Source organism: Vibrio sp. R12-SG2-ISO1, assembly GCF_059834045.1.
The window spans coordinates 1-43,333 of record NZ_JCBDGO010000022.1; the positions used below are offsets into that span (position 1 = coordinate 1).

The window sequence follows — 43,333 nt, forward strand, 5'->3', positions numbered from 1 at the left end:
CCTCCTACTGAATTACGCGCTCGCAGCGAATAAAACACTGCTAAACAAAAGTCGGTGACTTTGCACCAAATTGTTAACTTTTGCCAATTTAAAAAATTTAGAATGCAAATGATATTAATTCTTATTAAGATAAAGCATGGGTAATTGAGGACAATATGCAATCTATCACTCACTTTCAGCGCTCGACATTGACGTTGGCGCTCATTTCAGCCTTTTCTTCGCCCCTTTACGCTGCCGAAGGCGGAGACGCTTCAACGATGGACACCATCACCGTTCTGGGCGAAGCGTATCGTAACACGGCCACTAAAACTGCGTTAGAACCAGAGGAAACCCCGCAAGGGATCACCACGATTGAATCAGAGCAGTTGGAGCAACGCGGTGTCAAATCCTTGAATCAGGCGCTCCGATACGCGCCTGGCGTCGTGACAGAGAAAAAAGGGGCGTCGGTCACTATGTACGACACCTTCTCGATTCGTGGTTTTGCCAACAGTGAGAGCTATTATGATGGGCTTAAGCTTCCCTATCTAACAGGATGGAACTTGCAACCACAAATCGATCCTATTGCACTGCAACAGGTGGAAATTTTCAAAGGCCCTACCTCTGTGTTGTACGGTTCCATGCCGCCGGGCGGGATGGTGAATATGATTGCTAAATCGCCGCAGCAGCAGAGCCAAACGCGTTTGAGTGTCGCGACAGGAACCAGAAACCTGATGGAAACCTCGCTCGATACGACGGGGCAAATCGGTGAGAGTGATGTCTCTTATCGCTTGGTGGCCCTTGCTCGTAAACGAGACAGTCAAGTCGATAATGCAGAGGAAGAGCGCTACGTGATTGCACCGTCGATTGATTGGCAAGCTAGCGAGCGGACGTTAATTAACCTCAACATGTACTACCAAAAAGATCCGAATATGGGGATCAACTCAGCGCTACCCGCGTCGGGAATGATTGACAGCAACGCCAACGGTTCAACGTCACCGTCCACCTCGGCAGGCGATGTCAATTGGAGTCAGTTTGAGCGTGAAGTGTTTATGCTCGGTTATAAAGTCAATCACGACATTAACCATCAATGGACCTTCCTACAAAACGCACGCTACGCCGATGCCTCCCTATATCAGGAAAATACCTACCACAGAGCAACGAGTTTCGATGCGTCCACTGGCGCTATGAGCCGAAACATTTACGATACGGACGAATCATCGCAGTCATTTGTGATTGACAACCAATTGTCTGGCTTAGTGACGGTCGGGCAGGCGCAGCACAACCTGCTGTTTGGCATCGACTACCTCAAACTCAAAGGGGACTCCGTCTATCGTGAATACGCTGCAAACGCCGAGTTCTATGGATTCAGTGTTTTTCGCCCCAACAATGCGCTGTTAGACAGAAACGCGTTGACAGAGGTGTATGACGAAACCCACAAGATTGAGACTGAACAACTGGGCTTCTACCTTCAAGACCAAGTTCGATTGGGCGATTGGGTACTGCTGGCGGGTGGACGCTATGACCGCTTCGAATCGAGTGACCGCAAAACCAGCACCATAGTGACCGACACCGTCGATACGGCTGACCACCACCAATTATCTTATCGCGTTGGGGCGTTGTATGAGTTTGACAATGGCCTTTCCCCGTTTGCGAGTTTTGCGACCAGTTTTGAGCCAGCCTCAGGCACAGACATCGACGGTAATGCGCTTGAACCTCAGCTCGGTGAGCAAGTTGAGGTCGGGGTTAAGTACCAATCACACGATGGCGCGCAGAGCATGACGGCGTCTTACTTCCACATCACTAAGCAAGATGCGGTCTCTTATGACCCTAATGACCCTAGCTACCGCGCGAAGATTCAGCTAGGTGAAGTGCGTTCTCAGGGCCTTGAGCTAGAAGGCCGCTGGTTGGTCACAAGCGCTTGGGATCTTAATGCGAGCTACACCTACATGGATATGGAAGTGACAGAGGATGTCGACAGTGCCTTAGTGGGAACGACGCCGATTTACGTGCCAGAGCACACGGCCAATCTATGGACAAATTACTATTTGTACGATGGCCCGTTGGCCGGCGCGCGTGTTGGAGGTGGTGTTCGTTATGTCGGTGCCATGCAAAGAGATGCGTATAACACCGGCGAAAAAGTACCCGCTTATACCTTGGTGGATCTCTCTTTGGGGTATGATCTTGGCGCAATGAGTGAGTCACTTAACGGCGCCGTGGCCAATCTTGTTGTGAACAACCTCTTTGATGAAGAGAGCTACACTTGTTATGACGACGCGAACTGCTGGTACGGTGAAGAGCGCTCCATTGAACTCAATGTGAATTACGAGTTCTAACCGAGTTATTCCACGTTCTGGCTAACGGTGGGTTAAATCCAACAGTATCAAGCAGCCCAATTGGGCTGCTTTTGAACCAAGAAATGAATGCAAAATTGAATGCCTTAGGCAGCAGTGCGCTGGATATTGAATCGCTCGATCCCTTTTTTCATGCGCTTTTTGAGAATTGCAAACACGTCACGCCCTTGTTAGATGGCAAGGTGAGTGTACCTGAGTGCGAGCAACTGTTACCCCAACAAACAGAACAGAATCGACGTTTGCTCGGTGCGCTATATCAAAGGCTGAGTGAGCAACACACAAGCGCTGGAAATGGCTACTGGATAACCCGAACCTGGGATTTGGTGTGCTGGCAGCCAATGTTTGTGGCATTTGTTGCCGTCTACGCGTGTCGAGGGGTACCTCAATTTGACTCGATGGCACAAACCGTTGATGGTCATTGGGTCGCGGGATTTTCATTTGAGACCCAAGCGCATCAACATGACGAATTACCTAAATTGATTGCGCTTGCGGGGCGCACCTTGTCGGCGTTGTTTGAGGTTTACCGCCAAGACATTGAGTCATTTACCCGAATTAGACCGGGGTTTACCCAATCGCTGATGAGTGATGCACTGCTCAACTGTCTGGTTAAATTGTCACGTTTTGAGCCGACTTTAACCTTAGAAGAAGCCAAAACACACGCTGAGTTATGGTTGTCGGCGTTTCAATTACGCCCTAGAGCGGCACAGCAACTCTATTTGGATGACGATGGGGCACTGAACATGCATCGCATCAGTTGCTGCCAGGTCTACAAATGCGAAAGCGGCAGCTATTGCGATAACTGCCCCAAGCGCGCGCGATCCCGCTAAGCGAGTTCGCTAAGGTACGCTTTGACCTTTTGAATGTGCCCCTTTCTGTCAAACTCGCTATGTTGCGAGGCAGGAAGGTAGTGGTTTGCGTAGTACTGGTCCACTTCGTGTTCCAAAAACAGCAGGTAGAGTTTCGGGTCAATATGCCCGCTGGTCGCCATGGATGTCATTATTTTGATCGACTCATCGAGTGTTTTGCCTTTTTTGTAAGGTCTATCTGAGGAGGTGAGCGCTTCGAATACGTCCGCAATGGCCATTACGCGAGCCGGAATCGACAACTCCTCACCTTTAAGCCCCAATGGATAACCTTTGCCATCCATTCTCTCGTGGTGTCCCCCGGCAATCTCTGGCACCTGTTTCAAATGATCGGGATAGGGGAGACGATTGAGCATGTTGATGGTTTGAATCACGTGATCGTTGATCAAAAAGCGCTCATCGTCATTCAAGGTGCCGCGCTTGATAGACAAGTTATACAGCTCACCCTGATTAAACTTCAGATCCCCAGGCTCAAGAACAAAGTTTTCTGACCAATGCTGCTTTGGATCGACGCCTTCACCCCAACTCACTTTGTGTACTTGCTTGTCTGCGAGCAGTTTTTCTTTGGCGGGCAGTGGCGTTCTAGGGCCCGCGCGATCTTTCTCAATCCACGAGATACCCAATTGATCATCGAGCGTGCGAGTCCACTCCTTATCGGCGATGCGCTCAAGTCTCGCTACCGCGTCGTCGGTCATAAACTCACTGCCTAAATTGCACTGTGCGACAAACTCAAAGTCATCATCAAGCTCGCGATGGGTCCGCTCTAGCTGCGCTTGCGCCTCGGCAATCTCAACGCCGTTCGCAATGCTCTGCCAATATTCGGTGTTGGCGTCGGATTTGAGCAGTTCAAAGCGCATGCGAATCTCGTGGATGCGGTCGTAAATGGTTTCAAGTTTTGTGGCTTTGTCGACCACGTATTCTGGGGTGGTGACTTTCCCACAATCGTGCAGCCAAGCCGCAAGATGAAGCGCCTCCCATTGGTCGTCTTCCATCTTAAATTCGGGGAAATAGCGGCCGTCATTGTGGGCCACCTGTGTCAGGACATTCGCCAGTTCAGGAATGCGTTGGCAGTGACTGCCCGTGTAAGGGGATTTGGTATCAATCGCAGAGGCAATCAAAGAGATAAAGCCATTGAGCATCTCTTTTTGCTGCTCAATTTGGGTGATGTTCTCTTTGGCAATTTCAGCAAAACTGAGCAGTTCTTTTAAGAAGGCGTGTTTGTCGCTCTGCTCGGCGGTAATGCGTCGTTCATAACCGAGCAGTAACAGCCCGACCAGCTTTTTATTTTTGTTGTGAATGGGGAATAGATAAACGTCCGAAGTGTAGAGACGATTGGCGATGCCCTGCAGCGCTGCTTGGTGGCGCTGCAAGTGGACGATCTGGCCTTGCTCTAACTTGGCTTTTAGCCCGTCAATCGCATGAATAAAGGCGTTGATCTCTAATTTAAACGGGATGATGGATGTGCTGGTTGCCAGTTCGAAATCGTCTTCACTGTTACTTTTACTGGTAAAGAGCACAACGCTTTCGGCTTTAGTCAGCTGATAGCTCTGTTTACACAGGGTTTTTGACAGCAGCGCGAAATCTCGGTTACTGGCCGTGTCACGCAGCAAGGTCAACATGTCATGTAACGTGTGCTCCATCAATTGGATAGACGCCGTTAAGTTCGAGACCTCTTTGATGATGCTGGAGGGATAGCGCGTTTTTTTAAACTCAAAACGGGTGATATTACTGGTTAGGGTAATGAGCGTTTTGAGTGGTGTCGAAATTTTTTGCGAGACAAACCAGATGATACACAGGCTCATGACCAGCATCATGATCGCCACCTGAATTTGCTTGTCTCGCATCGAAATCAATGAACCTAGCAGGTCATCGTGCGGGGTCGCTTCCGCTAATCGAAGTTTGATGTCTTTATTAAGCATCACAGGGACAAGTGTTATCGACCATTCAAGGCCCTCACTCTCTACTGTTTTATACACCACGCCATCGGAGAAGCGGTTGAATATTGGGTCAAACACGGTTTCTCGGATAGTGTCGTGAACCTCCTCGTACCGGCTGGATTGTTCTGGGAATACGGTACCGAGATTGTGATGAGCAAGCACGTTGAACTTTCGATCAAATAGTATGAGTTTAGTATGTTCAGAGAGCGCCATTGAATGCAACTTTCGCGACAGTGAATCTAGGGTAAAGTCGGCACCGATGACAAACTGGCCATTAGCGGATCGCCTTGAAAGCGTCACACCGGTGGTTTTGAGTTCATAGAAAAAGTACGGCTCAGTCAGCTGAATCGCGCCATCTTGGCGGGTGTTTTTAAACCAAGGACGAACGCGTGGATCAAATTGGTTATCCTGTTTAAGACGCTCAGTCAGTATCTTGAGGGATGAATCAAGGAAGTAGAGGTTGTTTTTTCCATCGACACCCATCTCATGAACCATCACTTTCGCATGGCTTGGTGCGCCAAAGCGCTCTGCGTCTGCTGCGTCCTTAAAAAGGCGGATGACGTTCATATCACCCTCTTGACTGGCATAGTACATCCCCACCATCTCAGGGTTTTTCTCGAACGTCGTCACCAGAGAGGCAATCAAGCCGCGATTTTGGTGCAACGCCATACCTCGATTGAGGCTATCGCCATTGGCAATAAAATCTAACGAAGTAAAAATCGGTGCAGTGGCACTTTCAAATGTGATTTCGAGCTTTGCGCTGTTTTCGTTGGACAGCTCTTCGGCGCTCTTGTTGAGCAGCCCTTGTGAATGTTGGTAACTGGTGAACACCAGGATGACCGCAGCGATTGACGTCAGTGCCAAAAAGAGACTGGTGATGTGAATGGTCAGAGAATATCGGCGTTTCTTCATTCAATTTATCCGCTTAAATACAATACCTTATATAGCTCTAGCGTAGACCTATATTGGAGTTCCTGCTTCAAAACTGCGTTTTGTAGGTAATGATTCGTCGTGCCAGATCTCATTTTGTAGTGAAGTACGCCGTGCCCTATCAGAGAGACGCTTTGATGTAGGCTTTCACCTTCTGAATATGCGCCTCACGATCAAACTCACTGATTTGCGAAGGGTGTAAGTAGGCACTGGCGTATTCTTGATCGATTTTATGCTCTAAAAACAGCAGATAGAGCTTAGGATCGATATGACCGCTGGTGGCCATCGAGGTCATGATATTAATCGACTCGTCCAGCGTCTTGCCTTTTTTGTAAGGTCGGTCTGATGAGGTCAACGCCTCGAAGACATCGGCAATCGCCATCACCCGAGCAGGCACGGAGAGCTGCTCGCCGGTCAAGCCAAGTGGATAGCCTTTACCGTCCATTCGCTCATGGTGTCCACCGGCAATTTCAGGCACTTGTTGCAAGTGCTCTGGATAGGGCAGTCGGTTAAGCATAGTGATGGTTTGGATGATGTGATCGTTGATGATGAAGCGCTCTTCATCGTTGAGCGTGCCTCGGCGAATGGATAAGTTGAATAGCTCGCCACGATTGTATTTGAGCTCGCCGGGATCAAGAATGAACGCTTGTGCCCACTGATCTTTCGGGTTGACGTCAATACCCCAGCCCACCTTATGTACGGGCTTATCGGCGAGCAGTTTCTCTTTGATGGGCAGTGGCGTAGGATCTCCCGCGCGTTCGCGTTCTATCCAGGAGGTACCGGCTTGATCATCTAAGGTACGTACCCATTCGATTTGCGCGATCTGCTCCAAGCGTTCAATGGCTTCGTCGGTCATGGATTCTCCACCTAAGTTGCACTCTGCGACGAAGTAGAAATCGTCTTCCAACTGCTGGTGGCGCTGAGCCAATATTTGTCCTGCCTTTTCTTTCTCCTCGCCATCGAGAATCGATTGCAAGCAGTCAACTTCAGCCTGCACTTTCAATAGCTCAAAACGCATTCTGACTTCATGGATTCGGTCATAGATGGTTTCGAGCTTGGTGGCTTTATCGACCACATATTCTGGCGTGGTCACTTTGCCACAATCATGCAACCAAGCGGCGAGATTAAGCGCTTCCCATTGATCTTTGCCCATTGAAAAATCGGCAAAATAGCGTTTGTCTTTGTCTGCCACTTTGGTCAACAAGTTTGCCAGTGTCGGGATGCGCTGACAGTGTCCGCCTGTATAAGGCGACTTTGTATCGATAGCCGATGCAATCAGGGCGACAAACGCATTGAGCATCTCTTTTTGTTGCTCCATCTGCGTGATGTTTTCTTTGGCAATTTCGGCAAAGCTTAACAGCTCTTTTAAAAACGCATGTTTATCACTCTGTTCAGGGGTGATGGGGCGTTCGTACCCCAACAACAAAATGCCGACCAATTTCTTGTTTTTGTTGTGCATTGGGAAGAAATAGATATCGGTGTTAAACAGTGATTCGCTGTATTTTGCGATGGCGTTATCCCCACGGGTGAGATGGATAATTTCGCCTTTCTCTAAGTCTTTCTGCATCCAGGGGGTGTTAGAAAGGAACTCGTTGATATCGACTTTGAACGGGATAATCGCGTGATTGGCGGCAATCGAGAAGGAAGCGTCCTTGTTGTCCAGTGTGTAGAGCACGATGGTCTCCGCTTTGGTGACCATATAGCTTTGGTGAGTAATGGTCTTTGCCAGCAAGGAAAAATCTCGGTTACTGGCCGTTTCACGCAGTAGACGAAGCAAGTCATGCAGAGTGTGTTCCATCAGCTCAATGGATTTGGTGAGATTGGATACCTCTTTGATCACACTCTTTGGGTAGCGGGTCTTTTTAAAGTCGAAGCGTGCGATGTTGCTGGTCAGAGTGACCAGCGTCAATAATGGATTGGTAATGCGTTTAGACACGAGCCAGATGACCACAAAACTGACAATCAGCATAAAGATCGCCACTTGTACTTGTCTGTCTCGCATCGAAAGCAGCGAAGCAAGAATATCATGTTGTGGGATGGCTTCGGCAAGCAGCAGTCGCGTCTGGTTGTTTAACTCGACGGGAGTTAAGGTCACGGACCAATCAATACCGTCGCTTTCGAGCGCCTCATAGATGATTTGCGATGACACACGGCCCAGAACTGGCGCAAACACACTCTGTTCCAGTACGCCGTTGATATCAGATTGAGTGACGGAGTCACTTAACTCAGGCAATGTCACTTCTAACTGATGGTGCGCTAGGACATTGAATTGGCTATCGAGTAACAGCAAGCGTGTTTGTTCAGAATACCCCATGGTACTGACTTGTTGAGAGAGGGAGTCTAGAGTGAAATCCGCGCCGACAACAAATTGGCCGTCGGGCGATCTTCGTGACAACGTCACGCCGCTGGTTTTAAGAAAGTAAAAAAAATATGGCTCCGTTAAGCGAATGTCACCATCTGAGCTTGCGTTGACAAACCAGGGCCTCACTCGAGGATCAAAATCGTTGTCATTGTTTTCAATCGATTGGAGCAGCACATGGCGACCGTTTAAGAAATGGACATCGTTTTTACCGCTAACGGCCATCGAGTTAATCATCAATGTTGCTTTATCAGGGGCATCAAAACGCTCACGGTCCGCGATGGTGCGAAGTGGGCGAAGGACATTGAGATCTCCCTGTTCGCTGGCGTAATACAAGGCGACCAATTCTGGGTTGCGCTGAAAGATGATCGCGAGGGAAGCGATGAATCGGGTTTGGTCAATCGGTGCGTCGGCCGACTCAATTACGTCACTCATCGACATGAAATCTAATGTGGTCAGGATAGGCCCTGCGCGATTTTGGAAGGTGGTTTCCAATTTGGCGCCATTTTCACTGCTGAGCTCCTTGGCGCTCTCGGTTAACAAGTCTTGAGAGTGCTTGTAGCTGATACCGATAAGTACCGCGCCCACGAGCGTGGTCAACACCAAAAACAGACTCGTAATGTGGATGGACAGTGAATAGCGGCGTCGACTCATGAAGTTCCCTCTATAAGAATTCTCTTAAGTATTAGCCAATCTGCGAAACATGCAAAAAAACGTCGTGAGTTTACTCATTTATAACTCGCAACACTTTTCCTATTTCACCCCTTAATCCATCGCTTACAATGGCGTTTTGAATCCAATAAGTAGAATAAAATGAGAAAGTTAATAGCAGCGATGAGTTTGCTGGTCGCGTGCCAAGTTTGGGCCTCGGGCGGCGACCTTAAGGCCGTGATGAAGCAGATGAAAGTGGAGTTTCGTCACGCGGCGCAAGCCAGTGATGTAGTCGAGATGCAAACTGCGGTTGGGGCGCTCACTTCGCTGGTGGAGCAAGCCAAGCAAGGCGAGTACCCACCCGAGAAAGTGGAGGTGTACCAAGAAGGTTTTCAAGCGCTATCTCAAGCGCTTGGAGAGGTACAGCAGTCATTGGAAGGTGGCGATCTTGCCCGCGCTAAGACGCAGTTGAAACGCGTTGACGAGCTTCGCATCGAATATCACGATAAACGCAATCCAAGCATCTGGAGTAAGTTGTTTGGCTAACGCGCTAATTTCTCTTTCAGTGCGTCGCTGACATAATCGATGAATGCCCGCAATCTCGCGGGCATATACTTGGTTTGCGGGTATTGCATCGCCACCGCGCCATGGTAGTTACTCTTTATCGTCCACTCGGGCAGCACCGCGATGACCTCACCACATTCAATCGCATCCGCGATGACGAAATCGTGAAAAATCCCGATTCCAATCCCTTGTTTGACTCCATTTAAACGCATCTGCGAATGATTGACGGCGTAGCGTCCGCTCACGGCAACGGAGTGGTATTCGTCCTCTTTGAAGAAATCCCAAACGTGGTCTTTGTCGGTTTCAGCCAAATAGAGACAGCTGTGGTTCGCGAGCTCAGTTGGGTGCGTCGGCACGCCATGTGCGCTGAGATAGTCCGGGCTCGCGCACAATTGCAGGTGTGTTTTCCCCATCTCTTTGAGGACTAAGTTCTCATCCGGTTTATCGGTCAGTTTGAAAGCGATGTCAATGCGATCGCGCAATAGGTCTATTTCGCCATCGGCGGCGCGCAGTTTGAGCTGAATTTCGGGGTAGGCTTTTAAAAAGGGCGCCACAAAGGGTTGTAAGACCGAGTTAAGAAACGCCTCTGGTGCCGCGACCACAAGTGGCCCTGTGGGTTCTCTGTGATCAGAGCTCGACAAGTCCACCGCCTGGCGAGCGGCATTGACCATCACAATCGCTTGGTCATAAACCTGTTGCCCTGTAGGTGTGATGATCAATGAGCGTGTGGTTCTCTCAAACAGCTTGGTCGAGAGTGATTTCTCTAGTCTAGTCACCAATTTACTGAGCGCAGAAGGGGTGACGCCAAGTTGCTTGGCGGCTGCGGTGAAGCTGCCCTCCTCGACAACAAGAATAAACGAGGCTAAATCGGGCAGTAGTGTCAGTAGTCGGGTATCAAACAAGATCAAGAACTCGGTGTAGCAGTGATGACAGCTAGTGTATCAGAGCGTGATTGGGCGCTAAACCAACAGAGTTCACAAAACCGCCTTATCTGTGCCCCAGAGGCAAAAATGTTTTTCCGTGCCTATGGATAATGGAAGTGAAGATGATGGATTACACTTAGCCTAACCATAACGCGAAAGGAAACAGCAATGTCTTCTGCATTCTATCAACAAATTCAAGATCAAATCGAAGAAGTAAAGGCGGAAGGCCTTTACAAAGCGGAGCGAATCATTACGTCTCAGCAGCAAGCCGCCGTTAAAATCTCAACGGGCGAAGAAGTGATTAACTTCTGTGCAAACAACTACTTAGGACTCGCTAACCACCCAGATCTCATCGAGGCGGGTAAAGCGGGTATGGATGAGCACGGCTTTGGTATGGCATCGGTACGCTTCATCTGTGGCACGCAAGACATCCACAAACAACTGGAGCAAAAACTGTCTCAGTTTTTAGGAAAAGAAGACACCATTCTGTACACCTCATGTTTTGATGCGAATGCGGGCCTGTTTGAAACCATTCTGGGTAAAGAAGATGCGATCATCTCTGACGCGCTGAACCATGCCTCGATCATTGATGGTGTTCGTTTGTGTAAAGCGATGCGTTTCCGTTACTCCAACAACAACATGCAAGAGCTTGAAGAGCAGCTGATTGCCGCAAAAGAAGCGGGCGCTCGCCACATCTTGATCGTGACCGACGGTGTGTTCTCGATGGATGGCGTGGTCGCCAACCTTCCGGCTATCTGTGATCTGGCGGATAAATACGGCGCATTGACGATGGTCGACGACTCTCACGCCGTTGGCTTTATGGGCAAAACCGGCGCCGGTACTCATGAGTATCACAACGTTGTGGATCGCATTGATATCATCACAGGCACACTGGGCAAAGCGATGGGCGGCGCGTCAGGCGGTTACACCTCTGGTAAGAAAGAAGTGATTGAATGGCTGCGTCAGCGCTCACGCCCATACTTGTTCTCAAACTCTGTCGCGCCAGCGATTGTCAGTGCGTCACTTCGTGTGCTTGACCTGTTGAAAGAGAGCGGTGATCTGCGCGAGCGTTTGTGGGACAACGCCGCACATTTCCGTGCGCGTATGGAAGCGGCTGGCTTTACGATGGGCGGCGCGGATCATGCGATCATCCCAATCATGTTAGGCGATGCCAAAGTAGCGGCAGAGTTCGCTGAACGCGCCTTGGCGAAGGGCATTTACGTCATTGGTTTCTCGTTCCCAGTGGTACCTAAAGGTCAAGCTCGCATCCGTACGCAAATGTCTGCGGCGCATTCTCGTGAGCAACTGGATCGTGCGATCGACGCCTTCATTGAAGTGGGCCGTGAGATGGAGATCATCCAATAATGAAAATCAAAGCACTCTCTAAACTTAAGCCTGAAGAAGGCATTTGGATGACGGAAGTGGACAAACCTGAGGTTGGCCACAACGATATCCTGATCAAAATTAAAAAGACCGCCATCTGCGGAACCGATGTCCATATATACAACTGGGATGAGTGGTCACAAAATACCATTCCCGTTCCTATGGTCGTTGGCCACGAGTACGTGGGTGAAGTGGTAGCGATTGGCCAAGAAGTTCGCGGCTTTGAAATTGGTGACCGCGTGTCGGGCGAAGGCCATATCACCTGTGGTCACTGTCGTAACTGTCGTGGTGGCCGCACGCACCTGTGCCGCAACACGATAGGTGTGGGTGTGAACCGCGAAGGTGCGTTTGCTGAATACCTAGTGATCCCTGCGTTCAATGCATTCAAGATCCCTGAAGGCATTTCTGATGATCTTGCTTCAATCTTTGACCCGTTTGGTAACGCGGTTCACACGGCGCTCTCTTTTGATCTCGTCGGTGAAGATGTGCTTATCACTGGCGCTGGCCCAATTGGCATTATGGCGGCGGCCGTCGCGCGTCACGTTGGTGCTCGTCATGTCGTGATCACAGACGTTAACGAATACCGCTTAGAACTGGCGCGCAAAATGGGCGTCACTCGAGCGGTGAATGTTGCCGAACAAAAACTGGAAGACGTCATGTCAGAGCTTGGCATGACCGAAGGTTTTGACGTCGGTCTTGAGATGTCTGGCAACCCATCTGCATTCAACTCAATGCTTAAAACCATGAACCACGGTGGACGTATCGCATTACTCGGTATTCCACCATCGGACATGGGCATCGACTGGAACCAAGTGATCTTCAAGGGCCTCGTCATCAAAGGCATCTACGGCCGAGAAATGTTTGAGACTTGGTACAAGATGGCAAGCCTGATTCAATCAGGCCTAGATCTGACGCCAATCATCACTCACCACTTCAAGGTCGATGACTTCCAAAAAGGCTTTGACGCCATGCGTAGCGGGGCTTCTGGGAAGGTTATTCTTGATTGGGAATAAGTTTAGGTACTGATTAGCAAAGGCGACGGGTTAAACTGTCGCCTTTTTAGCACCAAGCGGATGAAATCCTTCTGAATCTGGTCAACCCACACAAGGCATCCAATTTTCTGCTGACTCTCTCGACATTTATCGTTTAATCGTAAAAGTGTATATGGGATCGATGAACACATCCGTCAATTGGCTGAGATCTTTAGAGCGCTTTGTACACAAGTTGACTGAGTGGGGTAGGAATATCGGTTATTCCCACCAGAGCGCAGAGGACAATTAGACTAAATGGTCTAAATTCCAAATATTATAATGAGTGTTGGCATGAAACGGACTTTGAGTTGCTCATTATCAGTTATCGCAACTTACATGAGATGTTTATGCGCAAGTTTTCGTTTTTATTCGCTTCTGTTCTTCTTTCAACCGGGCTCTCTGCTCAAGAGAAGCACCATGAAGATCCAACCAAAATTGTCACTAAAGCCGGTTTTGCCTACAGTGAAGGGCTGAAGTTCTCAGGTTCGATTGGCCTTGATGATGCGCGCATGATTAATGGGCGCATCAATGCGGATGGCGATGAGTGGCGCGTCGGGGGCTCTTGGTTGTTGCCGATGGGTATTCTCAACTTCAACTTTAGCCGTACCGAATTTGATGATGATGCGTACAAAAACAACTACAGTATCGGCACGTTTGTTCCTTTGAGCTATTTTGATATCGAACCAATGGGCTGGCAGATATTCCCAATGGCGGGTTATAGCTACAACGACGGTGAATTTGCCGTGCGTGATGAGAGCGACATTGAGAACGACTACGTCTTAATGCCAGCTTCGAGCCATGGTGGCTACATCGGTGCGTTTGCTCTCAAGCCGTTGACTCAGAAATGGTCGATGATGACGTTTGGCGGTGCATCACGCGGTTCGGACAGTTACTCGGGCTATTGGGGCGGTGCGGGCGCGAGCTACAAAATCTCTGAAGCGCAGTCTTTTAATATCTTCGGCATCATCGCAGACGATGATTTTGGTAAAACCAACAAACTCGGCGCGTCTTACACTTACGAGTTTAAATAACGCCCGAGCCCATATTCGGGTTAATCAGGTGCTTGGTGTTGTCTAAGCTTTGCATTACTTGTTGGCGAAACCATTGATGCGCCGGGTCTTTACTGTGTTTCTTATTCCATATCAGATAGTTCGACATCTGAGTGTGGGAGAAGGGCGGGTTGATCACTTGCAGTTGCAAACGTGCTTTAAACTGCAAAGCGACCGACAGCGGGACGATAGTGATGATGTCTGACTGGCTGCACAGCATCATGTTGTTAAACAACGACCGACCGTGATAGACCACCTTGCGTCGAGAAATGTCGATGTTGGTGTAGTGGCCTAAGCTGTAGGTTTGATTACGCGTGCGCTCTAAGACGGCGTGGCTCTCTCCAAAATATTGCTCTTGAGTCATGTTGCCTTGAATTCGCGGATGCTGTTTGCGGCAAACAATCACAAAGCGCCCATCGAAAAGGTGGGCGCTTTCAATACTGGGTGACTCAGAAACTAAGATGTCGATCATCGCATCAAACTTTTGCGTCACTAACCCTTCATAACTCTTATCGTCATTATCCGGTTGATCGTAGATCTCAAGGGTTACTTGTGAGTCGCTCAGCTTAGAGAAACCATCCAACAAAACCCACTGCAAGTGCTCTGGCGCGGCCAAGACAAATTTACGCTGTGAGGTGCGTGGATCAAACTGTTCGAGCGCATTAAACACCCCTCCGAGTTGCTGGATGGGGTCTCGTACTTGCTCGTAGAGGCTTAACGCATAAGTAGTCGGCACCACCCCTCGACCTTGACGGATAAACAGCTCTTGGCCGAGTTCTTGTTTAAGTCTTGCAATCGCCGTACTGATAGTAGATTGGTTAGTGCTTAAATGATCCGCTGCTCGGCTCAGTGAGCCATGCTCTATCACAGTGGCGAACACAGCAAGCAGGTTGAAATTAGGGATGTCGTTGTTTTTCATGAGTTCTCTCACCTATCGCATGCACGGATTCTAGTTCTAATTATATATCGTAATTACGATGGGTTGAAATCGTATTGCTCTGTGTTTGCGATGGGTATCAAGTCATACAATCACTGCGAAAGATTAAATGTTTCCTCACAAGATTAAGGTCGTGAAAATGGCAATGACACTGAAAAAACTCGCGCTCCCACTGGCTATCGCAAGTGCGCTCTTCGCAACGGGCTGTGCGACGGAATCTAACACGCCTACCGTTGAAGCAACGTCAACGGTTGGTAGTGAGCTTCGCACTTCTCAAGCGGCTCAATACCAAAATATTGACTTACTGGCTCGCTACAGCAGCGATGTACTTTTTGAACACGAGTCGAACATGTTCTGGGGGCCAGGTGAGCGTATTCAAGTGTTGTCAAAAACGGGTGAATCTTTGGCGTTTACCCAGGAGTCTGACCATGTTCACCCAAGCCTCACTAAGCACGGCCTGAAAATGGACCAAGCTATTATCCAAGTGGATCACAACATCTACTTAGGTTACGGCTTTGGTCTTGATACACCAGTGATGATTGAAGGTGATGACGGCATCATCGTTATCGATCCGGGCGAATCAGTACAAATGGCGCAATCAGTGAAAGAGCAGTTTGAAGCCATCACAGATAAGCCAGTAAAAGCGATCATCTACACACACAACCATATTGACCATATTGCCGGCGTTCGCGCTTGGGCCACTGATGAGCAAGTGGCGTCTGGTGAAGTAAAAATCATTGCACAAGAAACCTTGACTGCGGCAGTAGCAAACTGGTCATCAAACCTAGGTCCACTGTTTGGTCACCGCACATCTTACACTGGCGCAAAACACGTGCCTGAAGGTGAGTTCGGTACTGTTAACGACGGCCTAGGCCCACGCTTTATGCAAGGTGACATCTCATTCATCGAGCCAAACCTTGAGTTTAAAGACCGTCTAGACATCACGATTGCGGGCGTCAAGCTTGAAATCGTTCACGTACCATCTGAAACGGCGGATGAGCTGGTCGTTTACCTACCGGAGCAAAAAGTGCTACACGCAGCAGAAGTATTGCAAGGTGAAAACTTCCCTAACCTGCATACGATTCGTGGTACTAAATTCCGTGACCCATCGGTATGGTTTAAAGGCATCGACATCATGCGTCAGTTTGACACTGAAGTCATGATTAATTCTCACGGTCGTCCTGTAGAAGGCAAAGAAGCGGTATCGAATGTCTTGACGGCTTACCGTGATGCGATTCAATACGTACACGACCAAACCATCCGCAACATGAACAAAGGCCTAACACCTGATGAGCTTGTTGAAGCAGTGAAATTGCCAGCACACTTGGCTGAACACCCTTGGCTTGGTGAGCACTACGGTACCGTTGCACACTCAGTTCGTCAGATTTACGTAGGTTACAACGGCTTCTTCGAAGGTGACCCGTGGCAGCTAGAGCCAATGGCGTACGAGCAACGCGCGAAAGCATTTGTTGAAATCATGGGTGGCCGTGACAACATCATGCACACAGCGCAAGCGGCTATCGATGCAGGTAACCACACCTTCGCAGCAGAAATTTTGTCTTACCCAATCACGGTCAACAAAGACGACATGGGTGCGCGTGAACTAAAAGCGACCGCTTACAAAGCGTGGGCTGCTGAGCAGGTCAACATCAACTGGCGTAACTGGGCGCTAAACGCGGCGGCTGAACTTGAGGGTACACGTGACTTCTCTAACATGATCAGCTTCGCATCGGTTGACGTATTGACGGCGCTACCAAGCAAGCAAATCTTTGACATGATGACGGCGACACTGATTGCGGAAAACACGCTTGAAGTGAACATGGCGATGACGTACCGCTTTAGCGATACCAACGAAGCGTTCACCATCGAAATCCGCAACGGTATTGCTCAGTTGCACACTAAAGCGCTTGATAACGCGGACGTGCAGATTGATACCACTCGTGCTGTATTGAATGAGATTCTTCTTGCGGGACCAAACGCTCAGCACGCGATTGGTAAGAACCTACAAGCAGGTAAATTTGCCTTCGCAGCGGGTGATATTCAAGGCTTTGGCCAGTTCATGAGCTACTTCGATAAGCCAACAGCGCCACAAGACTTGATGCTGATTGTTCGCTAAGTCGTACATAACGTAGAGTTCATTCATCACTCTACTCAAGGACATCATTGACGACAAAGGGACCTTTACGGTCCCTTTTTGTTAATAGAGTAATGGTTTAATGAGGAATCTTATGCGTACCAAGACGTTCACGCTTTACTGCGCCACGCTCGCTAAACGCGGTTTTAGTCTGGTGTTATTGATGCTGTCACCAACGCTACTGGCGTGCGGTTTGCACCAAGCGGCGGGGTTTAACTTTGTCTCAGAGCCAGGCTCGCTTGGAGTGTTTGATAAGGTGATCACCGCACGCCAATCCAACCAGTTCGCCAATCAAGCGAAACCGGAGCAGTTTTACCTGTTTGCGTTTACTCAAGCGTTATCGAAATCGGCGGACACACCAATCCCGTTCTCCCTCTTTGAAGCGGTCAAAGGCCACTACAGTGAGGTCGTGTTGGGCGAAAAAGTGTCCATGAAAGGCCGTGATACGCTACCAAGCGAAGATGACCTTTTGTTGGTGACCGAGCTGGATGTGCTGGATGCGTTAGCAACAGGTGTGATCGATTGGCCGCAAGCCAAAGCGCAGGGTTGGGTGGTCATCAATGGACAACCGGCAGAGGTGAAGCAGTTAGATGATTGGTTTACTGCACTCTTCGAGGGTCAAAAAACAAATTGATGGATTAAGTTGAACGATCGTTCTTGTTGTGCTTGAATAAGTGTTCAAACAAGGAGAACCAGTCATGCTGACATTCTATTTTCACCACACGCCAAACCCGATGAAGGTGGCGTTATTTCTGCAAGAAGCGGGGCTAGATTTTGAATTGGCGCCCGTTGATACCCTCAAAGGCGAACAACACACTCCAGAGTTTCGTCTCATTAACCCCAATGGCAAAACCCCAGCGTTGCAAGACGATGGCCAACGTGTGTTTGATTCCAACGCGATTTTGCTCTATCTGTCGGAGAAAACCGGTCAATTTGGCGGTGAAGCGAACGATCGCGCGGAACTGCTTTCTTGGCTGATGTTTATCGCATCTGGTCTTGGTCCGTTCTCAGGTCAGTCGGTGCACTTTAAACGCGCCGCACCAGCAGGCAACGACTACGCAGCAAACCGTTATCACCGCGAAGCGCAGCGTCATTATCAAGTGTTGGATTCACACCTTGAGGGGCGTGAGTTCATTGTCGGCGATAGCTACACCATCGTTGATATGGCGGCGTGGGGTTGGATTGATAAAGCGTCGATTGTGTTAGGTGACGATGCTGCGTTGGATGCATACCCGAATCTGAAGCGCTGGTTCAACGCGATCAATGCCAGACCGGCGGTAGAGAAGGCACGCGCGATGGCAAAAGCGTGTGAGTTTAAAACTGAGGTGGACGATGTGGCGCGCCGAGCGCTATTTCCGTCCAACTTTCCTAAAGAGGACTAATTCGCTTTAGGTGCTTAATGAAAAACACGGCATCGAGCGCCGTGTTTTTTAGTTTGGAGCACGTGTTTTTTAGTTTTGGGTCAATGGTGGCTTACGTTCGTATCGGTGACTGGCTAAATACCGCGTCAATCATGTGTTCTATCAACAAGCGGTCGTCACAGGCGCGCGCGTAAGTGCGCAGGCCAATGATTTGCACTTGCAGATAGCGAGCCAGTTCCGCTGGATCTTGCGCCTCGCTCAGTTCACCTTGCGCTTTGGCGTCAATGAGCACCTGCTCAATCGCACTTTCTACCCGTCGAAGCAGCGTTTTCGCTTCAGCGAGCAGCTCAGGATTATCGGACTCGGTCAATTCAGCGACAGATTTAACGATCATACACATCGCGCTCGGCGCGCTGTCTCGGCTATCAATGATTAGGGCGCGCACAAATTGTTTTAGCCCCGCAAGAGGAGTATCGCTTTGCGCAACACAGCGCTGCAGCCGTTCACGACCCAACTCTGCATAGCGGTGCAACGCTTCGCTAAAGAGCTTGTCTTTGCTGCCAAATGTGGCGTAGATGCTCCCCGGGCGCATATCAATGGCTTCTTGCAGCGCACGCATGGAGGTGCCGTGATAACCCTTTTCCCAATAGAGGTCTTTGGCTTTGTCAATGACATCATCACGATTGAATTTGGCTCGGCTTGGCATAGGGATCCTTGATGTTGACGAATGCGAGTTTGCTCTAGTATAGCGAAGGGAGTAACGATCGTTCAACTTGAGTGATTATGCGCCATGTCGACGCGCAGAATCTTTCCTCGGTTTACTGAATAAATCAGGCGGTTTGTGTTAGCTTAGCCATATATGAACTACAATTTGTTTATAACTTTCTTCAACTTACTGATAAACAACAGAAACATGTGGCGATAATGCGAAGCGCACACTAGACATAGGCTAGGATACTGTTTATCTTTCGTTACAGTTAAAACCAGATGGGTCATTTTGAATGAGAGACTACAACTCGCTCCAAGTTTTTCTCGTGTTGATGCAGACACATTCCACCCAATCGGCGGCGCGTAAACTTGGGCGCTCTCAATCGTATGTGTCGAAAGTGTTGGCGCAGCTGCGTGAAGACCTCGATGACCCTCTGTTTATTCGCAGTGCAGACGGCCTCACCCCCACTTCCTATGCGATGAGCATTGAACCCAAATTGCGCAACGCCTTTGCGCAAGTTAAGCAGGCACTCAACCCAGAAGAGTTTGACCCCAAAAACGTGCAGAAAGTGGTCATCCACATGGTGGAGCCTTATGTGGTGCAAGCGGGCAAAGAGATCATTATGGCGATTCGAGAACAAACCGACGCCATCATCGAGTTACGCGTTTGGAATAAACTCAGCGAATCTATGATCGAAGAAGGCGAAGTCGATATTGGTCTGCATATGCTCAACGACAAACCTCAAGTGTTTTATCAAAAGCGTATTCAGAGTGTAACGGGCGAGTTTTCAGGCAATGTCGCTGGCGAATACGTCAAGTTTTTGGTCTCTGGCATCAATGACTACCACAACTACTTTCAACGCCTTGATCCAAGTATCGAAGCGAGCATTTTTGTCGACAATTACGATTTAATGAATCAATTGATGGACCGCTGCTACACGGTTCGTTATCGACCTGTAAGACCTGATGACGGCCACGCCAAAGTGACGTTGGAAGCGGCGTTGATCACCAAATCATCACGTCGCAATTCGGCTAAAACCAAATGGTTGATGAACATCATTGAGCCCATCATTCTCAATCAAGCGCTGAACTGGCAGCAGTAACGCGTCAAACCGAAAGCAATAAAAAAGCGCGCTGTTAGTCACAGCGCGCTTTTTACGTCAAGAAATCATTACAAAGCGGAGAGGTAAGCTTTGTATGCTTTCAAACGTACGGTTGCACCACCAATGATGTCCATGAAACCGAGCATCTGGTGCGGCTTTTTCGCCGATACCCAACCTGAACCGGTTGCACCGATTGGGATGTTGTAACCTTCTGGTTCTACAAATTCGATGACAATGGTACGGCCGTGTGAGCCCATATTGTTACCGACGTGCTGACGAACATGTTGTGAGCCGTTGAAGACAGACACTTGTGCTTCACCGGTACCGGTTGTAATGCTGTGTACGCGGCCACGGAAGATTTCACCTGGGTAAGCATCGACGTAAAACTCAGCAAACTGGCCAATTTCGATGCCGCTGTAAGTTTGATCGGCGATACGCATTTCAACAAACTTCTTGCTGGTATCGTAGAGGTGCATGTTACCAATGCGTGTACCTTGAACGATGTTGGTGATGCCTAGCTGACCATCAAATGGCGCGCGGATTTCACGGCGATCGTTTTGCCAATCAGCGGTGGCGATCTGCGCTTCAATATTAAGGATTTGTGCATTCACCGAGGCGATCTTTGCTTCCGTCGTTTCAATGCGAGTACGGGTGTCGTCGCGCTGCGCTTCGTTAGCAAAATCTTTCAGTTTATTGAGACGGTCGAGCGTTTTACGATCGTTGTCCATCTGGCGCACTAGTGCAAGAATCTCCGCTTCCGCCGCTGATTTTTGTGCGTTTAGGCTCTTCATTTGAGACACGGTATCTTCGGTTCTCAGGGTGTAAATCAAGTCGCCTTTTTTCACGTGTTGGTTGTGCGTGACATACACTTGATCGATCTCTTGACCAAGCAGTGGGCTAAGTACCGCGTGCGGCGCTTTAACCGTGGTACTGTCAGTCAGGTCCGCAGGCGACCAGAAGCGGTGAGCGGTAAACAGCGCTATCGCGATGAAAAAGCCTGTCCCGATCATGATAGCCGCGTTGCGTAGTGTCCATTGCACCACACCCGCCTTCACCAAGATCCAACAGATCAGAACGTAAGGTAGCATAATTTCTTTCATGGATTAGTCCTCGACGCGTGCTTGGCTTTCAGGCTTGCGGCCATTGCGAATAATGTTAGAGATTTCGTTGGCTAACACGTCCCAACGAGCGAATGCGATGATGATGGCAAGAACCCACCATGTTTTGTCGATGAACAGGCCACAAAGAGACAATGCAAAAACGATTTGAGTGTGCGCGCTCGACATCTCCGCCGCTTTGTGAACGGCGACTTCGTGAAGTTGCCAAAGTAGGTAGGCGACATAGACGATCAACGCGACGGTAACAAAGAAAACGAAGCCCATGAAGATTTCAGAATCTAACAGGCGCAAAATGGTGGGATAACCGCCTGAAAAGTACTCTTCAGGGAGTGATTTACCGTGAATGCGACCCAGCTTTGAGAGAGCAAGCGAGGAGCCAACAAGGACGGAAATGGCGACCACAGCTTTGATAATGAACAAAGCTATGTACTTGACGATCCTAATGAATTTTGCACCCGCTCCTTGATTGGATGCTTCGCTTTTTGATGGATTCATGAGCTATATTGCCTTGGTAATTATTCCATCAGCGATAATACAAGAATCTTATGAGCGATTCGGAATAACGGATATTCTGAATCTATATCACAGAATAACACATTGTTTGCACTGCACATACATAGCGATATTTATGAAATACATCTCTGTCAGTTATGTGTTACTGCGTAGCAGTATGGTCAAAATGGTCATAGCGAATGAAATGATCGATCTGCTGGGTCACAAAGCGGCTGAATATTAAACTGGTGTGACTGTAGTCTTTGGCAATGTGATCGGTCATACCATCGATTTTGGTCTCTTCGAGGGTCACCGTACCATCGGAGGCGACGCTATTGTCCATCATCAACAAGGGGCGCGCGCCGACGGGCAAGGTGCCGGCGATGCTGCCCAGTTTTTGTGGTACTCGCCAGACACTCTCCTCATGTTGAGTGAGCCCAAATTCAGGTGCGTTGCCTAAAATGGCGCCGATACCGAGCTTCTGTATTCGCGTTGCGATAGAGGCGCCTTGAAGCGGCGAGCCAATGGCGACAACGTGTGAGATCTCATCTGTGCTCGGTTGGGTCGATTCTAGGTAGTGTTTGACAATCAATCCTCCTAAGCTGTGACCGACCAATACATTGGGTTGATGGCGGCTGAGCGCTGAACTAATGTCAGAAAACACAACTTGCTCATTGATTGCCACACTGTTGTAGCTGACCGTCTTTGTGTCATAGCCAAGGTCTCGTAACCGCTGACTGAGTGGCAGCATTGCCAGGCCATGCATATAGAGTCCATGTAATATCACGATGTTCACAACTGCCTCCCAAGAGAAATCCGCGAAATAAAATGAAGAGTAAAAAGTGGGCGGAAAACAAAATGATGGCCAAGGACTATGATGACGCGCCCGGCCGCCAGAGACAAGAGTGAGCGGCAATGAATGTGTGTTGAGTGATTAATTAGCGAGTGGTTTGCTTTATGGTCATATCGATAAAGGCGTCTTCACTGATGGGTTTGGATAAATAGTACCCTTGCCCGTAGTGGCAGCCATGGGCGCGCAAGAACGCCATCTGCTCATCGGTTTCAACGCCTTCTGCCACCACATCGAGCTGATAAATTTTGCCAATGGCGAGGAAGGTATCGACCAAGGATTTGTGACCATGTTCGTCCATGTGGCTGACAAAGCTGCGGTCAATTTTGATCGCTTGCACTGGGTAAAGCAGCAACTGATTGAAGGCAGTGTAACCGGTGCCAAAATCATCTAGCACCAAGTAAACGCCGAGATCGCGCAACTGACGCAGTGTCTCGATGGCGGCGTCATCAGGATCGACCAAACGGGTTTCAGTGATCTCCAAATGCAACTGGCTGGCATCAATGGCGTAGCGTTCCAGGCATTGATGGATAAACAGTACGAAATAGTCGTTTTTTAGCTCTACTGCAGAGATGTTGACTGACACGTAACCGTTAAAACCTTGTAGCGTCAGATCTTTGTAGCGGTGCAGCGCATTTTCTATCACCCACATGTCAATTTGCTTAATGAGCCCAGAGGCTTCTGCGATGGGGATAAACTCATCGGGCCCTATGCCTTGTGATTGCAATGATGGGGAGCGCAACAGCGTTTCGTAGCCAATAATCGCCTCATTGCGAAGATCGTAGATAGGCATGTACACCAGTTCAAGCTGATGGGTTGCCAGCGCCTGCTTGAGTTCTGCTTCTATCAGATCCCGCTTGGTGATCTTCTGCGCGATGGTCTGATTGAAGACTTCATAGCGGTTTCGGCCGTTGGCTTTAGCCTGATACATCGCGGCATCTGCATGGCGTAATAAACTGTTGGCATCGCTGCCATGATCGGGCATCAGCGCGATACCGATACTGGCTTTGACTTCATGGCTGACTTCATCAACGATAATTCCGTGATCAAAGATGCGCAGAATCCGCTTAGCGACAGAAATGGCGCTGTCTAGGCTGTCGATATCCGCCAATACGACGGCAAACTCATCACCGGCCAGTCGAGCGGTATTGGCTTCATGCACGGGCAAGCTCGTGTCTGAGGCGCGAATCACTTGTTTGAGCTGGGTGCCGAACTCACGCAGCAAGGCATCGCCCGTCGCGTGACCAAATTGGTCATTGACGCTTTTAAAGTTGTCGAGATCAATAAACAGTAGCGCGGTTTTATCATTGATTTGGTGCGGCGCTTTGACGTGAGATTCCAGCCAATGTTCAAAGCAGCGTCGGTTGGCGAGGCCCGTTAAGGTATCGAATGACGCGAGATGCTGCACTTCTTCTAACAGGTGCAGATACGCGTTGTTTAGCTCTGCAACTTCGTCTTCACTGTCGAGTTTTTCCAGTTTGGTGGAGGCGAGGTCGTGGGTCGCGATCACTTTGGCTGCAAGTTCATTGATAGGGCGAACTACTTGAATAAAGATAAGCCAACGCAAAAACAGAAAACAAACAAACGAGATCGACAGCACCACGCTGACGATTAAGGTCGTCTGCGCCGAGAATGAGTTGAGAATCGTCTCTTCGGGTATGGTGGCGGCGTAACGAAAATAGTGCGAGGTGAGCTCGGCGCTGATATCGCCGTCATGCCTTATGATATCGACAATCGACGTCGATGGCGCCTTGCGTTTCGGTGTTGCCTCTAGGGTGAACGGAATGGTTTCGTCGAGCACTTGACTGAACAGTTGCTGGAAGTGGGCAAAAGAGTCCAGTTTCGCCACAGTAAAGGCCATCAAATAGTCTCGATTCAAGTTGGTGATCTTGTCGTAGGGTAGCAATCGGTTAGAGAACGATTGACCAAAGGCAAACAAGTAATCGCCAGCTTCATTTTGAAAGACGATCGCGACTTCCGAGAATTGATCGGCCGCTTTGAGTTCAGTGATAGTGCGCTCAACAAAATTGCTCGGCAGCGTTGGTAGGCTTGGCTCACGAAATGGATCGGCATTGTGGACATATTCAACCATGATATCGCCGTTATAATCGAGCACATGTAGGCTCTCTATCGCGCTATCTGTTAGCTTTCTCTCTAACAAATGGAACAGTGCCGCATTGAGCGAGAAGGCTTGATAGTGAGGATCATGCTCATTGGCGAAACGGATAAACTCCGAGCTGTTGATGACCTCTGATAGGAGAGATTCGTAGCTGCGAATTTCAAGGCTGACTTCTTTATCGAGCGACTCCAAGTCTCGTTTGATGATCACTTGGTACAGATCATAGGTGCGATTTTTCACCAAATCGTAGACGAAGTACCCTCCCAGAGAAAACACTAGGATGATAAACGGCAGTAAGGTGAAATCGACCCGTTTGACTAATCGCATCGCTGCCCTCGAAGACTTGGTGTGCTATGTCGTTGCATTGCTCGCTTTGGATTCCTTGGTTTGTGGTGAACTATTGTCAGTGAATCGCGGCTCATTAATGGAGTGATTATTAATTGAGTGATTGCATCATTTTTAAGCGAATACGTTGTCCGTCCGCATCGACCGATTCATACAGGTAGCTGCGATCAATGACTGATTGATCCGGAAACAGGGTTTTGTCCTGTTGATACTCTTCGTCGGTGAGTTGCAAGGCATGGCGGTTGGGGGTAGCAATCCAGATGCTTTGCGCGTTGCGCGCGGCGACATCTGGCTGATTGAGGTAGCGAACAAAATCGAGCGCGTAATCTTGCAGTTGGGTGGTGGTGGGAAAGGCCAAACATTCCACCCAGATCACCGTCCCTTCTTTTGGCACTACGTATTGCCAGTCTTCTTGCTCGGTGGATTCCGCCATAGAATATTCATCGCCAGCATAGCCAAGGCCCAAGGTCATTTTGGAGTCGGTCAATGTCCTTAGCGCATAGGAATCACTGTAGGCGTATTCAATCACGTGAGGCTTTTGGGCTAGTAGTAGCGCATAGGCCTCTTTGAGTTGCCCGATGTCAGACGTCCACGGAGAGTACTCAAGCGCTAACAATGCACTGGCGGTTCCGTCGATCACATCGGTGTACATCACCATGCTTCCTTGATGCTCGGGCGGCGGTGAGAACAATTGCTTCCAAGAGTTGATGGGGGTGTCAGACACGGAGGCGCGATAGACAAGGCCCATCGTACCCCAAGCATAAGGGACACCGAAGTCTCCGCATGCTTTGGCCGTTTGTGGGAAAAAGGCGTCACCCAACTCCTCATTCAAAGCGGCGACATTGTGGAACAATCCCTTGTCCGCCATGATGTGCAAACTCCAACTGTCCATGATGATCACATCAAAACCAGCGGATCGGCCACTATTGATCACTTCATCACGGATCGCTTCGGTTTCAAAATAGTCTTGTTGAATTCGGTGGCCGGATTTTTGCTCAAACTCCTCCAGTACCTCCTCATCGATGTAGCCTCCCCAATTGTAGAAATGCACGGTTTCCGCTAGAGAGAGTGGCGAGAGCAGGGCAGTAAGGAGTGTGGAGTAAGAGATCAGTACGTGTTTTTTCATCGGCAGCGTCACTCAATCGGAGGGTCTAGATGAGTCATCAACTAAATTATAAGACATGACTCGCATTAGTGACGGTAGGCAGAGCCCTAAAGTAAAAATTTGTGCATGACGCTCGTCAAAATTTAGACACTAAAATCAAAAAGCCCCTTGCGAAGCAAGGGGCGGAAGCGGTTATTTGGCGGCGTTTTTAGCTTGCTCAACCCAAGAGTCAAACAGCGAGCGGTTGGCTTTTATCCAACCTTCAACGTGGGCCTCTATGTCCGCTGAGCTGTTTTTACCTTTGCTCATCATCATATTTTGTGCACTGATATGATTGATATCGAGTTTCATGATTTCAAACAGCTTGGCCGCAGCAGGATTTTGATTGGCGAACGTCTTGTTGGCGACGATTTTCATCGAGTTCATCTCGAACCCGTAGTTTTTGCCATTCGGCAGTGAGGTGTCGACGTCTTTGCGCTCGCCGGGTAAGGCAGAGAAAGGGACTTCAAGCCAAACGACATCTTTGCCTGGGACCAGAACGCCACTCACCCAATACGGTGTCCAAGTGTAATATAGGATTGGCTCACCTTTGTTATAGCGTGAGATGGTATCGGCAATAATGGCAGCGTAGTTACCTTGGTTGTGCGTCACCGTATCACGGAGTTTATAGGCGTCGAGTTGCGCTTCGACCACCATTTCACAGCCCCAACCTGGGTTACAGCCAGTAAGATCAGCCTTGCCGTCACCATTAGCATCAAACAGCTTAGCAATATTCGGATCTTGCAGCTGGCCGATGTTGGAGATATTGAACTGTTCCGCGGTCTTTTTATCAATCAAATAACCTTGAGCCGCACCACTGACGTATTCGCCTTGGCGGTAGAATACGTCATCGCCGCCCGCCATGGTGTATTTATCGGCATGAAGAGGGAACCAACCGACGGCAAGAAATGTGGCATCGCCTTTCGCTACTGAGGTGTAAGCGACGTTGTAATCCACCTCTTTTGGCTCAGCCACGTCGTAGCCAAGTTCTTCGAGTGCACGACTGACGACCAGTGTTTGGAAGGTCTCTTCGGCGACGGTGGATTGCACCGGTTGTACCGCGATCCCTTCGCCCGGTAGCGATGCAGCAAAAGCAGCACCTGATAATACCAAGGCCGAGGCCGATGTCAGTTTGAATGTCTGTTTCCATAGATTATTCATTATTGTTTCTCCCTAAGTGAAGTTCCTTGTTTGTTGACTGCGTGGGCTGAGTGACTGCCTCGAGCAAGCTTGATCACTGCGCCAACAGGACCAGTGTGATACCAACGGCGCTTGGTATTGCCTGCGTTTTCGCCCAGTGCTTGGGTAATGCGATCAAGCAGTATGGCAAGAATGACGATGCCCAATCCGCCTACGGCGGCTAAGCCCATATCTAAGCGACCAATGCCGCGCAGCACCATCTGACCTAGACCGCCGACTGCGATCATCGATGCAATCACCACCATAGAGAGTGACAGCATTAAGGTTTGGTTTACGCCGGCCATAATCGTAGGCAGCGCTAGCGGCAGTTGGATGCGATACAGCATTTGCTTCTTGTTGGCACCAAAGGCATGCCCCGCTTCAATCAAGTCTTTGGGCACTTGAACGATACCGAGTATGGTCAGCCTGACCACAGGTGGCAGCGCGAATATGATCGTCACCACAACGCCGGGCACATTACCGATACCAAAGAGCATGACAATCGGCACCAAGTAGACAAAGGCTGGGGTGGTTTGCATCGCGTCGAGCAGTGGCCTGACGACTTTCGCGGCAGTTGGGTTACGCGCCAATGCGATGCCTAAAGGTAACCCTATGAGCAAACAGAAAAAGACTGAAGTGAGCACCAAGGCCAAGGTGGTCATCGCTTGGCTCCACGCACCAATCAGACCGATAGTGAGCAGCGAGACCAAGGTCGCTACGCCCAGACGCCAATTTGAAAACTGCCATGCCAAAAGAAACAAGGCGAGTATCATGAATGGGGCGGGAGTGGAGACAAGCGCCAGTTCGAATGAACTCAGGATCAGGTCGATGGGAACGCGGATCGCCTGGAAAAGCGGGCGACCGTGTTCGACCAGCCAGTTTAGGCCAGTCTCAACCCAGGCATCGACGGGCAAGAGCGCCTCGTTGAAGGGGTGCATTAAATCGAGCGCTTGAGTTTGCGTCACTTCGGATGTAAGCCAGTCTGCGCCCTCGTCGGATGTCGCCGTTGCCCAAGGATCCGATGGTGTTGTGTTATCTGCCGTGGTTTGCGACCACGGGTCCGTTTGAGAAGTTTCTTCTGACACCGCGTTACTCCTTATCTAGCGTCTGTAATAGGCGAGATTTGGTGATGACTCCATAGTAGTGGCCGTCTTCTCCAATGACCGGCACGGCATACGGCGCATTAGCAACGATACCAAGAATGTCATTGATGGATTGCTCGGGTGACAATGTCACCTCGTCATCTATCTGAGCACTGGTTAAAGATCGCTTCTCTTTGTGCGCTTGGCGCAGCGAGTCGAGAGAGACGATGCCGGAGTAGCGGCTAGCACGATCGACCACAATGCCAAATTCGCGGTCGTGATTCATCAGCATTTGCAGCGCTGAGCCGGGACCATCGTGTTCAGATTTTTTAAACACGGCGGTCGGCTGTTTTCGGGCTATGTCTTTCGCAGTGAGAACGCTGGCCACATTGACGCCTTTGAAGAAGGCTTCAACGTAATCATTGGCAGGGTTGTTGAGAATGTCATCGGGTGTGCCGACTTGGACCACTTGTCCGTCTTGCATGATGGCAATGCGATCACCAATTCGCATCGCTTCATCAAGATCGTGCGATATAAATACGATGGTGCGTTTATCATCGTTTTGAAGACGAATCAGTTCGTCTTGCATTTCGCTACGGATCAGCGGGTCAAGGGCGGAGAAGGCTTCGTCCATCAACAGAATATCAGGGTCACAAGCTAGCGCCCGAGCCAGTCCGACACGCTGCTGCATACCGCCAGAGAGCTCATCGGGGAAGGAATCCGCATAGCTTTCTAAGCCGACGCGCTCTAGTGCCGATAGAGCACAGCGATTTCGCTCTTCCAAACTAATACCGGCGAGTTCTAGGCCAAAAGCGGCGTTCTCAACCACAGTCATGTGAGGCATTAGGGCGAAGTTTTGAAACACCATGGAGATGTTGTGGCGACGGACTTCTCGCAGTGCCTGCTCTGAAATCGAAGCAATGTCATTGCCTTTAAACAGAACACTGCCGCGTGTTGGCTCAATCAGTCGATTGAGCAGTCGCACTAAGGTGGACTTGCCAGAGCCCGATAGACCCATGATGACGAAGATCTCGCCTTCATTGATCGTGAGTGAGACATCATTGACCCCGACAGTGAGGCCAGTTTTGTCGAAGATAGTGTCTTTATCCAACCCTTTTTCCAACAGGTCGAATGCGTGATTGGGTTCATCACCAAACACTTTGTACAGTCCCTTTACTTCCAGTATGGGATCCATCAAAGATTTCCTTTTTTGCTCAAAAACGTTAGTACACTAAACAATATTTAATGGAATTTCAAATCGGAGGTGATAAAAATCACATAACCAAATCGGTCTGTTAATGAGTTTTTTGTCACTATATGGCGGTTTTTTTTGCTTTTTTGTGATGATTGATAGGTTGTGAATAGGACCGTACGCCAGTGTTGAATAGCGATGTACAACCCTTGAGAAGCGGTTTTTATTTGAGGTGTAATTAATCTTCTTGGGCGGCGTAAAACGCAGCAATATCGCGTAAGTCTTGTTCGTTGAGTTTGGAAAGTTGCGCTTTCATCATCTGCGCGAGTGGGCCAGTTCGTTCATCAAGTTGGTATGCACGCATCGCGTTGAACAGGTAAGTGGCATCTTGCCCGTTGAGATGAGGGTAATTGGGATTGGCGCTTTGACCGGTGCTGCCGTGACAAAAAACGCAACTGGGTGATTTGACTTGTCCAAGCTGCGCGTCGCCGAAAGGTTTCGCATGTGCCCCGCTAGCGAGTGTTAACGCTGTGCTCGTGGCTAGCAGGCATACGTGGCGTATCGATCGATTCATTTGTACTCTCAGTGTCGGTGTGTGTGGTCCGAGAATAAAGCTTCCCCTAGGGGGAAGCTCAATGGGTGAGATCAAAGCGCGCGATGAATGTGCGCGCAGAGTGTGGAAATGTCGTCTTGGGTCACATCTTTGTGAGTAACAAAGCGGATGGGATTGGATGGTGTGATGAGAATATTCTCTTTGGCCAACGCTTCTGCGATAGCCTCTATATCAAGGTGTTTCTCTAGTTTGGCAAAGACGATATTGGTCTGCACGAACTCTGGATTGACGGAAAAACCGGGCAATGCATTTAGGGCATGCGCGAGCTGTTTGGCGTTAGCGTGATCAATCGAAAGTTGAGCTACCTGCTCAGTCAGCGCTAATTTACCTGCAGCAGCCAATATGCCAGCTTGACGCATGCCGCCACCGAGCATTTTTCGGATGCGCCTTGCTTTGGCAATGTAGGCGTGACTGCCGAGCAGCAAAGAGCCCACCGGTGCTGCGAGACCTTTAGAAAGACATACGGTCATGGAATCGAAGTGACGCGCGATCTCAGTGACATCAACATCCAACGCGACGGCGGCGTTGTATACGCGAGCACCGTCTAAATGGAGGCTTAAGCCGTGTCGGTCGACAAATTCTCGCGCTTGGGTCAGGTAATCGAGTGGCAAAACTTTACCATTAATGGTGTTTTCCAAGCTCAGTAAACGGGTTTTAGCGAAGTGACAATCATCGGGCTTGATGGCGGCTCGAAGTTTGTCGAAATCGAGCGTGCCATCCGGGTTGTTTTCAATCGGCTGAGGCTGAATTGAGCCAAGCACTGCAGCGCCACCTGCCTCATAGCGATAGTTGTGCGCTTGTTGCCCACATAAGTACTCGTCGCCACGTTCACAGTGTGCCATCAACGCCAGTAAGTTGGCTTGCGTGCCAGATGTGGTAAAAAGTGCAGCCTCAAACCCATGACGCTTGGCCGCGAAAGACTCAAGTTCGTTGACGGTCGGGTCATCGCCGTACACATCATCGCCAACGACAGCATGGGCCATCGCTTCGCGCATGGCTTGAGTGGGTTGAGTCACGGTGTCAGAGCGAAAATCCATAGCCTATCCTTATTAATGAGGGAAAACGAAATTCAAGAGAGATAACCGCACAGTTTCGCTTTGCTGATGCATGCGATGGTTTTGGCGTCGGTGATCTCACCAGAAATGATGCGTTGTTCTATGTCGCGCAGCGATAAAGTCAGTACCTCAATCACTTCATCATCATCGCACGTTAAGCGTTTAGAAGCTGTGAGACCTTTGGCCACAAAAAGGTATTGAATCTCATCACAAAAACCTGCGAGCGGTGTGACTTGCCCTAAAGAAATCCACTCTGAGGCGCGATAGCCCGTTTCTTCTTCCAATTCACGTGAAGCGCAGTCGACAATGGCTTCGTTCGCTTCTAGCGTGCCTGCTGGGAGTTCAAGTAGCCACTTTTTAAGAGACGGCCGATATTGGTTCAGCATGACGATATCACCATTGTCATCGATAGGCAGCATGACCGCCGCGCCCGGGTGAGAAATCGTGGTATGGGTAATCTGTTGACCATTGGGTAAGGTCACGGGTTCTTCAATAAGAGCAATCCGTTTCCAGGTGTGAATCGTGGTTTGTTTGTCCATTGGGTATGTGGTGTCCCTAGCATGTTGACCCTACCTTACCCATTTCGGCACCCGATGAAAAGTAATGAAGAGCGATGCGTTGGAATGGATTAATAACTCGGTGTGATGAATCGCGCAAATATGCAAACATTGATTACAGAAAATTAAGTAAAAAGCGAATCTGATATAACAAAGGGCTGATTATAATAAACTATACTTGTAACAAAGTAATAACAAATGTATAAAGCACGTTATACATTACGCTCGCTTAGCGCCCCGAGGATCGCCCAATAATGTTCAGTCAAAATAGAGTCCCCCACTCGCAAAAAGCGTTACTGTCGGAACGAATCAATAAGTTGGCTCACGCCCTATCTGACGGTGTCTACGAACGTGAAGATACCATCAAAATGTGTTTACTTGCGGCCCTGGCCGGTGAAAGCGTTTTTCTACTGGGCCCTCCAGGCATAGCAAAAAGTTTGATTGCTAAGCGCTTGATTCAAGCGTTTGATAACTCGTCCTATTTTGAATATTTGATGACACGTTTTTCTACACCAGAAGAGGTGTTTGGCCCGCTAAGCATACAAGAGCTGAAAGACAATGGCCGCTACGTACGTTTGACCAATGGATATTTACCTACCGCGCAAGTCGTCTTTCTCGATGAGATATGGAAAGCCGGCCCCGCCATTCTCAACACACTCTTGACCGTAGTGAACGAGAAAACGTTTAAAAATGGCAGTGATATTGAGAAAGTGCCCATGCGTCTTTTAGTGTCGGCATCAAATGAATTGCCTGATGAAGACAGTGGTCTCGAGGCACTCTATGACCGCATGCTGGTGCGTTTGTTTGTTAATCGAATTCAAAATAAGCAAAACTTCAAATCCATGCTCACCGTTGGCACGACGCAAGAAGCCAAAATTCCAGAAGGCCTGGCGATTACCGATGAAGAATACCACCTCTGGCAGCAAGAGCTTGATACGCTTGAGCTGAGCGATGATGTGTTTGAAAAGCTGTTTGAACTCAAAAGCTTACTTGAGAAAGAGACTGGCGAAGTGCCCGGTTCGAGTGTGGATAAGGACATGTATGTGTCTGATCGACGCTGGAAAAAAGCCGTTAAGCTGTTGAAAGCCAGTGCCTACTTTAACGGCCGCGATGCGATCAACGCATTGGATCTGTTGCTGCTACAAGATTGCTTATGGAACAGCCCTGAATCTCGTGATGTGGTGCGCCGCGTCATTCGTCAGTTTGCGCTCAATTACGCGTTTGATCAGCAAGAGGTAGAGCAACAAATTACCCTCTGCCGTGAAACGCTACAAGACGTTCAAGAAGAACTCGAAGAGACGTTTGCTATTCAACTCTCTCTTGAATCTTCAACGGGATTACTGAAGAAGCAGGTTCAGTCGTACGATTTCTCCGATGCACGTTTATACAAAGTGGGTGTGACTCCGGGGCTTATCAAGTTGGTCCTGCTTCAGGCCAATATGTCGGTGTCTGAATCCGAAAAAGGTGACAGTCGCTGTGTGTTCGTCAGTAAACCCGATCTCGAAAAACTGGTTCGTGATGGCCACGGCGAAGTGAGTGGTTATGTCAATCAATCTACGGCGATTTGTCGTCTTCGTTTTGATGTGGATGCAGCCAATAACTTAGTCATTAAAGACATTGCGAATCGCGCAGTATTGTTGACACCAGTCAAGAGTGAAGGGCTAGACCAAGACCGCTTCCAAACTTGGTTAACGCGTTCAGAGCAGGCGTTGAAATCGTTAGAAGAAGCAGAGCATCGCTTGCGTAAAGCGCGCTCCAGTTTCCACGCTGCACTGCCACACAACTTTATCGACGAGGCGATCCCTCGTGAGATGGAAGCTGGGCTACAAGGCTTAACCCAAGCATTGGAAGCGGCCAAATCAGAGAGCGAAAAAGCGCTTTATCGATTGCAAACTTTGCCACCGGTTTTTGAGTAAGGGGAAACGTTGTGCTGGGTGCAGATGGACTTAATTTAGCATTAATGATCGCCGATTCGGGCATCGTTGAAAGCGCGATGAACGATATTGTTGCGCGCTCACAAGTGATGATCATGGCTGAGAACCGAGGAATGAAATCCTCGGTGAAAAATCATCTGCTGAAATGGCGCGGCAGTGTCAAAAAACGCATCACTAAGGTGTGTGAAACGGAACGTTTTCAACAAGAGCTCGCGCTTTATCAAGAAGTCATTTATTGGGATGAAGCCAAGTTTCACGCTCAATTGCCTGAGGTCATTAGAAAGTTGGAATGGCACTCAGCGTTTTACATGCAGGCGAGGCGTCTTGTAGAGAAGAATAAAGGGGTTAAGAACCCAATGTTCGCCCACTATTTCTGCGATCAATGGTACAAAAGCTTGGTAGATGCGATAAAAACTGCCCAGTTGAGTGAGCTAGAAGCGAGCAAAGAAAAAGCCCTCAAAGATCTCTATCAACGCATGGAAACCATGAAAAACATGGATAACGTCGCGAAAGAGGGAGACGAAGCGAGTGTCGGGCGTCTGTGGGATATGGCTGCGGCGAAGCTGAGCAAAACCGATCTTGGCACCATGAAAAAACACGCGGAGTTTTTGAAAAAGAACAGCGGGCTACAAAAAATTGCTGAGCAACTCGGTCGTATGGCGGGGCAAGTCAATGATCCTGATTTAAACCAAGCGCCAGTGGAAGCGATTGAAGTCGTGGAAGAGAAAACCGACGAAGCGACGGATGACATTGTCGGTATCCACGAAAGTGATGATCTCAACAAGCTACTGCCCAACGAGACGATGTTTTTGGCATACCCGGAGCTTGAGGTGGTTTTTTACAAGCACCTAGCGGATAAACGTTTGATGAATTATCGCGTGCAAGGGAAAAATCGCACGTTGCGAAAAGTGACGGCTCAACAGCCTGACAGTAAAAGTATTGAGATTGAAAAAGGACCGTTTATCGTCTGTGTGGATGCCTCTGGCTCTATGAAAGGTGCGCCAGAGCAATGTGCCAAAGCGATGGCCTACGCCTTAATGCAAATCGCGCTAGCGGATGATCGCGATTGCTTTGTTATTCTGTTTTCTACGGAGCAGATTACCTACGAGCTGACACGTCAAGACGGTTTGCGCGAAGCGAGTGATTTCTTGTCTTACAGCTTTCACGGCGGCACGGATCTTGAGCCCGTGATTCTTAAATCGATTGATTTGATGAGCAGTGAAAAGTACAAAAACGCCGATATGGTGGTGATTTCGGACTTTATTGCCCCGAAACAGTCACAAGAAGTACTGGATAAGGTCGCGGGCTTAAAAGAGAACCAAAACCGCTTCCACGCCTTGAGCGTGTCAAAGTATGGAAACCCAGAGCTGATGAGCATGTTTGATCATTGTTGGTCTTACCATCCAAATCTAGTCGGTAGACTGATGAAGAAATGGTGATGCCATAGTCTGCCCCAAATCATTATCCAAGTTGACTGAACAATGCCTCGCTTTCGCGGGGCATTGTCGTTTTATGACTTGCTAATTCATATGTGTATGGCAAATTCCGCGCGGCGATCCATTTGTGATATAAATCAATTTATGTGCAATTTAGCGGGCTACTTCTCGCCAAGGCAATGATAAGTTTGTATATTTATCAGATAATTATTCGCTGAATGTCACATTTCTTTGCCTTTTTATGCTGCCAAGGGGAAATGAGACCACTCAGTACGTTTGACGTATTTTCCTTGCGTGGTTTTTCACATGGACAGTAAAGAAAAAAAAGTAGTTAGACATTACCTGTTATTCTTTTTAGCCAGTTTATCGTTTGCGCTTGTGGCTTTTGCCATCATTCGCTCACCGCTAAATCAAGCCTCTTTCCAGGTACTAGGTCACGCAAATATTGCGCCGCTTATCGCAGGAAACAATGACGCGGGTGCTAAGTTACTCAATGTCTCTGAACGAGGTGTGTCGATACGTTGTAGTGATGCACCTCAAGCAGAGCTTGACATGTGCGGCATCGTATTCCCATTACCTCATGACGTACAAAATGGCCATTTTTTGTCCCTCAGTACCAAAGCAACGCTGAATGTGGAGGTTGAGTCGCTTTGGTCGGGTACCACAGAGCAGCCGGGGGTCACGATCTTTGCTAAATCCTTATTAACCAATGAGAAATCCGAGCATTACGCTGTCAAAGATACCAAATATCAAGCTGTACGGTTTGAACCTAAAAGCACCCAGTCTATCCCTTTGAGTCGATTTCGGGTCGAAACGTGGTGGGAGGAGCTGTTTGATATCCCTTATGAGCAAGCCGATTTAGATTTTAGCCGACTCGTTGCACTTGAGTTCTACACTGGAGGTGTTCCTGTCAAAGCGGACGGAGAGTGGGGGATGACGATTAAAAGCCTCTCGTTTAGTTGGCAAATCCACAATGAATCAACGTTTGTTAAAGTGATGTTTTTTTATTGGCCGCTTCTTCTCGTGGGCTGTTTGGCACATTACCTTTTTTATACTAAGTCACTCCTGCTCCTTGCCAAGGATAATGTTTATAGAGACAAGAAAACAGGCTTTTACACGGTAGAGCACTTTGTCAAAAATTATTCAGCTCTAGCCCAATACAATGAACCCGTGAAACTGTATTTGGTCAAGATCAGTAACTATCACGCCTTAAACCACCATTTTGGTAATCCCGCGGTCATCAAAGTTATGGAACGAATGTGGCAAAAAATGGTGCGAGAATTACCTAATCATAAGCTGACGATTTATCGGGTGACAGAAGATGAATTGTTGATCGAGTGTGTGGGTGAGAATTTAACTTCTCAGCAGTCTCAGTATTTACTTGATTTGAATGATTTAGGTGTCAATCTTGATGGGATTGGTCATCTAATGCTGGAAATCGTCATTGGCTACGTATCCAGTGACTTTTTACCTGAAACGGGCGTCAAAGCATTAGAGCGAGCGCGATTTGCTGTCAATATTGCCAAGCGAAATGAGCAGCGATCCGCCGAATTCAACTTCGACACTATGATGGCTCATGAAGAAGAGTATCAAATTGCAGACAGTGTGCGTATGGCGCTACAGAGTGAGCAGTTCTACTTGCTGTTTATGCCGATATACGATGCCGAGAGAGAGCAAATTGTTGGCGCGGAAGCACTGTTGAGGTGCCATTCGGAGAGTTTACGTCAACTCTCACCTGAGGTGTATATTACGGTCGCAGAACAATATGGATTGATTCGTGACATTGATCTGTGGGTTGTTGAAGCGTGCTTTAAAACATATCAAACCTATCGTGATAAATTGCCGAATGATTTTCGGTTGTCTATCAACATTTCATCACGAGAACTTCTTGATAAACAATTTATCAACGATTTTAAACGCCTACTTCGCCAGTATCGTGTACTAGAGCATTTAGTTTGTTTAGAAATCACGGAAACCTTCTTTGTTCAGATGAAAGATTTCCATCTCAAAAGTATTGAGATTTTGCGTGAACTTGGCTGTCATGTTTCTCTGGATGATTTTGGTACCGGTTATACCTCTTACAACCATCTGGTCAATATCCCAGTTGATGAAATTAAAATTGATCGTAGTTTTGTCAATCAAATGGACACTGTCCAAGGTAAGGCCATTATCGAATCCATGATAAAGATAGCAGACTCGTTCAAATATGATGCTGTTGCGGAAGGTATTGAAACACAGAAACAATTTACTGAACTTCGAGCCATGGGATGTCGTTACTATCAAGGTTACTGGTTCTCGAAGCCGATCTCGATTGACGCGCTATGTTGTTTTGTAGATAAACCGGTTCACCTCACTTCTTAAATGGCCTATACCCATAACTCTTATATGGTTAATGGCTATGTAATTCATTGAATTAACGAATGAAAAAACTACTATGCATTGGGTTTTATAGTCTAAACTAAAGCATGAGTTGGCTATGGAAGCAAAGCAATGAGAATTACAGATAAATCCTTGGTTGAGCAACAACAGATCTCAGAATCTGAGCTCAAACAACGGCTTCAGTTATTTCGCCTAACGTCGAGTGAGCTAGTGGAGCTACGTTCACTGAAAGGCGTAATAGTTCGCCAGTTAGATTCAATCGTTGCAGGCTTTTATGAGCATCAGACGAACACCCCTGATGTAGAGACTTTAATTGGTGATGCTGGTACTTTGCAACGCCTCATGAGCGCTCTGCGTCAGTATGTGATTGATTTATTCTCCAAAGAAGTTGATCTTGACTACGTTGAACATAGATTGAGAATCGGGTTGGTACACAAACGAATTGGCGTTGATCCAAAACTCTATTTGTCTGCCGTCAGTTACCTCAAAGAAGTGCTTTCATCGACGATCCGCTCGAATATTTCTGATACCACCATAGCCAATTATCAATGCGAAATTTTAAGCCGTTTGATAGATTTTGATGTCTCTTATGTCTTTGATACTTATATAAAAAGCATGATGAATGAAATCGAGATGGAGCGGAATAAATCCTACCAATACGTCAATGAATTGGAGGAGATGGTCAGGGAAAGGACCAAGCATATTGAACTGATGGCAAGCCAAGATCCTCTCACCAATTTATACAATAAACGCGCATTTGAAGAAGTGGCAGAAAAGCTCTTCACAGAGTGTCGCGCACACGGTGACAGTATTACGGTGCTCTATATGGATATTGACAGTTTCAAGGCGTTTAACGATAACTTTGGTCATGAGGAGGGGGATAACGTTTTGATTGCGGTGGCGGATGCCATTCGAGGGATTTCTAGGGGCATTGACAAAAGCTTTCGCTTTGGCGGCGATGAGTTCGTTGTGTTGATGCCAAGCTGTAAAAAGCAAGATGCGCAGAAGACCTATGTGCCACGTCTGATTGAACGTCTGGCGGAAATCCGCGATGACGTCTCGATCAGTATTGGTGTCTCTGAATCAACGGCGAAGCACCCAGTGTCGATGCGAGACGCGGTCAGACTCGCCGATCAACAGATGTATCGTGATAAAAAAAAGCACAGTGAGGCAGCCAAATCGCAGGTCATCACCAGTATTGTCAGTAAGCAAAAGTCAACATAACAGCGGCGTTCACTGAATGGCGAGTCGCGCTATTTCAAAAACGACATATCAAACTCGGTTGATCTGTTTCGTCCGGATTCTTTGGAATAGTAGAGCGCTTTGTCTGCATGTTGTAACCAGGTTAGGTGGTTGGGTTGTTGTTCAGTCAACTCACACACCCCGAGGCTGATGGTGTAGCGAACAGAGTACCCTTCGCATTCGACAATCGACTGTTCGACACGTTTTCTAAGGCGCTCCGTAAAATAGAGCGCTTGCTCAGAGCACGTCCCCGGTAAGATAACCGTAAACTCTTCACCGCCGTAGCGGCCACAAATATCACTGCCACGAGAGGCTTTGATGAGCTCTTTTGCTGTGTGGCGGATCACCATGTCCCCGACAGTATGACCATAGTTATCATTAACTCGCTTGAAGTGATCAATATCGAAAATAACCAGTGACGCTGGTTTCCCGGTCACTTTAGCGTGATCAAACTCTTGCTGAAGACAACTTTCCCAGTAGGCGCGATTGTAGAGTTGAGTTAAGCCGTCTGTGCGACTGAGATCCGACAGTTTTTGATTGGAATCGATGAGGTGGGTTTTGTTTTTCGCTACGTCCGTGACATCATTGATGATAAGACTGACATGAGAGACTTCGCCGTTCACTGACGTTAAAGGGGAAAAGGTGATGTTTTGGCGCATCTCAGGTAAGCCGTTGGAGATTGGGCTGAAGTTTTTGAATTTAAACAGGTAAGGGCGGTCTTCCCAGCAAGAGAATCCGCGGCTGTTCAAACGAAACGAGGTGTCGACTTTATTACGCAGCCAAGTTTCAGGTAAGTCTTGCATAACGTCAAACAACACTTTGCCAATGATCGCTTCGGCGCGAATGCCACTGTACGATTGCATAAACGAATTCCACGCCAAGACTCGGTAGTGCTTATCCAAGACGATAAGCCCTGCATCCAGTTCGCCGATGATCTGCATCGCCCAGTGAAAATCCCCCATATCATGCTTGATCACATTACACACTCCAATACGGATTCGATGGACTTCATTGAGTCATTGTCCATAAGGAAAATCACGTCGCAGGCGACATCGAGATTTTCGGCGTGATAAACAAACTCAATGGTAAATATCTCTTGCTCGTAGCCGTTTAAAAACTGAGAGCAGCTTAGCGCCCGTTGTAGCGGCTCTTTTTCCAGCACGATGGGCTGGCGCAAAGAGATAGCAATGTCGAGCTGCTTGCTAAATGACACCAAAAACGAGGAGACTAATAAGTTGGCAATATCCAGGATCGCTTCGTTGGTTTCGGCATGAAAGTTGTCAACCGTAACAGCCGAAAATTGATCAATGCCTTGCCCGTGTAAGCAAACGAGCGCCTCACCATTGATGCCATTGCCAACAAAGCGCTGTGACACGGCGCGATATTCTGCATTGTTGACGATGTCTTGAATCGTCATTTTGAGTTCCGATTGATGCAAGGAGGCAACGTTAGGCAAAGGCATTTCAATAAATCGCCCGGTTTGTTCTGCGATGAGTGAGGCACTGGCACCGAGAGCGATATTGCTGATCTCTTTGATGTTATTGAGTAGCTCGTGAGCGGAGAGCTGCCGTGTGGGCTGTGTGTGCACCGAAGGGCACACTGGGATCCCATAGCGTTCAAATACCGCGTGAAGATCCATCGCGCTGAACGGCTTCTCAATGAAGTCGTGGGCGCCGAGTTCCCGGCAGCGCTGTTTTGCCTGATTTTGAATATCCCCTGATACCACGATAACCTGGGTCGGGTGCGCATGGACAGGTAGCGAGGCAAGCACTTCGAAACCATCCATGACAGGCATGGTCAAATCGAGGAACAGGACGTCGATAGGCTCAGATGCAAGGCGCTCTAAAGCGCTCTTTCCATTTTCTGCTTGGTAAAGAGTGATTGCCTGTGTATCAATGTTCGATAAAATCGCTTTGCGCGCGATTTTAGAGTCATCACAAACCAGAATCTTCATAAGATGATGGTTGACCCAGTCGTCGTTGCCATAAAATCAAACCCTCTCGGCTTGCATTGGTATCAATAATGAGACATTGCTTCAAAATTGCTGCGGGTTAGTAAACCCTTTTGCTATTGATTTTTCGAGTTATTTTTTTCTATCAGTAAAAGAAATTAGACTTTACGCACATATTACACTTGCATAAGTGTTTGGTTGGTTATGGTTTTTGTGTGTTTGATGTGCCACATGAATCGTGTCTACATTGAAATACTGATTGATTGGTCCATCTTCTCCTTTTGCCATCGAGGACGATCCCGTAGACTTGGCCCTTTATGACATAAGGAGCTTAACCAAATGGAACTCACCACCTTCATCCACACCCTTGAACACTCTCCGGAGACGATAGAGTTTGATCAGACCATGGCAATCATTGAGCGTTACTACATGTTTACGCCTACCGCGTTCACCAATGGTGACACCTTTAATGAGGTGAATCAGAACAATGGGTCTTGCAAGATTTTTGCGTTTGGCCAAAAGAATCAACTGTCAGAGTCACAAACCCTCGCTTGCTTTGGGCGTTATTATCGTGAAGATGTCCTCAACCATCCGGCAGGGGATGATCACGCGAACATCCGCAATTTTATGCAAACCGGTTGGCAAGGTGTGAATTTTGAAGGTCAAGCATTAGCAGATAAGGGGTAAGCGTCGTCAAAGACAGGCGAGAGGTGGACGACTATATATTGAACGACCATTTCGTACAATGTCTGCTCTAATTGGCGCATTTGTCAGCGAACACGCCTAAAATAGGGATTTTTGTTTGACTCCTCGTGCTGAATACGTAAAGTAAGCGCCGAACACAGCACTGAGCCTCAGTGCTGTTCTAAAAAGGCGCGTTGGCAGAGTGGCTATGCAGCGGATTGCAAATCCGTGGACCTCGGTTCGACTCCGGGACGCGCCTCCATTCTTTCTCTATCTTGTTATTCCATCAACTCAGACAATAGCTGATAAGAACGCAGTTTTTCGCTCTGATCATACACCATTGCGTTGACCATAATCTCATCGGCACCAGTCCGTTCAACCAGTGATTCAATGGCGTGTTTAACATGAGCTTTGTCACCATGAATCGACTCTCGCAACTGGGTTTCAACGTGCAATTTTTCTTGCGCCGACCAAAGCGGTGCCATGCTGTGTACCGGAGCGGGCAGCTTTTCACGACGGCCGCGTACCATTTTCAAAAACTTCTGTTTTTCTGTCGTCGCCAAATACTCTGCGTGCGATTGGCTCTCTGCAACAATGACGTTAGCACCAATCATCACGTAAGGTTTTGCTAAGTGCTGCGACGGAACAAACTCATCACGATAATAAGCTAACGCTCGAGACATCGCGTCTGGTGCGAAGTGTGCGGCGAACGCAAAGGGCAGTCCTTTCTGCGCGGCCAAACGAGCGCTGTACGTACTCGATCCCAGCAACCAAATCGGTATTGACGTGTTGTTACCAGGATAAGCCGCAACGGGTTGGTTTTGGGATACGGGACCGAGAAAAAACGTCAACTCTTCTAGCAGCTCAGCGAAGTCGGGATCCATGCGCTCTGGATCGCGCCTTAGCGCATGCATTGTCGGATAGTCGGTGCCAGGCGCTCGTCCCAGCCCAAGATCGATCCGCCCTGGGTAGAGCGCGTCCAATGTGCCAAATTGCTCTGCAATAACAAGGGGCGCATGGTTGGGCAACATAACACCACCGGAGCCCAAACGGATCGAGTGGGTGTGAGCGCCGATATGGCTGAGCAACACACTGGTGGCGGCACTGGCAATATCAGGCATATTATGGTGTTCCGCCATCCAAAAACGGTGATAGCCCCAAGATTCGACGGCTTGCGCCAATTCAACTGAACGCTGAAAAGTCTGAGAGAAGTCTGTGCCGTCAGAAACGGGCGCCAAATCAAGAACGGATAAGCGTGGGAAAGACATAGATGAGTATGGCCTGTTGATGAATGTTACCTAACACATGGTGTCGAGTACATGGGTTTAAAAGGGCAAAATTGCCCTTTCACTGTGGACAAATTTGTCCTTAATCTCCGCTTAGATAAGACGCGTGAGCGCTGCTGCGGTAATACCTGCTGCGATTGCTGGCAACGGTTTTTTGGTGGTAAAGCTCACGATAGCAGTAACCAAAAGTGCAACGCGAGCCCCCATGTCACCTTCCACCGCTAAGGGGGCCAACAGCGCGATTAACACCGACCCCGACATAGCGGTGATAAATTGCTGCACTCGGTAGCTAATTGGTACAAACGACATGACGAACACGCCACCCCAGCGTGTGAGCAGGGTGACCAGTGCCATGGCGATAATAATAATTAACGTGCCTTGCCAATCGGTTGAGATCATCATGCTTGTTTCT

35 protein-coding genes and 1 tRNA gene are annotated in these 43,333 nt (G+C 48.6%); 16 read left to right on the forward strand and 20 right to left on the reverse strand.

Translation table 11 applies throughout. The features are described 5' to 3' along the window. Positions 1 to 155: 155 nt before the first annotated feature. Both AC6R10_RS16520 and AC6R10_RS16525 read left to right on the forward strand, forming a co-directional pair. Positions 156 to 2,312 carry a TonB-dependent siderophore receptor gene (locus AC6R10_RS16520; RefSeq protein WP_500672945.1) on the forward strand — a complete coding sequence of 719 codons (2,157 nt, stop codon included), beginning with the start codon at positions 156 to 158 and terminating at the stop codon, positions 2,310 to 2,312. 83 nt (positions 2,313 to 2,395) lie between these two features. Then, positions 2,396 to 3,157, forward strand: a complete 762-nt coding sequence (locus AC6R10_RS16525) for a siderophore ferric iron reductase (protein ID WP_500672946.1) — start codon at positions 2,396 to 2,398, stop codon at positions 3,155 to 3,157. Here AC6R10_RS16525 and AC6R10_RS16530 read toward each other — a convergent pair. Beyond that, the gene (locus AC6R10_RS16530; RefSeq protein WP_500672947.1) at positions 3,154 to 6,042 is read right to left on the reverse strand and encodes an HD domain-containing phosphohydrolase; all 2,889 of its coding nucleotides are present in this window, start codon (positions 6,040 to 6,042) and stop codon (positions 3,154 to 3,156) included. The two genes, AC6R10_RS16525 and AC6R10_RS16530, sit on opposite strands and share 4 nt — an antisense overlap. A gap of 139 nt (positions 6,043 to 6,181) precedes the next feature. Beyond that, positions 6,182 to 9,073: an HD domain-containing phosphohydrolase gene (locus AC6R10_RS16535; RefSeq protein WP_500672948.1), complete on the reverse strand. Its 2,892-nt coding sequence runs from the start codon at positions 9,071 to 9,073 to the stop codon at positions 6,182 to 6,184. A gap of 159 nt (positions 9,074 to 9,232) precedes the next feature. Here AC6R10_RS16535 and AC6R10_RS16540 point away from each other — a divergent pair, with 159 nt between their 5' ends. Continuing rightward, a complete protein-coding gene (locus AC6R10_RS16540) occupies positions 9,233 to 9,616 on the forward strand; it encodes a cytochrome b562 (RefSeq protein WP_500672949.1) in 384 nt (127 codons plus the stop codon). Here AC6R10_RS16540 and AC6R10_RS16545 read toward each other — a convergent pair. After that, positions 9,613 to 10,536 (reverse strand): LysR family transcriptional regulator, encoded by a 924-nt coding sequence (locus AC6R10_RS16545; protein WP_500672950.1) that lies wholly within the window; start codon positions 10,534 to 10,536, stop codon positions 9,613 to 9,615. The two genes, AC6R10_RS16540 and AC6R10_RS16545, sit on opposite strands and share 4 nt — an antisense overlap. A gap of 189 nt (positions 10,537 to 10,725) precedes the next feature. On the opposite strand from AC6R10_RS16545, the gene AC6R10_RS16550 reads away from it, so the two are divergent. The 3 genes from AC6R10_RS16550 (at position 10,726) to AC6R10_RS16560 (ending at position 14,002) form a co-directional block, all read left to right on the forward strand. Further along, positions 10,726 to 11,922, forward strand: a complete 1,197-nt coding sequence (locus tag AC6R10_RS16550) for a glycine C-acetyltransferase (RefSeq protein WP_500672951.1) — start codon at positions 10,726 to 10,728, stop codon at positions 11,920 to 11,922. Beyond that, positions 11,922 to 12,953: an L-threonine 3-dehydrogenase gene (gene tdh / locus AC6R10_RS16555; RefSeq protein ID WP_500626967.1), complete on the forward strand. Its 1,032-nt coding sequence runs from the start codon at positions 11,922 to 11,924 to the stop codon at positions 12,951 to 12,953. The genes AC6R10_RS16550 and tdh overlap by 1 nt, the downstream gene beginning before the upstream one ends. A 365-nt stretch (positions 12,954 to 13,318) precedes the next feature. Then, positions 13,319 to 14,002 carry a hypothetical protein gene (locus AC6R10_RS16560; RefSeq protein ID WP_487902288.1) on the forward strand — a complete coding sequence of 228 codons (684 nt, stop codon included), beginning with the start codon at positions 13,319 to 13,321 and terminating at the stop codon, positions 14,000 to 14,002. On the opposite strand, the gene AC6R10_RS16565 is transcribed toward AC6R10_RS16560, so the two are convergent. Beyond that, positions 13,995 to 14,939, reverse strand: a complete 945-nt coding sequence (locus tag AC6R10_RS16565) for a LysR family transcriptional regulator (RefSeq protein ID WP_500672952.1) — start codon at positions 14,937 to 14,939, stop codon at positions 13,995 to 13,997. The genes AC6R10_RS16560 and AC6R10_RS16565 overlap by 8 nt on opposite strands. 157 nt (positions 14,940 to 15,096) lie before the next feature. On the opposite strand from AC6R10_RS16565, the gene AC6R10_RS16570 reads away from it, so the two are divergent. The 3 genes from AC6R10_RS16570 to AC6R10_RS16580 all read left to right on the forward strand — a co-directional run bounded on the left by AC6R10_RS16570 (position 15,097) and on the right by AC6R10_RS16580 (position 18,473). Next, entirely contained in the window at positions 15,097 to 17,073 is a 1,977-nt protein-coding gene (locus tag AC6R10_RS16570) for an alkyl sulfatase dimerization domain-containing protein (protein ID WP_500672953.1), read from the forward strand. A gap of 112 nt (positions 17,074 to 17,185) precedes the next feature. After that, complete coding sequence (locus tag AC6R10_RS16575) at positions 17,186 to 17,725, forward strand: hypothetical protein (protein WP_500672954.1); 540 nt, start codon at positions 17,186 to 17,188, stop codon at positions 17,723 to 17,725. 64 nt (positions 17,726 to 17,789) lie between these two features. Beyond that, positions 17,790 to 18,473, forward strand: a complete 684-nt coding sequence (locus AC6R10_RS16580; protein WP_500672955.1) for a glutathione S-transferase family protein — start codon at positions 17,790 to 17,792, stop codon at positions 18,471 to 18,473. A gap of 91 nt (positions 18,474 to 18,564) precedes the next feature. Here the strand turns inward: AC6R10_RS16580 and AC6R10_RS16585 are convergent, their stop codons facing one another. Next, entirely contained in the window at positions 18,565 to 19,158 is a 594-nt protein-coding gene (locus AC6R10_RS16585) for a TetR/AcrR family transcriptional regulator (RefSeq protein ID WP_500626678.1), read from the reverse strand. A 295-nt stretch (positions 19,159 to 19,453) separates the two neighbouring features. On the opposite strand from AC6R10_RS16585, the gene AC6R10_RS16590 reads away from it, so the two are divergent. Further along, on the forward strand, positions 19,454 to 20,263 hold the full coding sequence (locus tag AC6R10_RS16590) for a LysR family transcriptional regulator (RefSeq protein WP_334552034.1): 810 nt from the start codon (positions 19,454 to 19,456) through the stop codon (positions 20,261 to 20,263). Between the two features lie 68 nt (positions 20,264 to 20,331). Here AC6R10_RS16590 and AC6R10_RS16595 read toward each other — a convergent pair whose 3' ends face one another. The 11 genes from AC6R10_RS16595 to AC6R10_RS16645 form a co-directional block, all read right to left on the reverse strand. After that, positions 20,332 to 21,363 (reverse strand): HlyD family secretion protein, encoded by a 1,032-nt coding sequence (locus tag AC6R10_RS16595; RefSeq protein ID WP_487902282.1) that lies wholly within the window; start codon positions 21,361 to 21,363, stop codon positions 20,332 to 20,334. A 3-nt stretch (positions 21,364 to 21,366) separates the two neighbouring features. After that, on the reverse strand, positions 21,367 to 21,876 hold the full coding sequence (locus AC6R10_RS16600) for a magnesium transporter (RefSeq protein ID WP_334552032.1): 510 nt from the start codon (positions 21,874 to 21,876) through the stop codon (positions 21,367 to 21,369). A gap of 160 nt (positions 21,877 to 22,036) precedes the next feature. Further along, positions 22,037 to 22,669 (reverse strand): esterase/lipase family protein, encoded by a 633-nt coding sequence (locus AC6R10_RS16605; RefSeq protein WP_500672956.1) that lies wholly within the window; start codon positions 22,667 to 22,669, stop codon positions 22,037 to 22,039. 142 nt (positions 22,670 to 22,811) lie between these two features. Beyond that, positions 22,812 to 25,169 carry a putative bifunctional diguanylate cyclase/phosphodiesterase gene (locus tag AC6R10_RS16610; protein ID WP_500672957.1) on the reverse strand — a complete coding sequence of 786 codons (2,358 nt, stop codon included), beginning with the start codon at positions 25,167 to 25,169 and terminating at the stop codon, positions 22,812 to 22,814. 109 nt (positions 25,170 to 25,278) lie between these two features. Then, complete coding sequence (locus AC6R10_RS16615; protein WP_500672958.1) at positions 25,279 to 26,313, reverse strand: polyamine ABC transporter substrate-binding protein; 1,035 nt, start codon at positions 26,311 to 26,313, stop codon at positions 25,279 to 25,281. A 171-nt stretch (positions 26,314 to 26,484) separates the two neighbouring features. Next, positions 26,485 to 27,492 carry a glycine betaine/L-proline ABC transporter substrate-binding protein ProX gene (gene proX / locus AC6R10_RS16620; RefSeq protein ID WP_500672959.1) on the reverse strand — a complete coding sequence of 336 codons (1,008 nt, stop codon included), beginning with the start codon at positions 27,490 to 27,492 and terminating at the stop codon, positions 26,485 to 26,487. After that, positions 27,492 to 28,595 (reverse strand): glycine betaine/L-proline ABC transporter permease ProW, encoded by a 1,104-nt coding sequence (gene proW / locus AC6R10_RS16625; RefSeq protein ID WP_487902277.1) that lies wholly within the window; start codon positions 28,593 to 28,595, stop codon positions 27,492 to 27,494. Before proW ends, proX begins: the two co-directional genes overlap by 1 nt. 4 nt (positions 28,596 to 28,599) lie before the next feature. After that, positions 28,600 to 29,787, reverse strand: a complete 1,188-nt coding sequence (gene proV, locus AC6R10_RS16630; RefSeq protein ID WP_500672960.1) for a glycine betaine/L-proline ABC transporter ATP-binding protein ProV — start codon at positions 29,785 to 29,787, stop codon at positions 28,600 to 28,602. 235 nt (positions 29,788 to 30,022) lie between these two features. Continuing rightward, positions 30,023 to 30,358: a c-type cytochrome gene (locus AC6R10_RS16635; protein ID WP_500672961.1), complete on the reverse strand. Its 336-nt coding sequence runs from the start codon at positions 30,356 to 30,358 to the stop codon at positions 30,023 to 30,025. Between the two features lie 71 nt (positions 30,359 to 30,429). After that, positions 30,430 to 31,434 (reverse strand): low-specificity L-threonine aldolase, encoded by a 1,005-nt coding sequence (ltaE, locus tag AC6R10_RS16640; protein WP_500672962.1) that lies wholly within the window; start codon positions 31,432 to 31,434, stop codon positions 30,430 to 30,432. A 32-nt stretch (positions 31,435 to 31,466) separates the two neighbouring features. Further along, positions 31,467 to 31,991, reverse strand: a complete 525-nt coding sequence (locus AC6R10_RS16645) for an NUDIX hydrolase (protein ID WP_487902273.1) — start codon at positions 31,989 to 31,991, stop codon at positions 31,467 to 31,469. Positions 31,992 to 32,263: 272 nt separating this feature from the next. On the opposite strand from AC6R10_RS16645, the gene AC6R10_RS16650 reads away from it, so the two are divergent. The 4 genes from AC6R10_RS16650 to AC6R10_RS16665 all read left to right on the forward strand — a co-directional run bounded on the left by AC6R10_RS16650 (position 32,264) and on the right by AC6R10_RS16665 (position 38,982). Next, positions 32,264 to 33,925 carry an ATPase RavA domain-containing protein gene (locus AC6R10_RS16650; protein ID WP_500672963.1) on the forward strand — a complete coding sequence of 554 codons (1,662 nt, stop codon included), beginning with the start codon at positions 32,264 to 32,266 and terminating at the stop codon, positions 33,923 to 33,925. An 11-nt stretch (positions 33,926 to 33,936) separates the two neighbouring features. Next, positions 33,937 to 35,382, forward strand: coding sequence for an ATPase RavA stimulator ViaA (viaA, locus tag AC6R10_RS16655; RefSeq protein ID WP_500672964.1), 1,446 nt, complete (start codon positions 33,937 to 33,939; stop codon positions 35,380 to 35,382). A gap of 303 nt (positions 35,383 to 35,685) precedes the next feature. After that, positions 35,686 to 37,740: an EAL domain-containing protein gene (locus AC6R10_RS16660; RefSeq protein WP_500672965.1), complete on the forward strand. Its 2,055-nt coding sequence runs from the start codon at positions 35,686 to 35,688 to the stop codon at positions 37,738 to 37,740. A gap of 129 nt (positions 37,741 to 37,869) precedes the next feature. Then, on the forward strand, positions 37,870 to 38,982 hold the full coding sequence (locus AC6R10_RS16665) for a GGDEF domain-containing protein (protein WP_500672966.1): 1,113 nt from the start codon (positions 37,870 to 37,872) through the stop codon (positions 38,980 to 38,982). A 29-nt stretch (positions 38,983 to 39,011) separates the two neighbouring features. Here AC6R10_RS16665 and AC6R10_RS16670 read toward each other — a convergent pair whose 3' ends face one another. Both AC6R10_RS16670 and AC6R10_RS16675 read right to left on the reverse strand, forming a co-directional pair. Beyond that, the gene (locus AC6R10_RS16670) at positions 39,012 to 39,962 is read right to left on the reverse strand and encodes a sensor domain-containing diguanylate cyclase (protein ID WP_500672968.1); all 951 of its coding nucleotides are present in this window, start codon (positions 39,960 to 39,962) and stop codon (positions 39,012 to 39,014) included. Positions 39,963 to 39,973: 11 nt separating this feature from the next. Further along, the gene (locus AC6R10_RS16675; protein ID WP_487902269.1) at positions 39,974 to 40,954 is read right to left on the reverse strand and encodes a response regulator; all 981 of its coding nucleotides are present in this window, start codon (positions 40,952 to 40,954) and stop codon (positions 39,974 to 39,976) included. Positions 40,955 to 41,290: 336 nt separating this feature from the next. Between AC6R10_RS16675 and AC6R10_RS16680 the strand changes: the two genes are divergently transcribed. Next, positions 41,291 to 41,638: a HopJ type III effector protein gene (locus AC6R10_RS16680; RefSeq protein WP_500672967.1), complete on the forward strand. Its 348-nt coding sequence runs from the start codon at positions 41,291 to 41,293 to the stop codon at positions 41,636 to 41,638. A gap of 185 nt (positions 41,639 to 41,823) precedes the next feature. Then, positions 41,824 to 41,897 (forward strand) — tRNA-Cys (locus AC6R10_RS16685). Between the two features lie 16 nt (positions 41,898 to 41,913). On the opposite strand, the gene AC6R10_RS16690 is transcribed toward AC6R10_RS16685, so the two are convergent. Together AC6R10_RS16690 and AC6R10_RS16695 are read right to left on the reverse strand one after the other, a co-directional pair. Beyond that, the gene (locus tag AC6R10_RS16690) at positions 41,914 to 42,903 is read right to left on the reverse strand and encodes an LLM class flavin-dependent oxidoreductase (RefSeq protein ID WP_500629499.1); all 990 of its coding nucleotides are present in this window, start codon (positions 42,901 to 42,903) and stop codon (positions 41,914 to 41,916) included. A gap of 111 nt (positions 42,904 to 43,014) precedes the next feature. Beyond that, on the reverse strand, positions 43,015 to 43,323 hold the full coding sequence (locus AC6R10_RS16695) for an AzlD family protein (protein WP_500672933.1): 309 nt from the start codon (positions 43,321 to 43,323) through the stop codon (positions 43,015 to 43,017). Positions 43,324 to 43,333 lie beyond the last annotated feature (10 nt).

What these genes read in the sequence shown, in the direction of transcription:
- AC6R10_RS16695 (WP_500672933.1), bottom strand. Translation starts at nt 43,323, where the DNA reads ATGATGATCTCAACCGATTGGCAAGGCACGTTAATTATTATTATCGCC.
- AC6R10_RS16540 (WP_500672949.1), top strand. Translation starts at nt 9,233, where the DNA reads ATGAGAAAGTTAATAGCAGCGATGAGTTTGCTGGTCGCGTGCCAAGTT.
- AC6R10_RS16600 (WP_334552032.1), bottom strand. Translation starts at nt 21,876, where the DNA reads ATGAATCCATCAAAAAGCGAAGCATCCAATCAAGGAGCGGGTGCAAAA.
- AC6R10_RS16675 (WP_487902269.1), bottom strand. Translation starts at nt 40,954, where the DNA reads ATGAAGATTCTGGTTTGTGATGACTCTAAAATCGCGCGCAAAGCGATT.
- AC6R10_RS16615 (WP_500672958.1), bottom strand. Translation starts at nt 26,313, where the DNA reads ATGAAAAAACACGTACTGATCTCTTACTCCACACTCCTTACTGCCCTG.
- AC6R10_RS16595 (WP_487902282.1), bottom strand. Translation starts at nt 21,363, where the DNA reads ATGAAAGAAATTATGCTACCTTACGTTCTGATCTGTTGGATCTTGGTG.
- AC6R10_RS16590 (WP_334552034.1), top strand. Translation starts at nt 19,454, where the DNA reads ATGAGAGACTACAACTCGCTCCAAGTTTTTCTCGTGTTGATGCAGACA.
- AC6R10_RS16525 (WP_500672946.1), top strand. Translation starts at nt 2,396, where the DNA reads ATGAATGCAAAATTGAATGCCTTAGGCAGCAGTGCGCTGGATATTGAA.
- AC6R10_RS16520 (WP_500672945.1), top strand. Translation starts at nt 156, where the DNA reads ATGCAATCTATCACTCACTTTCAGCGCTCGACATTGACGTTGGCGCTC.
- AC6R10_RS16580 (WP_500672955.1), top strand. Translation starts at nt 17,790, where the DNA reads ATGCTGACATTCTATTTTCACCACACGCCAAACCCGATGAAGGTGGCG.
- tdh (WP_500626967.1), top strand. Translation starts at nt 11,922, where the DNA reads ATGAAAATCAAAGCACTCTCTAAACTTAAGCCTGAAGAAGGCATTTGG.
- AC6R10_RS16610 (WP_500672957.1), bottom strand. Translation starts at nt 25,169, where the DNA reads ATGCGATTAGTCAAACGGGTCGATTTCACCTTACTGCCGTTTATCATC.
- AC6R10_RS16670 (WP_500672968.1), bottom strand. Translation starts at nt 39,962, where the DNA reads ATGGGGGATTTTCACTGGGCGATGCAGATCATCGGCGAACTGGATGCA.
- AC6R10_RS16650 (WP_500672963.1), top strand. Translation starts at nt 32,264, where the DNA reads ATGTTCAGTCAAAATAGAGTCCCCCACTCGCAAAAAGCGTTACTGTCG.
- AC6R10_RS16560 (WP_487902288.1), top strand. Translation starts at nt 13,319, where the DNA reads ATGCGCAAGTTTTCGTTTTTATTCGCTTCTGTTCTTCTTTCAACCGGG.
- AC6R10_RS16570 (WP_500672953.1), top strand. Translation starts at nt 15,097, where the DNA reads ATGGCAATGACACTGAAAAAACTCGCGCTCCCACTGGCTATCGCAAGT.
- AC6R10_RS16635 (WP_500672961.1), bottom strand. Translation starts at nt 30,358, where the DNA reads ATGAATCGATCGATACGCCACGTATGCCTGCTAGCCACGAGCACAGCG.
- AC6R10_RS16690 (WP_500629499.1), bottom strand. Translation starts at nt 42,903, where the DNA reads ATGTCTTTCCCACGCTTATCCGTTCTTGATTTGGCGCCCGTTTCTGAC.
- AC6R10_RS16535 (WP_500672948.1), bottom strand. Translation starts at nt 9,073, where the DNA reads ATGAGTCGACGCCGCTATTCACTGTCCATCCACATTACGAGTCTGTTT.
- AC6R10_RS16660 (WP_500672965.1), top strand. Translation starts at nt 35,686, where the DNA reads ATGGACAGTAAAGAAAAAAAAGTAGTTAGACATTACCTGTTATTCTTT.
- AC6R10_RS16645 (WP_487902273.1), bottom strand. Translation starts at nt 31,991, where the DNA reads ATGGACAAACAAACCACGATTCACACCTGGAAACGGATTGCTCTTATT.
- AC6R10_RS16575 (WP_500672954.1), top strand. Translation starts at nt 17,186, where the DNA reads ATGCGTACCAAGACGTTCACGCTTTACTGCGCCACGCTCGCTAAACGC.
- proV (WP_500672960.1), bottom strand. Translation starts at nt 29,787, where the DNA reads ATGGATCCCATACTGGAAGTAAAGGGACTGTACAAAGTGTTTGGTGAT.
- ltaE (WP_500672962.1), bottom strand. Translation starts at nt 31,434, where the DNA reads ATGGATTTTCGCTCTGACACCGTGACTCAACCCACTCAAGCCATGCGC.
- AC6R10_RS16585 (WP_500626678.1), bottom strand. Translation starts at nt 19,158, where the DNA reads ATGCCAAGCCGAGCCAAATTCAATCGTGATGATGTCATTGACAAAGCC.
- AC6R10_RS16680 (WP_500672967.1), top strand. Translation starts at nt 41,291, where the DNA reads ATGGAACTCACCACCTTCATCCACACCCTTGAACACTCTCCGGAGACG.
- AC6R10_RS16665 (WP_500672966.1), top strand. Translation starts at nt 37,870, where the DNA reads ATGAGAATTACAGATAAATCCTTGGTTGAGCAACAACAGATCTCAGAA.
- proX (WP_500672959.1), bottom strand. Translation starts at nt 27,492, where the DNA reads ATGAATAATCTATGGAAACAGACATTCAAACTGACATCGGCCTCGGCC.
- AC6R10_RS16550 (WP_500672951.1), top strand. Translation starts at nt 10,726, where the DNA reads ATGTCTTCTGCATTCTATCAACAAATTCAAGATCAAATCGAAGAAGTA.
- AC6R10_RS16530 (WP_500672947.1), bottom strand. Translation starts at nt 6,042, where the DNA reads ATGAAGAAACGCCGATATTCTCTGACCATTCACATCACCAGTCTCTTT.
- AC6R10_RS16565 (WP_500672952.1), bottom strand. Translation starts at nt 14,939, where the DNA reads ATGAAAAACAACGACATCCCTAATTTCAACCTGCTTGCTGTGTTCGCC.